We start from the raw sequence: 57,446 nt of genomic DNA on the forward strand, positions 1-57,446 counted from the left end.
GGAGTGGACGGACCGCTGGTGTACCAATTATCCTGCCAAGGGTATAGTTGGGTAGCTACGTCCGGAACGGATAAACGCTGAAAGCATCTAAGCGTGAAACCATCCTTAAGATGAGATCTCTCACAGCGCAAGCTGGTAAGACACCTGGAAGAAGACCAGGTTGATAGGCAGGGTGTGGAAGCGTAGCAATATGTTAAGCTGACCTGTACTAATATGTCGAGGGCTTGACTTAAATCGGGCCATTGACGAAGGTGGTTCAGCGATGAACGACCAACGAACAACGATGAACTAAAAAGTCTCTTCATGAAGTTTTGAGGGCTCATGCCTTCAATTGAAAATCCGGTGGCGATAGCTAAGGGGATCCACCTGTTCCCATGCCGAACACAGCAGTTAAGCCCTTATACGCCGAAAGTACTCGACTGGAAACGGTCCGGGAGGATAGGGAGCTGCCGGTTAAGAAAAAGGCCTGCATCGAAAGATGCAGGCGTTTTTGTGTATGTCAATGGTCAACGGTCACTCGGAACCGTAGGGGCTGCACGCCGGGCAGCCCGTTTGGATGCTGATTATTTGTGCGTTGGGCGGGGCGCCGGGCCTGCGCCCCCTACGGTTTATGCTGTTTCAAAATCAATTTGCAAAAATTGATTTCCATCGGCTGTTGACAGCTGACGACTGACCGCTGACCGAACGAGGGTGTTGCACCGTCGGTGCAACACCCTCGTTCTTTATTTGTTGGCTATTTTCACCAAACTCAGCATCACCGGCACCTCTGTCAGCACACCTACTGTAGTGGCCAGGGCGGCGGGGCTGGTGACTCCGAACAGGGCAATGGCCACGGCTACGGCTAGTTCAAAAAAGTTGGAGGCACCGATCATGCCGGCTGGGGCCGCAATGCTGTGGGGCAGGTGGAGCAGATTGCTGACTCCATAGGCAATGGCAAAAATCAGATAGGTCTGGAGCACCAGGGGAATGGCAATCAGCAGGATGTGGAAGGGAGTGGACAGGATTACCTGGGCCTGGGAACTGAAAATGATCACCAGGGTCAGCAGCAGTCCCCAGGTGGTTGCCTGATCGAATTTATGGACAAAGATCTGGTTGAAATAAGCAGCACCTTTCCGTTGAATGACGCTGATCCGGGTCAGGATCCCTCCGGCCAGGGGAATCACTACGAACAGGAAGATGCTCAGGAACAGCACGCTGTAGGGAACAGTTACATGGGATACACCCAGCAGGTATTTGACAATAGGTACAAAAGCCACCAGGATGATCAGATCATTGGTGGCTACCTGGACAACCGTATAAGCGGGATCTCCCTTGGTCAGGGTACTCCATACAAATACCATGGCCGTACAGGGAGCTGCACCCAGGAGAACGGTCCCGGCTAAATATTGGGTGGCCAGTTCCTCTGGAATGAATCCGTGGAATCCATGATAAAAGAAGAAGGCAGCCAGACCATACATGGTAAAGGGCTTGATCAGCCAGTTGGTGATCCAGGTGACAAACAGTCCTTTGGGATGGCGCCCTACCTCACGGATGCTCTGGAAATCCACCTTCATCATCATGGGATAGATCATGATCCAGATCAGGATGGCAATGGGTATGGAAATCCCGTCAATCTGTAAATGGTCAAGGACTCGGGGAACAGCCGGCAGGAAATGGCCCACCAGTACACCAGCCACCATGCAGAGGAATACCCAAAGAGAAAAATATCTCTGGAACGGGCTGATGCCCACTTGTTTTTCTTCAGTCATTGCATATAGACTCCTTTCAGCTGGTCCTGAAGTTCCAGGATTTTTTTTCGGATGAGTTCCATGACAGCGAGGAAGGTCTTGTCAGAGTTACCGGCAGGGTCGGGAATCTCCCAACTGATGATCCTGACTCCGGGCAGCATGGGGCATTGTACCCCACAGCCCATGGTCACAGCTACATCCACAGAAGACAGACTGTCCAGTCCCTTGGAATACTGCCCTTCTCCCTCCATATCAATCTGGTAGTACTCTTTCAGCAGCCGTTGAGTGGCAGGATTGATTTGTGCTGCAGGCTGGGTCCCGGCGGAACAACTGGTGAAGGTCTCGTTTGCCAAATGGCGTCCAAAAGCTTCGGCCAGCTGACTTCGGCAGGAATTCTGGATACAGAGAAATGCGACAATGGGTTTCTTCTTCATAGGGATTCCAATACCTTTCCTTTGATTTCCTCGGGCTTCCAGGGAATCAAAGCTGCATGGCCACTGGTATGGGCGGCCACCTGGTTGATCCAGGGAATCTCCTGAGCCGCTTTGGCCTTCAGCAGAGGGCTTTGGGCAGGAGTCCGGCTAAAGCACCGGTTGATGACCCACCAACGGCTGCACAGACAGGTCCGCTTCAAATCGGCCTCAGACGCAGGGCTTCATAGACAGGAGTGGCTTCTGGCAGGGTTACGATCACCACTTCAGTTTCCGGTCCCTTCAGCCGGGGAAGCAACTGATGGACGGCTGGAGGAACGGTGCCCCGGGTCCGGCGGATTTCCTGGTCGTAATTTTCCGTGGATTCCAGGAGCAGCAGGGTATGGCCGGTAGGGGCGGTGTCGATGATGACGATCTGGTTCCCGGCCCGGGCCACGATTTCCGCAAAGGCCCGGAATACGGCGATTTCCTGGGTGCAGGGGGACCGGAGGTCTTCTTCGATGTAGGCCAGATCTCCTTCTTTCAGCCCGTTTTTCCGGGCCTGATCCAGGACTTCCTGCTGGTAGCGGCGGAGTTCAGCCTGCTCGTCGATCTGGCACAACTGGATCTGGTCTGTCTGAGTCAGGACTTCCTGGAGATGACCGGCCGGATCCGTGGTGGTCAGCAGCACCTGATGCCCTATGCGGGCCAGGCGGAGGGCCAGAGAGGCAGCTACCGTGGTCTTTCCTACACCGCCTTTGCCCATGGTGAAGATGACCTTCCGGTGGTTTTGCTCCAGATCTTCCGCCACATCCTGGAGGGTGTGGACGGGAGTCGGGGATCCTTTTCCTTTCACAGCAGCAGGGGCCATTTCCCCCTTCAGGAGCGCCCGGATATGGTCCAGCCCGGTTACATTGTAGCTCCGGAAAGGAATCTGCCAGGAAGGCAGAGCCTGCAGCTCGCTGGGCAGGGAGGCCAGAGCAGCCTGCTGCTTGGTGAAAAGTTCCCGGGCAACGGGGTCATCGGTCTTTTCCAACAGGCCGTTGACAATCAGCTGCTGGTGACCAATGCCCAGTTTGGCCAGTTCCCGAGAGGCACGGGCTGCTTCCTGGATGGGAGAATGGTCAGGACGGGTCACCAGGAGAAGGGTGGTCCGGTCAGGATCTGCCAGGGTTTCCACGGCCTTACGGTACAGGGCCTTCCGGCCTTCCAGACCGGACAGCTGTCCCAGACAGGAGGCCCCGTGGGTACTGGTGCTGATGAACTGGCTCCAGGCAGAAGGCAGTTGGAGCATCCGCAGCGTATGGCCGGTAGGAGCCGTATCGAACAGGATCCGGTCATAGACGGATGCCGTTTCCGGATCTGTAAGGAAATCGGTGAAGGCATTGAAAGCGGCGATTTCTATGGTACAGGATCCGGACAGCTGCTCTTCCATGTTCCGCAGGGCCACCTGGGGAAGAAGGCCCCGATAGGGGGCCACCACACGTTCCCGGTACTGGGCTGCGGCTTTTACGGGATCCAGGTTTACGGCCCACAGTCCGGGAGCGCCGGGAATGGGGGATGGGGTTTCATCCTGTTTCACTGAAAAAATGTCCTGGAGATTGGACGCCGGGTCCGTGCTGATCAGCAGGACCTTTTGGCCGGCATCAGCCAGGGCCACGGCGGTGGCACAGGCGGTGGAAGTCTTTCCCACCCCTCCTTTGCCGGTAAAAAACACATACTTGGTGCGGATGGCGGCAAAAGGATCATACAGTTCCATCATGGTCTCCTTTTTTCACTGACAGCAGCTGGAAGAGCCGGAGCCGCAGCAGCAACTGGATCCGGCAGCCGGCTCTTCTCCGCCACCGCAACAGCTGGTTTCTTCATTCCCACTGTCCTGTGGGGCGGAGGTTTCGTCCAGCAGGGCCAGATCGAAATCCAGCATCCGGGCGAATTCCTCATTGGTGGGATAGCGGCCGTTCATCCAGATTTTCCCGTCCGCCAGGATCAGGGGCAGTTCTTCCGGTCCATGGGTTTGGAGAAATTCCGCTGCTGTTTTTGTCTGGATGAATTTCAGAGGCGCACTGGTGAGATTGTACCGTTCCACAGAAATCCCCTGTTTTTTCAGTGTATCCAGGACTGCAGAAATCCGCAGCAGCTCCGGATCGATGGAGGGGCCGCAAAGTCCAGTGGGGCAGCACATGGCCTGTTCAAATATCTGTACGGTTTTCTTTCCATCACAAATCACTCCTTACTAAATTTACAGATTTAAATTCATCAATATGTTAAGGTAAAAATAATCACCGGCAGCGGGAGCACTGGCAGTCATCAGGCTCTGCGGCGGTCCTTTCCTGGAACAGCTCCTGGAGCAGGGACTCCAGTTCTCCGGCAGCCTGGTGGTTCAGGGTATAGTAGACCCATTTGCCTTCTTTCCGGCCAGTGACAAAGCCTGCGTCGCACAGGATCTTCATATGATGGGAAAGGGTGGGCTGGGACAGATGGAGGTTTTCCAGCAGCACACAGGCGCACCGTTCACCCCGCTGGAGCAGTTCCAGGATGTGGAGCCGGTTTTCATCGGCCAAAGCCTTGAACAGGCGGGCCGTTCCCCCTAGATTTTCCATAACCCAGCCTCCTTTCATATTGATAAATTTAAATTTGTTAGCTGCAGTATAGGATGTTTTCCCGGTTTTGTCAACGGTCTTTCCCGTCATGGACTTTCAGTTCCAGGATATCCGGCCGGGTGTAGTGGCCGGTGGCATCGAATTCCATTCGGCTCATGGGGACTTTGTCCATGTCCAGATCCGCATACACAATGGCTTCCCTGTCCCAGACCGGTTCCGTCACACAGTGGCCGTAGGGGTCGATGATGCAGCTGCCGCCCCGGCACACAATGTCATCCAACCGGCCGATTTCGTCCTGTTCGAGCAAATCAGCCGGATACATGTCCCGGGTGAAGTATTGGTCCACATTGAATACATAGCAGTGGCCTTCAATGGCAATATGCCGGATGGTGTCCTGCCATTCCGGATTGTCGTTGGTGTTGGGTGCCAGGTACAGGGAAATCCCTTTCTGGTACAGGGCCACTCGGGCCAGGGGCATGTAGTTTTCCCAGCAGATCAGGCTGCCCATCCTACCCCAGGGGGTATCCACCACCGGGAAGTAGGTTTCCGGCACGTGGGAATCCGCCCAGATGTATCGTTCGGAACCGGTGGGTTTGATCTTCCGGTGGACGGAAGCCAGTTTCCCTTCCGGAGAGAAGACCAGATTGGTGCAGTACAGGGAGCAGTTCACCGGATCCCGTTCGGTGACGCCGATGCTGACCCAGGCCCGGGCCTTTTTGGCGGCAGCTGCCAGAGACACCGTGTCATCCGGTATCAGGACCGCATTGTCGTAATACAATTTCCAATCCTTCCGGCCTTCCTCCTTCCGGCTGCCTACAGTAAAGCCGAAAGTCAGCCCGTAGGGATAGCAGGGTACCAGAGATTCCGGGAATACAATGAGCTCCGCTCCATAGGCGGAGGCTTCTTGGATCTGCCGGACCACCTTCTCCAGGGTGGCTTTTTTATTGAAGAGAATGGGGGCAGCCTGGACAATGGCGGCCCGGAGCTGTTTTTGCAGGTTCTTCATGAAAATCCTCCTGAGATACTAAGAATTCATATAAGGACATTATACCCCATGGGCGTATATTTGGAAAGCCTGAATTTTCTCAGTTGCTTTTCACTCTTTTGGCCAGTATACTGTTTCCGTATAAAATCCCATGACCATAAAGTATTTGTATTGCGGCAGCCAATCTTTTATGCTATATAGAGACAAGTAGTGCAACAAAAGGAGTGAAAAGTACGGTGGAAAAGAACGTTTCCATAAAAAAAGGACAGATCCTGATGGGGATCTTGGTACTGCTGGGAGCCCTGCTGGCCGGGAGCTGGCATCTTTCGCCTTGGTTCCGGACCTGGGCCCTGGGGAAGCTGGACCAGGCCCGAGGAGCAGCTATCCATTATGACCTGTTGGACCAGGTGGAGGCTCGGGATATCCGGCAGGTGATGACGGCGGATCCTTCCCGGAGCCGGGTGATCCAGTGTCAGTCGGATTATGAGGTAAAAGAGCCGGTACTGGAATATCGGCAAACAGGAAAGGATGGCATGGAGACTGTTCCCGTGGAGAAAGAAAAGTTTACGGACGGAGGGAAGACCACATGGGTCTATACTGCCCGTCTGGATAAGCTGGAACCGAGGCAGAGCTATGAGTACCGGATCCGGGTGGGGAAAAAGGCTACGGAATGGATGGCTCTGAAAGCTTTTGCTGGCCATACGTTCAAGGCACTGATTTTCCCAGATTCCCAGTCAGCGGATTACAGCGTGTGGAAGACTACCGCCCAGCCTGCTTGGCAGCGGAACCCGGATGCCAGTTTCTTTGTGAACATGGGGGACCTGGTGGACAACGGAGAAGACAGCAGCCAGTGGAACGCCTGGTTCGGGGTGGTGGAACCTATGGCGGAGAAAATCCCTGTGGCTCCTATCATGGGGAACCATGAGACCTATGACCTCAATTGGAAGGTGCGGATGCCGGAAGGGTATCTCCACCGGTTCTCCCTGCCGGACAATGGCCGGGAAAAATATAGGAATCAGTTCTATTCCTTTACCGTAGGGGATGTGCATTTCGTGGTGCTCAACACCCAAAACACGGAGCTGAAAGAGTGGGAACCTGATCTGACACGAGACCAGCAGGAATGGTTCCAGGAAGACATGGCTCGGAACCGGAAAAACTGGAACATTGTCCTGATGCACAAGGATCCCCTCCAGTATGGGTTCAATCCGGAAACCCGGCCGGGACGGGAGCGGGCAGAAGGTTTTTCAGAAGAAGGACGGGAATGGATGCCCCTCTTCGACCAGTATGGGGTGGATCTGGTGCTCAGCGCCCATCTCCACACCTACCGGAACCGGGGAAGGATCTATGACTTCCAGCGGGCGGACCGGGGCCCTGCCTATGTGATCACCGGAGTGGCCGGGGATGTCCGGTACCCCGGCCTCTGGAAGCGTCATCCCCTGGATCTGACCGTGGCACCCCAGCCGGAAACGGACAATTATCTGGTACTGGAAAAGAAGGAAGATTCCCTGGAAATCCAGTGCTTCCTGCCGGACGGGACACTAGTGGATACAGTGACGGTGGGGAAAAGTGAAGAGTGACGAGTGCAGAGGGATAAGGGAAGAGTGTCTGGGAAAGGAGGGAAAGTGCGGATGGTGCATTTTGATGGAAAAGCCTATGACTGTCCCTTTGATTGTTTCATGGCGGTCCTGAAGGGGAAGTGGCGGACGGACCTGCTGCTGGCCCTGGCCACCCATCCTTGCCATTTCCGGGAACTCCAGCGGACCTTGGCGGGCATCAGCGCTAAGGTCCTGACGGAGAATCTGCGGATCTTGGAACGGAATCATCTGGTGGAACGGCGGGAGGAGGATGATCCTTCCGGAATGGTGGAATACCGTCTTTCTCCAGAAGGAGAACAGCTTGTCCAGGTCATGGAACAGATCAATCAGTGGGTGGACCGCTGTTTGGGATGAAAAGAGGGGATGTTGCATGAGCAACATCCCCTCTTTTTAAAACATGGTATTGTTGTTTTCTGCTTTTTCCGGGATATCCTGGATCACATCCCAGTGTTCCACGACTTTGCCCTTTTTGACCCGGAAAATATCCACGGCCGCCTGGCCACGGTCCTGGGCGTTCAGTTTGATGTGGTTGTGGATGAATACCAGGTCCCCATCTGCCCCCATGTGCTTGATTTCTGCGGTGCTTTCCGGGAATTCCTTCAGGAATCCGGTAACGCCTTCCTTAAAAGCCTCTTTCCCGTCTTTAAAGCCAGGGTTGTGCTGAATATAGTGATCGCCCGTCAGTTGGTCAATGACTTCTGGATGGTGTTCATTGAAGATCTGGTTCCAGAAATAGGCAGCCAGTTCTTTGTTGTTCTTGAAATGGGGAGCCGCGCCAGCAACGCCCGGCAGTATCCCACACAGCAGCAGTCCCAGGGAAAGGGTGAGTAATTTTTTCTTCATCATAGCTAAACAGCCTCCTTTGTTTTGGTTAGCTTACCATAACTTCTGCAAAAATAAAAGAAGGCACTTTTAGGTAACCCCCTACCCGTGCAGAGCCGGGGCTTTCATGATATAATGAAGATTCAATAGAAGATGAGGGGGAGAACTCCATGAAAATGAAATTCACCAAAATGCATGGCTGCGGCAATGATTATGTCTATGTGGATTGTATGGATCGGATGCTGCCCAATCCGGAGAAAATTTCGGAATACATCAGTCCACGGAGGTTTGGCATAGGGTCTGATGGGCTGATCTGCATCTGTCCTTCAGAAAAAGCCGATTTTCGGATGCGGATGTTCAATCTGGATGGATCGGAAGGGAAAATGTGCGGGAACGGGTCCCGGTGCATCGCCAAATATGTCTATGACAAAGGCTTGACCCAGAAGGATACCATCACCCTGGAGACGCTGGGAGGCATCAAGACTATCCAAATGACAGTACAGGATGGCAAAGTGGTCCTGGCGGAAGTGGATATGGGGAAAGCTGATACACAGGTATCTTCTTTGCCCATGGATTGGCCGGCAGGGACTTGTGTGGATCAGCCTGTGACGTTCACCCGGCCGGATGGCACGTCTCTGACAGTCCGGGGAACCGCAGTCTCCATGGGAAATCCTCATTTTGTCTGCTTCGTGGAGGATGTGGAGACAGCCCCGGTGGAAGCCGTGGGACGGATCATCGAAAATTCACCCCTCTTTCCTGAAAGGACCAATGTGGAATTTGTCCAGGTGGTGGATGGAAACTATGTGAAGTTCCGGGTCTGGGAACGGGGCAGCGGAGAAACCTGGGCTTGCGGTACGGGGGCCTGTGCTGTAGGGTATACCTGCGTGGTCCTGGGGAAAGCGGGAACCCGCGGTCAATTCTTGAAAGTGGAAGCCAAAGGGGGCATGCTCCAGGTCCGTATCGGGGAAGACGATGCGGTGATACTGAAGGGGCCTGCCACTACGGTCTATGAAGGGGAAATCGAGATTCCGGAAGAAATTTTGGAAGAAAAGTTGAAATAATTGACATTCCTCTGAGCCTACTTTACAATAAATAAAGGTTCCACAGGGGAATACATCGTTTTGCATTAAAGGAGAATCAGATATGGCCTTAGTGAATGGAAATTTTGCAAAGTTGAAGGAAAGCTACCTGTTTGCAGATATTGCTGCACGGGTAAGGGCTTTCAGTGAGGCACACCCAGAAAAGAAAATCATCAAGATGGGCATTGGAGATGTAACGCTCCCGTTGGCCCCCTCCGTCATCGCTGCCATGGCAAAGGCTGTGGAAGAAATGGGACATAAAGAAACCTTCAGAGGGTATGGTCCGGAACAGGGCTATGGATTCCTCCAGGAAGCCATCCAGAAATATTACGCCCGGCATGGCGTTGAACTTGATGTCAAAGAAATCTTCGTCAGTGACGGGGCCAAGAGCGACTGTGGCAACATCACGGATCTGTTTGATGACAGCAATGTGGTCCTGGTCCCGGATCCAGTGTATCCGGTCTATGTGGATACCAATGTGATGCGGGGCCGTAAGATCCTGTACATGAACGGAACCCCAGAAAATGGGTTCCTGCCCATGCCGGACCCGGCTGTCAAAGCGGACATCATCTATCTGTGTTCTCCCAACAACCCCACGGGGGCTGCCTATAGCAAAGAACAGCTGAAGGAATGGGTGGACTACGCCCGGAAGAATGACGCCATCATCCTGTACGATGCAGCTTATGAATCTTTCATTACCAATCCGGATGTACCGCGGAGCATTTTTGCGATTCCGGGGGCTAAAGACTGCGCCATTGAACTGTGCTCCTTCTCCAAGACCGCTGGGTTCACCGGAACTCGCTGCGGATATACCGTAGTGCCGCTGCAGCTAACCCGGAAGACACCGGAAGGACAGGAACTGAGCCTGAACAAAATGTGGCTCCGCCGCCAGACTACCAAGTTCAATGGGGTGAACTACATTGTCCAAAGAGGAGCGGAAGCCGCCATGTCCCCCGTGGGCGAAAAGGAATGCGGAGAAATGCTGGCCTATTATCGGGAAAATGCCCGGATGATGATGGAAACCTTCGATAAGAAAGGATACACCTATTATGGCGGTGTCTATTCTCCCTATGTGTGGGTGAAATGCCCCAACGACATGGGCAGCTGGGACTATTTCGACCATCTGCTGAACGACCTGGCCATCGTAGGGACTCCTGGCGCCGGTTTCGGCACCATGGGCGAAGGCTATCTGCGGCTTAGTGCGTTCGGGACCCATGAAGGCACCAAAGAAGCCATGGAACGGATCGGGAAAGACAATATCTGATATACGGAAAGGATGGATTGGATATGAAAAAAATCATCATGATGCTGACGGCAGTCATGTCTCTGGGTATGGCCAGTCTGGGCTTTGCCAGCCCGGCCAGTGACCTGCTGGCCCAGGAAGAAGCAACGACGACGAAGGTCTTCGGACTGCTCCAGGGCAAGGGACAGCTGGCAGAAGTTTCCACCGGATTCTCTCCGGCTCTCCAGAAAAATTTCACGGCAGTTGCTCTGGCTAATATGAAAAAGGGCGTGACGGAAGAACTGGGCGGCATCAGCAACCTGAAGCTGGTCCGTCTGGATAAATTTATGGATGGTGACCGCCTGATCTATATCGGCGATGCCAAAAAAGCCCCTAATGTGCAGGTGACCTTTGTCTTCAGTGTCAAAGGCAAGAAGGCAGAACTCCAGGCGCTGAACATGATCCCTGTAGAAGTGAAGCAGGTCAAGAACAACCAGGCAAAATAATAGGTGCCGCCTACGCGGCACCGGTCACGAGCCTCGGGTCACGAGTCTCGGGCCAAAGGAAAGGTGCTGTGAAAAATCATTTTTTTACAGCACCTTTTTGGTCACTCGTCCAGAGACCTGTGACAAGAGACCAGTGACAGGGGGGTGTGAATTTTTCACACCCCCCCTTTATCGTATGGTCTTCAGTTCCGTCCAATATTTGTCGTACAGGGTAATCCCATCCCCGATGTCGTGGAGCCATTCACCCTCTTTCAGATGGGTGATGGCGGTGTTCAGCATGGGGTCCTCCAGATATTTCTTGGAATGGTATTTCCGGGCATTGCTGTTGGGATCGTTGTAGCCGATGGCTTCATAGTTCTTGGCACTGATTTCCGGATCGAACAGGAAATTGATGAATTTCTCTGCCAGGTCTTTGTGTTTGGCTCCTTTGGGGATGGCTAGGGTATCGGCCCAGACCAGAGTCCCTTCCTTGGGGATCACAAAGCCCAGGTTGGGATTCTCCTTGTAGCTGAAGGAGGCATCCCCGGACCACATGGTCCCTATCCAGCCTTCTTCGGCGATGAATTTCTGTTTGAGGCCGTCCGTATCGTAGGCCAGGATATTGGGGACCAGTTTTTCCAGATCCTGGAAGGCTTTTTTCAGTTGTTCCGGATCAGTGGAATTATTGGACCATCCGTTTTTCTTTAGGGCCATGCCGATGACTTCCCGGCTGTCGTTGAGGAGGATGACCCGTCCCTTGTATTCCGGGTCCCATAAATCATTCCAGGAGGAAGGCGGGGTCTTCACATATTTTTTGTTATAGACGATTCCCGTCATCCCCCAGGTGTAGACTACAGAATATTCGCCCGTAGGATCGAACTGGGGATGCTGGAGATTGTCCATCATGTTCTTCGTATTGGGGATGGCCTTTTTATCCAGCTTTTCCAGCAGGTTGAGCTTGATCATGGTGGAGACCATGTAGTCGGAAGGCTGGATCAGATCATACTGGGCGCCTCCTGCCTGGAGCTTGGCTAACAGTTCTTCGTTGTTGGCAAAGACGTCGTAGTTGACTTTGCAGTTATATTTCTTTTCAAAAGCCTTGATGACTTCCGGGTCGAAATTATCGGCCCAGCTGAACAGGTTCAGGACATGCTTCCCTTCTTCCGGCTGTTTCTTTTCTTCGCCGCAGCCGGCGGTCATGAACAGCAGGAGAGTCAAAACGAGGCAGCACAGCCATTGGATCTTTTTCACGCAGCATCAGTCCTTTCGGGAAGAGTGGTAGCCCCGCTTCTGCAGCAGCTGGGAAACCACTACCAGGGAGATGGTGACCAGCATCATGCAGGTGGAGAGGGCGTTGATCTGGGGAGAAATCCCTCTCTTGACCATGGCGTAGATGTAGAGGGGCAGGGTGGTGGAATTGGGACCGGCCACAAAGAAGCTGATGACGAAATCATCGATGGACAGGGTGAAAGCCATCAGGGCACCGGCGACGATCCCGGGCAGGATCATGGGAAAGGTCACATACCGGAAGGCCTGCCAAGGCGTAGCGTACAGATCGCTGGCCGCCTCTTCCAGGTCCTGCCGGCAGCCTTCCAGCCGGGCACCTACGGTAATGATCACAAAGGAGATGCAGAAGGTGATGTGGGCGATGATCAGCGTTGGCCGTCCCAAGGGGATCCCCACTTGAGAAAAGAGTACCAGCAGGGAAAGCCCCATGACGATTTCCGGAATCAAGATGGGCAGGTACAGCAGGCTGTTGATCAGCAGTTTGCAGCGGTACTGGTAGCGGTGGAGCGCCAGGGCTGCCAGGGTGCCCATGACCGTAGTGACCACAGTGGTGATGGCGGCAATCAGCAGGCTGTTGCCCAGGGCTTCCAGCACCCGGTCGTTATGGAGCAGGGAGATGTACCATTTTAAGGTAAAACCGGTCCATACTGCGTTGATCCGGGAATCATTGAAGGAATACAGGGAAAGGATCAGGAGGGGCAGGTATAAAAAGGCCAGGATGGCCAGGGAATAAGCTACCAAAGTGGCGCTACGCCAGTTTTTCTTCATGACGTTTTCCTCCTTTCTGGGCTTCCAAAGCCTTGTAATACAGAATGATCATCACCAGGGATAGCAGTGCCAGGATGATGGAAAGGGCTGAGCCGAAGGGCCAGTCACGGGCAGCCAGGAACTGGTTCTGGATCACATTGCCCATGAGGGAGCTTTTGGCACCGCCCATGATATCCGGGACTACGAACATCCCCAGGGAGGAAATGAACACCAGGATGGAACCGGCTGCCACTCCGGGCAGGGTGAGTGGCAGAGTGATTTTCCGGAAGGCCGTGAAGGGGGAGGCTCCCAGGTCGCTGGCCGCTTCCAGCAGCCGTTTGTCCATCTGTTCCAGGGAAACATAGATGGGAAGGACCATGAAGGGAAGCAGACCATAGACCATCCCCAGGAGAACGGCGGTATTGTTGTACAGCAGTCCCAGAGGCTTCTCGATGAAGCCGAAATGGAGCAGGAAGGTATTGACCAGTCCCTGGGCCCGGAGGATGATGACCCAGGAATAGGAACGGATCAGGAAGTTGATCCAGAAAGGGATCATCACCAGGATGATCCCGGCCTGCTGCCATTTTTTGGGCAGGATCATGGCAATGGTATAGGCAACCGGGTAACCCATGGCAAAGGTCCAGAGGGTGGTGACAAAAGCGGTGCCCAGGGTGAAGACAAAGATCTTCAGATACAAGGGTTCTAGAAAACGGAGATAGTTGGCCAGGTTCCATTGAAAAACCACCTGGCCATAGGCTGTACGGGAGGCGAAGGAGACCACCACCACAATCAGGAGCGGCAGGGCAAAGAAAAGCCCCAGCCATCCCATAGCTGGCAGTACCAGCAGTTTCCCCCGCTTCATTTCGTCACCTGGACACCGTCTTGGGTGTTCCACCAGATCCCTACCCGGTCTTCCACGGACCATTTCCGATAGTCTTCATAATATTGGTAGGCTGTGACCATTTCCCGGGAATCGTCCAAGCGGATGAACAGTTTGTCGAAGGTCCCGCAGAACAGGATCTGCTCGATGGTCCCGGTGTAGAAAGGTTTTGTGCCCTGACTTTCCCTACCGTCCAGGGCACACACATTGATGAACTGGGGCCGCACGGACAGCAGCCGGCTATCATCATCCGGAAGAGGGAAAAAGTTATTTTCTCCGATGAAGCTGGCGGCGAACCGGCTCCGGGGATACTGATAGATTCTGGCTGGAGGATCGTCCTGTTCGATCCGGCCACCGTTTACGATGATGACCCGATCGCTCATGGTGAGGGCTTCTTCCTGATCGTGGGTGACGTAGATGAAAGTGATGCCCAGCCGCTGCTGCAGATTCCGCAGTTCCAGCTGCATGGTCTTCCGCAGTTTGTAGTCCAGGGCACCCAATGGTTCGTCCAGCAACAGGACTTTGGGATTGTTGACCAGGGCCCGGGCAATGGCTACGCGCTGCTGCTGTCCGCCGCTCATCTGTTGGGGCTTCCGGTACCGGAGCGCTTCCAGCTGGGTCAGATGCAGCACATCAGCGATCCGTTTCTGCTGTTCTTTGCGGGGGACTTTCTTCATCAGCAGCCCGAAACGGATATTTTCTTCCACTGTCATATGAGGGAAAAGGGCATAGTGTTGGAACACCATGTTCACATCCCGTTTATAGGGCGCCAGTTGGGTGACATCTTCGTTGTCCAAAAAAATATGGCCTGCCGTGGGCGTTTCCAGACCGGCGATCATGCGCAGCATGGTGGTCTTCCCGCAGCCGGAGGGGCCTAAAAGGGTTACGAATTCCCCGTCGCAGATAGTCAGATTGAGAGTGGGGATGATCAGTTCTCCTTCAAATTCCTTGGTGATCCCCACCAGACGGATCATTTCTTTCATCTTTGATTCTCACGACCTTTCTTAGGTTTGCAATTCAATTATTATAGCATGTTTCCCCTTCCAGGCATACAGAAAAAAGTTCCTGTTTCCGGGAGGGGAAAGGGAGATCCCAAAGAAAAACTTGCTTTTTTGGCGGTCTTATAGTATACTAGCAAGGCTGAATGTGAATTTGGCACTACCGCCCGGAGAGGTTCCGAAAAACTCCGGAAGGAGTTACCGTATTCGGCGAGTCTTGGAATGAGGGAGGTGCAGAATATGTACGCTATTATCCGTACAGGTGGCAAACAGTACCGCGTCAGCGAAGGCGATGTACTGAACGTTGAAAAACTGAACGTTGAAGAAGGCCAGGAAGTCGTTTTTGACGAAGTCCTGACGGTTGTCAACGATGGCGATGTGAAAGTAGGGGCTCCTACCGTAGCCGGCGCCAAAGTGACCGCTAAGGTCGCTAAACAGGGCAAAGCCGATAAGATCTTTGTTTTCAAATACAGAGCAAAATCCAACTATCGGAAACGCCAGGGTCATCGTCAGCCTTTCACCCAGGTTGAAATCACTTCTATCGAAGCATAAGCCATGATTGCCGTAGATATCTACTACAATCGGCATGGCAGGATCAGGCGGTACAGAGTATCGGGACATGCGGAGTACAGCCCGGAAGGGTTCGATGAAGTATGTTATGCTGTATCCCTGAATACCCAGGTGGCCGCCAATGGCCTCAATGAAGTGCTCCATCGGAAGGTGGATTACACCATTGACCAGGAAGACGGCAGCCTGGCGGTAAGACTGGTGGATGAGCCGGATGCAAAGACGGATGCAGTGCTGAAGACCATGGTCTGCGGCCTGCGCCATCTCCAGAAGACGTATTCCCAGGATTACCTTATGATCAAGGAACACAGGAGGTGAACATCGTGTTCGAATTAATCCTTCAATTACACGCTCATAAGAAAGGGTCCGGTTCTACCCACAACGGCCGTGACTCCAACGCACAGCGCATGGGGACCAAAGCCCATGACGGTCAGCTGGTAACCGCAGGTTCCATCATCGTCCGTCAGCGCGGCACCCGTTTCCACATGGGCCAGAACGTTGGTATGGGTAAAGACTACACCATCTATGCAAAAGTAGCCGGCAAGGTTGCTTTCGAAAGATGGGGCAAAGATCGTCGTACGATCAGCGTTTACCCGGTGGAAGCCGAAGCATAAAGAGCAAGAGGGCTGTCGTTTAGCGGCAGCCCTCTTTTTACGGAAATTCGGAGGAACGGTAATGGACGAGACCATGCGGGAACAGGTGAGGGCCTTTGCTGCCCAGGGCCTGAAAAGCCTGGAACAGGAAGATCTGCCAGATGTACAGGGCAGCCTGGTGCTGACTTGTGAGGCCCTGCGGGACCGGAAGAAGGCGGAAGGAAGCTGCAACCAGGCAGAATTGGACGAGTTGGATCGAGTGCTCCTGGTATTGGAAGACTCTCCGAAACTAGCGGCCAATGCCCGGGATTCCCTCCTGGATCTGGAGGGGATCCGATGTTATCCAAGTGGCCGGTTCCTGATCTTTTATCGGTTCAATTCCAACTATGGATTGGTCACAGTGATCCGTTTGGCCTTGGATCATCCAGAATGGAACGGGCTGGTCAGGGATGGAAGAAAATTCTGCTAAAATTTCACATAAAGTTTACATATTAAAATAGAAAAAAACCATATTATATGATATAATTATCGTCCATGAAGTTTGCTAAAGCAGGATATATAGGTTTCGCGAGTGCTCAGTGGTTGGACATCGCGTTCCCGCTCAAGTGAGGAGAGGAGCACGAAATGCTGACTGAGAGACATTGCAGGATACAAGGCTGATCAATCTTGATTGTGTTGACTGCCTTGTTTTTTTTGTGTAATAGATTCTTAGTACTTTCTTCGAATACCTGCCTAGAGAAAAGGAGTGAGAGACCACATGTTTAAGCCGGTACATAATGGCGACCGCATCCGGTACAGTTATGCGCGGATCAAAGAAGTCCTGAAAATGCCTCATTTGATCGACCTGCAGAGAAAATCTTATGAGTGGTTCATAAGAGAAGGACTGCACGACGTTTTCAAGGATGTTTCTCCCATCAAGGATTTTACGGATAACCTGGAACTGAGTTTTGAAAACTTCACCATTGGGGACCCTAAGTATGACATCGAGACCTGCAAGGAAAAAGATGCCACCTATGCAGCACCCCTGAATGTAGATGTCCGTCTGTTGTATAAGGATACGGGAGAAATCAAGGAATCCACTGTCTTCATGGGGGATTTCCCTCTGATGACCGATACCGGGACCTTCGTCATCAACGGGGCGGAACGGGTCATCGTCAGCCAGCTGGTCCGGTCTCCCGGAGTCTATTACGCCAAAGACATGGATCCCATGGGGAAATTCCTCTATGGGACCACGGTGATCCCCAACCGGGGTGCCTGGATCGAATATGAAACCGACCTGAACGACATCATCTACGCCCGTGTGGACCGGACCCGGAAACTGCCGGCTACAGCACTGCTCCGTGTCATGGGGCTGCCTACCAATGATGATATCATCCGGACCTTCGGGGAACATCCTTTCCTGGTAGCGACTCTGGCCAAGGATACCACCAAAAATGAAGACGATGCCCTGCTGGAAATCTACCGGAAACTGCGTCCGGGCGAACCGGCCAACTTGGAAAATGCCGCCCAGCTGATCAAGAACATCTTCTCTGACAACCGGCGGTATGATCTGGCCAATGTGGGCCGCTATAAGGTCAATAAGAAACTGGGTTGGCGCCAGCGTCTTCTGGGTAAGGAACTGACTTCTCCCATCGCTTTTGAAAATCCTGACGGCAGCCAGGGCGAAGTGGTCCTGCCGGCCGGTACCATCATCGGGGATGAAGAAATCGATAAGATCGAGCAGAGCGGCATCTACAGCCAGCCCGGCTATGCAGAAGTCTGGGTGAAATACCAGGAAAAACCGGAACGGATCATTGTCACCAAAGATATCGATGCTTCCGTCCGGGTCATTACGCCCGCCGATGTGATCGCTTCCTTTGCTTATCTGCTGAATGTGATCGACGGCATGGAAGGCAAGGACGACATAGATCATCTGGGCAACCGGCGTGTCCGTTGCGTAGGGGAACTGCTCCAGAACCAGTTCCGGATCGGTCTGAGCCGTATGGAACGGGTGATCCGGGAACGGATGACCCTCCAGGATGCCGATGTGATCACGCCTCAGGCACTGATCAACATCCGTCCAGTGGTGGCCGCTGTGAAGGAATTCTTCGGCAGCAGCCAGCTGTCTCAGTTCATGGACCAGAACAACCCTCTGGCGGAACTGACCCACAAACGCCGTCTGTCCGCCCTGGGGCCTGGCGGTTTGTCCCGGGAAAGAGCCGGTTATGAAGTCCGTGACGTGCACGTTTCCCACTATGGCCGTATGTGTCCTATCGAAACCCCTGAAGGCCCCAACATCGGCCTGATCGGATCTCTGGCTGCCTACGGGGTGGTGAACCGGTATGGCTTCATTGAAACTCCTTATCGGAAAGTAGACAAGAAGACCTGCAAGGTCACCAATGAAATCGTCTACATGACGGCAGACGAAGAAGACAATTACATCGTGGCACAGGCCAACGAACCCTTGAATGATGACGGGACCTTCGTCAACAGCCACGTAACCTGCCGGGAACGGAACGACGTACTGTCCATTCCGCCCAGCCGGGTAGATTTCATGGACGTATCCCCGAAACAGGTTATGTCCATCGCTGCAGCCCTGATTCCTTTCCTGGAAAACGACGATGCCAACCGTGCTCTGATGGGGGCTAACATGCAGCGGCAGGCAGTGCCTCTGCTGAATCCCAAAGCTCCTGTGGTCGGGACTGGGATGGAATACAAAGTGGCCGTGGACTCCGGTGTCTGCATCCTGGCCAAACACGCCGGGACGGTGAAATACGTCAGCGGCGACAAGATCATCGTTACCCGTGCCGACGGCGCCGGTGTGGATGAATACAATGTACTGAAATTCAAACGCTCCAACCAGAGCACCTGCGTGAACCAGCGACCCATCGTCTTCAAGGGAGACAAGGTGGAAGAAGGCCAGGTCCTGGCTGACGGGCCTGCTACGGATCACGGCGAACTGGCCTTGGGCCGTAACGCCATTGCCGCCTATATGCCCTGGGAAGGCTACAACTACGAAGACGCTGTACTCCTCAGCGAGGATTTGGTGAAGGAAGACGTCTTCACTTCCATCCATATCGAAGAATACAACTGCGACGCCCGGGATACGAAACTGGGGCCGGAAGAGATCACCCGGGATATCCCCAACGTTTCGGAAGAAGCCCTGAAGGATCTGGATGAAGACGGGATCATCCGCATCGGTGCGGAAGTCCGCCCTGGGGATATCCTGGTTGGGAAAGTCACCCCCAAAGGGGAAACGGAACTGAGTGCGGAAGAACGGCTGATCCGGGCCATCTTTGCCGAAAAGGCACGGGAAGTCCGGGACAGCTCCCTGCGGGTACCCCATGGGGAATCCGGGATCATCGTCAGCGTGCAGATCTTCACCCGGGAGAACGGCGATGAACTGCCCCCTGGCGTGAGCAAACAGGTACGGGTCCACATTGTCCAGAAACGGAAGATCAGTGAAGGAGACAAGATGGCAGGCCGTCACGGGAACAAGGGTGTCGTTTCCCGGATCATGCCTCGAGAAGATATGCCGTTCCTGCCCAACGGGGAACCGGTCCAGATCGTGCTGAACCCTCTGGGCGTGCCTTCCCGTATGAACATCGGGCAGATCCTGGAAGCCCATCTGGGCTGGGCTGCCTGTGCCCTGGGCATGCGGATCGAATCTGGAGACCCGAAACTGGCTGGCGAACTGAAAGAAGCCGGCTATGATGTGGATAAATACGGCATGCCGGAAACTGTGGACCATGCAGTGCCCGTGGCAGTGCCTGTGTTCGATTCCGCCCGGGAAGATGACATGGAAAAGACCCTGCAGCTGGCCGGTGTGGATCCCAGCGGGAAGACCACGTTGTATGACGGCCGTACCGGGGAACCCTTCGACAACCCGGTCACCGTAGGCTGTATCTATTACTTGAAGCTCCACCATTTGGTCGCTGATAAGATCCACGCTCGTTCCACCGGTCCGTACTCCCTGGTTACCCAGCAGCCTTTGGGTGGTAAAGCCCAGTTCGGCGGCCAGAGATTCGGGGAAATGGAAGTGTGGGCCCTGGAAGCCTATGGGGCCGCTTACACCCTGCAGGAAATCCTTACCGTGAAGTCCGATGACGTGGTAGGCCGTGTGAAAGCCTATGAAGCCATCGTAAAAGGCGAGAACATCCCGGAACCGGGTGTGCCTGAATCCTTCAAGGTATTGGTGAAAGAAATGCAGAGCATCGGTCTGGATATCCAGGTACTGGATGAAGACGATGATGAAATCGATCTGGATGACGAAGACGAAGATATCGGAATGGGTGATATCGCCAGAGAACTGGATATGGATATGGCCAATAAGGCTCCCCATACCGCGGCCAATGTAGGGGAAGAGAACCCTGCCCAGAGCGGAGAAGAAGAACTGAGCCCGGATGAAGACCAACCGGAAGGCAGCGACTTCGATGTGATTGCCGATATCGGGAACATGGATCTGGACGATTCCCATGATGACAGCGATGACAACGGGTCTGATGCAGAGTAGGAAGGAGTGAGTGCTCTTGTTGGACGTAAATAAATTTCATTCTATGAGAATCGGTCTGGCTTCTCCGGAGAAGATCAGAGCCTGGTCCCACGGGGAAGTGACCAAACCGGAAACCATCAACTATAGAACCCTGAAACCGGAACGGGACGGCCTGTTCTGTGAACGGATCTTTGGGCCTACCAAAGACTGGGAATGCCACTGCGGCAAGTACAAACGCATCCGCTATAAGGGTGTGGTCTGCGACAAATGCGGCGTCGAAGTCACCCGCTCCAAAGTCCGCCGTGACCGGATGGGGTCCATCGAACTGGCGGCTCCTGTCTCTCACATCTGGTATTTCAAAGGAATCCCCTGCCGGATGGGGGCCATCCTGGACATCGGCCAGAGAGCCCTAGAAAAAGTCCTGTACTTTGCCAGCTACATCGTCCTGGATCCCGGTGATACCAACTTGACCAAGAAACAGCTGCTCACCGAAGCGGAATACCAGGAAAAACTGGATGAATACGGTCCTACCTTCCGGGTAGGCATGGGGGCAGAAGCCATCAAGGAACTGCTCCATGAAATCAACGTGGAAGAACTGACCAAAGAACTGCGGGCTGCCCTGAAGACCGAAACCAGCCTCCAGAAGAGACGGAACATCGTCCGCCGCCTGGATGTGTGCGAAGCCTTCCTGAAGAGCGGCAACAAACCGGAATGGATGATCATGGACGTGATCCCGGTCATCCCTCCCGACCTGCGCCCTATGGTTCAGCTGGACGGCGGCCGGTTTGCCACCAGTGACCTGAACGACCTGTACCGCCGGGTCATCAACCGGAACAACCGTCTGAAACGGCTCCAGGAACTCCAGGCTCCGGATATCATCGTCCGGAACGAAAAACGGATGCTCCAGGAAGCGGTGGATGCCCTGATCGACAACGGCCGCCGCGGCCGTGCCGTAACGGGCCCTGGTACCCGTCCTCTGAAATCCTTGTCCGATATGCTGAAAGGGAAACAGGGCCGTTTCCGTCAGAACCTGCTGGGGAAACGGGTGGACTATTCCGGCCGTAGCGTAATCGTGGTCGGGCCTGAAATGAAGATGCACCAGTGCGGCCTGCCGAAAGAAATGGCCCTGGAACTGTTCAAGCCCTTTGTGATGAAGCGTCTGGTGGAAACTGGCGCTGCCACTAATATCAAGAGCGCCAAACGGATGGTGGAACGGGCTACCAACGCTGTATGGGATGTACTGGAAGACGTGATCAAAGAACATCCTGTGCTGCTGAACCGTGCCCCGACCCTGCACAGACTGGGTATCCAGGCGTTCGAACCGATCCTGTCCGAAGGCCGGGCCATCAAGCTGCATCCTCTGGTCTGCACCCCTTACAACGCCGACTTCGACGGGGACCAGATGGCTGTCCATCTGCCTCTGTCCGCTGAAGCCCAGGCCGAAGCACGGGTGCTGATGATGTCCGTCAACAACATCCTGGCTCCCAAAGACGGGAAACCCATCACCGTTCCTACCCAGGATATGGTGCTGGGGGCCTACTACCTGACCATCTTCAAAGATGGAGCCAAGGGAGAAGGCCGCCGGTTCATCAGTTTCGATGAAGCCCGTCTGGCCTATTTCAACCATGTGATCGATCTCCAGGCCCGGATCAAGGTGAAGGTGCCCAATGCGGAAATCTTCCCGGAAACCTCGGATAAAGGGGAAAGCCTGGTCACCACTTCCATGGGGAATATCATCTACAACAGTGAACTGCCTGTAGAAATGCGGTATTACTCCAAACAGGAAGACGGCACCTGGCTCCTGGGCAAATTGATCGATAAGAAGGAACTGGGCCGTCTGGTAGCCAAAGCCCACAAGCTGTACGGCAACTTCGGCACCGCCCGGGTTCTGGATATCGTCAAGAAGCTGGGCTATGACAACGCCTGCAAATCCGGTCTGTCTATCGCCGCTTCCGATATCAAGATCCCGAAAGAAAAGGCTTCCATCCTGGCCGCCGCTGAAAAGCAGGTCGATAAAGTGGAAACCATCTTCAACCGTGGTCTCATGAGCGATGACGAACGGTACCGTAAGGTCATCGCCATCTGGGATAAAGCCACCGAAGACGTGGCCAACGCCCTGATGAAACACACCATGGATCCTTTCAACCCTGTATACATGATGGCCAATTCCGGTGCCCGCGGTAACGTGCAGCAGATCCGTCAGCTGGCTGGTATGCGTGGTCTGATGGCTGACCCTTCCGGTCGGATCATCGACCGTCCTATCAAATCCAACTTCCGTGAAGGCCTGACCATCTTGGAATACTTCATTTCTTCCCACGGTGCCCGGAAAGGTCTGACCGATACCGCCCTGCGTACCGCTGACTCCGGTTATCTGACCCGCCGTCTGGTAGACGTGGCCCAGGATGTCATCGTCCGGGAAGACGACTGCGATGTGACCGGCATGAACCTGGTCCGGGAACGGGCCCGTTTCTGCAAAGCCGTCCTGGGTTCCAGCCAGCACAAGCTGAAGGAATATGTGGTAGGCCGTACCCTGGCTGCCAGCGTGATGGATCCGGAAGACGATTCCATCCTGGCGGAAGCCGATACGGTGGTCAGCGAAGAAGTCTTCGACCGCCTGATGGCAGCCAAGATACTGGAAATCAGCCTGTATCCGGCTGACGAAGAAAGCAATGAAGAACCGGAAACCCTGGCAATCAACGTGCCGGAAGAAAAAGTGAAAGCGGCTTTCCGGGAACATATGACCCACCATTTCCTGGACAAACAGGTGGAAGAAGATATCGTCAATGAGAAGGATGAAGTCCTGGCCAAGGCCGGTGACAAGTTCACCGCTGACGTGATCGAAAAGATCCTGGAAGACGGGACTGTCAAAGAGCTGAAAATCCGGAACAACGAAGTGGATGGGGTCTATGTGGAAGCCATTACTTCCGGGAAGAACAAGAGCACGGTGCTGGAATCCCTCCGGGATCGTCTGGTAGGCCGTACCCTGGCCGAAGATATCACCGACAAAGAAGGAAAGGTCATCTACCATATCAACGATTACATCACCGAAGATATGGCCGATGTAATCGCCGACCTGCGGGAGAAAGTCAAGATTCGTTCTGTACTGACCTGCAAATCCCATTTCGGAGTCTGCCGTGCCTGCTACGGCCGGAACCTGGCTACGGCCAAGAAGGTGGAAGTGGGCGAAGCTGTCGGGACCATCGCTGCCCAGGCCATCGGCGAACCGGGTACCCAGCTGACCATGAGAACCTTCCACACCGGCGGTGTTGCTGGTGCTGATGATATCACCCAAGGTCTTCCCCGTGTCGAAGAATTGTTCGAAGCCCGGAAACCGAAACATCCCGGTATCCTCACGGAAGTGGCTGGTACTGTGGAAATCCAGGAAAAGGAAGAAGGCCGGTTCATCATCATCCATAAGGAAGATGGAACGGATGAATCTTACCATATTCCTTACGGGGCTAAGATCCATGTGGCAGAAGGGGATAAAGTGGAAGTGGGCGACCGCCTCACCGAAGGTTCCCTGAACCCCCATGACATCCTGCGGATCTCCGGTCCGGCTGCTACCCGTCATTATCTGGTACAGCAGGTACTGGGCGTCTACAAGTCCCAGGGCGTGGAAATCAACGATAAGCACGTGGAAGTCATGGTCCGTCAGATGATGCGGAAGTATAAGATCGACGAAGCCGGCGACACCAATATGCTGCCGGGCTCCGTGGTGGATATCGCCCAATTCGAAGATGAGAACGACGAAGTGCTGGCTGAAGGGAAACAGCCGGCAGTCGGTCATCCCATCCTGCTGGGGATCACCAAGGCTTCTCTGGCTACCGATTCCTTCCTGTCCGCTGCTTCCTTCCAGGAAACCACTCGGAACCTCACGGATGCCGCTATCAAAGGCAAGGTGGATCCGCTGCTGGGCCTGAAAGAAAACGTCATCATCGGGAAACTGATCCCGGCCGGTACGGGTATGTCCAAATACCGGAACATCCAGCTGAAACTCCATCGTCCGATGGAAGTCAGCGAAGAACCGGCTGAAACTCTGGCAGAACAGCCTGCAGAGGAATAAGCAAAATAAAAAGGGAATGTGAAGAAATAATTTTCATTTCTTCACATTCCCTTTTTTATTGCAGTAATACCAGTATTTCCTGCTGCTTTTCTTCGGGCAGGGGATCTAGGTTCCGCTGCCGGATCCAACGCTTCAGCTCTGGCAGGCTCAAGGTCTTGGCCCGAGCAGGTGCAGCCAGCTGGAAGACAGGATCAGCATAATTATCAGCTGCAATGACAAAAACATGGACTTCAAAGGGAGCAGTTTTGGCCGTTTTCAGCAGATTTCCCAGCTTTTCTTTTTCTTCCTTCAAAAAGGCAAGTGGATTGGTGATCCGGATGATTTCAGAATTATCTTTTAATATCCATTGTTCACTACGTTCCGAACCTTCTATCCGATATCCCTTGGATAGGATCTTAAGGAGAAGGACATCATGGGGAAGGAGGATATAGGTCAATTCAGGAGATAATACCCCATTTGTGCAGGAAAGACTGCGATAATGGCCTCGAGATCCTGATTTCACTGCTTTTATGACACGATCCTTGGCACCTTTCGGTGTCCGGGCCTTTCGGATCCGGTGGATCCACCTTTGGAAAAAAAGGCATCCTGACAGGAAAAGCAGGAAAAAAATCAGGTATTCTTTGGAAGAATGTAGCTTCCATAGGGTCATGTTAGGAAAGATTTGTATCACTATTTCATCCATTTTACCATTCCACCTCTTTTGGATTACAAAAATATAAGAAAAAACTTGTTCAAATTATAACATGGTAAAAGTCAGCCCGTCCAGGAGAAAGAAGCGCTGGACAAGCTTTGTCCCAGCATGATATTATATAAACGATTGGAGAATACAGATGAAAAATGTTTGATGTTCTTTTGGCTGTAATGCAGTATTTCCGGTACTGTATTGGGTAAATATTTTTTAAGGAGGTTGTCAATCAATGGTTGCAAAAGATGCAGTCAAGAAAACCTGGGTGGACCGTTTCCTGAATACTATCGAAACGGTTTGCAACAAACTGCCGCCGCCCGCTATCCTGTTCGTGGTCTTATTCCTCATTACAGCCGTCATCGGAGCTGGGCTCACCAGTACGGGCTTCAGCCTAACCAATCCCGCCACGGGGAAAGCCGTGGTCTCCCAGAATCTATTTTCCAAAGCTGGGGTCCAGTGGCTGCTGACCAATCTGGTCAAGAACTTCACAGGGTTTGCACCTTTGGGACTGGTGATCACCATGACCATGGCCATCGGATTCTGTGAAGAATCAGGCATGCTGGTCGCTATGCTGAGACGGTCTCTGAAAAATGTACCGCCTGGAGTGGTGCCCTATTTGATCGCTTTCCTAGGGACTTGCGGGAATATCGCTTCGGATACGGCCATGGTGGTGATCCCTCCTTTGGCAGCCATTGTGTATATCGGGGTCAAGAAACACCCGGTAGTGGGCATGATGGTAGGGTATGCCGGAGCCCAGGCCGGATTCACCGCCAACCTGCTGGTCGCTGGCACCGACTCTCTGCTCCAAGGACTGACCAACCAGGCTCTGGATGCGTTCCTGGGCAGCCCCGGGGCTTTTGTGGTGGATGTGACTTGCAACTGGTACTTCATGATGGCTTCTACCTTCCTGTGTGCTGCCGCCATCGGCTGGGTCTCCATCCATATCATCGAACCTCGTTTCCCTCAGTATGAAGGGGCGGAAGAGGAAGAAATGATGGATGAAGTGACCCCACTGGAACTCAAAGGGCTGCACCGTTCCGGACTGGCCGTCCTGATTTACGTGGCCATCGTTGTGGTAGGATTCAAAGCCAGCATCCTGTCCAAAGACGGGGTGACCGTGGTGGGCTCTTTGATGCTGAAAGGGCTGATCCCGCTGCTGTTTTTCATGTTCAGCATTGCCGGTATCGTATTCGGGATCACTACAGGAAAATTCACCAATGTGAAGAGCATCAACTCTGCCATGGTGAAGCAGATGAGCGGCATGGGTGCCTATGTGGTATTCTGTTTCTTCTGCGGGCAGTTCCAGGGTTTGTTCAACTGGACGAAACTGGGAACCTTGCTGGCTATCAGCGGAGCCAACTTCCTGAAAGGTGTGGGCTTTACGGGGATTCCCCTGTGCATCGCTTTCATCATTATTTCGGCTATCGTGAATATCTTCGTTTCTTCTGGTTCGGCCAAGTGGGCTATCTTTGCCCCGATTTTCGTACCCATGTTCATGCTGCTGGGCTACCATCCTGGTTTTACCCAGCTGCTGTATCGGTTGGGTGACTCCCCGGGCAACTGCTTTACGCCCATGAGTCCCTATATCTGGATGATCCTCAGTGTGGCTCAGGAAAAATATATGCCGGATTGCGCTATCGGGACACTGATTTCCAATATGATCCCCATTGCGATAGTCCTGCAGATCGCCTGGATCATCTTCCTGATCATCTGGATGGCCCTGGGCCTGCCGTTTGGACCGGGCGTGGGTATAGCACTTCCTGCCGGGATCCTGTAAAGCTTTATGTTTTCCTGGAAGACTGTGAAAGAATGACGACAAAGACCTGTCGGCTTCTTTTGCAGTCTTTCTTTTATTTTATTTGACGGACAGCCGTAAACAAAGCTATAATTTATCTTTATGGAGGAAGATATGGAACCGATCATTGAAACGAAGCAGCTGACCCATACCTATGTGGATGGGCAAAATCAGGAAATGACCGCACTCCAGGGCATCAATCTGTCCATTGCCCCCGGCGAATTTGTCGCCATTATCGGGACCAACGGCAGCGGTAAATCCACCCTGGCCCGTCATTTCAACGGTCTCCTGACACCTACCAGCGGACACTGTCTGGTGGGAGGCCTGGATACCGCCATAGAAGAGAATCTCTGGCCCGTACGCCAGACCGTGGGCATGGTGTTCCAGAATCCGGACAACCAGATCGTGGCGGCCATTGTGGAGGAAGATGTGGCCTTTGGGCTGGAAAATATCGGCGTCCCCAGTCCGGAAATCCGTCCCCGGGTGGAAAAAGCGCTGGCGACCGTGGATATGCTGGATTATGCCAAGCGGGCTCCTCACCGTCTGTCCGGGGGCCAGAAGCAGCGGGTGGCCATTGCTGGAGTGCTAGCCCTGGAACCCCGGTGCATCGTCTTTGACGAACCCACTGCCATGCTGGACCCCAAAGGCCGGAAGGAAATCGTCTCTACGGTACTGAAGCTGAACAAAGAAAAGCACATCACCATTGTGTACATCACCCATAAAATGGAAGAAGCCATCCTGGCCGACCGGGTCATCGCCATGGAAAAAGGGAAAATCGTCCTGGAAGGGACTCCCAAAGAAGTGTTCACTCAAGTGGACCGGATCCGGGGCCTGGGGCTGGAATGTCCCCTGGCGGCGGAAGTGGCGGATGCTTTGGACAAACAGGGCCATCAGCTGCCGCCCATCATTACCCATAAGGAGTTGTGTGAAGCATTATGTCCATCCAAGTAGACCATATCTCCTATACCTATATGACCCACACCAGCCTGGAAAAGAAGGCCCTGGATGATGTGAGCTTTACCCTGGAAAAAGGGGAGTTCGTGGCTCTGATCGGCCATACCGGCAGCGGCAAATCCACCCTGGCGGAACACCTTAACGGACTGCTCCATCCTATGGCGGGGAAAGTGCTGGTGGATGGAGTGGACCTGGCGGCCAAGACAGCGGAAGCCAAGGCGGCCCGGAACCGGGTGGGCATGGTATTCCAGTATCCGGAACACCAGCTGTTTGCAGAAACCATCTATGAAGATATTGCTTTCGGGCCCCGGAACCAGGGAAAGACGGAACCGGAAGTGGAAGAAGCGGTGCGCAGCGCCATGGAATTCGTGGACCTGGATTTCGACACCTTTGCCCAGCGGTCGCCCTTCCAGCTTTCCGGGGGCCAGATGCGCCGGGTGGCTATTGCCGGGGTGGTAGCCATGGAACCGGATTACCTGATCATGGACGAACCCAGTGCCGGGCTGGATCCTATCAGCCGGGACAGCATCTTCGGCCAGCTCCAGAAAATCTTTGAGAAACGGAAAATGGGTGTGCTGCTGATCACCCACAGCATGGAAGAAGCGGCCCAGTACGCCAGCCGGCTCCTGGTCATGAGCGACAGCCGACTCCAGCTGGATGGACCGGCCCGGGACCTGTTCACCCATGAGCGGGAAAAACTGGAAGCCCTTTCTGTGGATGTGCCGGAAAGCGTCAAGTTAGCAGAAGAACTCCGGAACCAGGGCCTGCCTATTGAAGGGACGCCCCTCACCAAGGAAGAACTGATCCGGGCCATTGATAGAGCAAAGGGGTGGAAGACATGCTGACAGACATTACCCTGGGACAGTACTATCCTGGGAATTCCTGTATCCATCGGCTGGATCCCCGGACCAAGATCCTGGCAGTACTGTTCTATATGGTCATGGTGTTCCTGGCTACTTCGCCTCTTTCTTACGGGATCCTCATCGGGTTCATCGTGGTGGGGGCTGCGCTGGCCAAACTGCCGGCGGGGCTGCTGATCCGGTCCATCAAGCCTTTGTGGATCATCATCCTGCTGACTATGGTGATCCATTTTGTCACGGATCCGGGAGAAGTCCTGTGGCACTGGAAGTTCCTCACCGTCACCAAAGAAGGGATCGTGCTGGGGGTGAAGATGTCCCTGCGGCTGGTGCTGTTGCTCTTGGTGTCGTCTCTGATGACCTTTACCACTTCTCCTATTGTGCTGACGGACGGCATTGAATCGCTGCTCCGGCCCTTCAAGAAAATCGGGGTGCCGGCCCACGAACTGGCCATGATGATGACCATCGCCCTCCGGTTCATTCCCACCCTGCTGGAAGAGACGGACCGGATCATGAAGGCCCAAATGTCCCGGGGCGCGGATTTTTCCTCTGGGAATATCATGAAACGGGCCAAAAATATGTTGCCCATCCTGATCCCTCTGTTCATCTCTTCTTTCCGGCGGGCGGATGAACTGGCCTTGGCCATGGAAGCCCGATGCTACCGGGGCGGGGAAGGGCGGACCCGGATGCATGAACTGGTCTACGGCAAAGCCGATGCCCTGACCGGACTGGTGATGCTGGCCCTGTTCGGGCTGCTGGCCTTCCTGCGCTGGGGGATGCCCGCATGATCCGGACCATCAAAGCTATCGTGGCCTATGACGGAACCCAATATCAGGGGTTCCAGCGGCAGAAAAACGGGGTAGGGGTCCAGCAGGTGCTGGAAAAGGCACTGACAGAAGTACTGAAGGAACCCATCTTGATCAAAGCCGCCGGCCGGACCGATGCCGGGGTCCATGCTCTGGGCCAGGTGATTTCCTTTGCTACCAGTTCTCGGATCCCCCCGGAAAACTACCGTCGGGCCCTGGAACCCCATCTGCCGCCGGATATCGCCATCCGGGAAGCGGAAGTGGTCCGGGACGGCTTCCATGCTCGATTCGATGCGGTGGACAAGACCTATCAGTATAAAATCTATTATTCCCCCCTGCCGGATCCTACCCAGCGGAACACCACCTGGGAGATCAGGGAGAAGCTGGATGTGGAGGCCATGAACCGGGCGGCAGCCCTGCTCTTGGGAAAGCACGACTTCACCTCCTTCAAGAACCAGGGGAGCCAGGATACCTCGCCGGTGCGGACTCTGACCGAAGCCCATTGGGTCCAGGATGGGGACCTGTACACCTTCACCATCACCGGGGACGGATTCCTGTACCGCATGGTCAGGAACATCGTAGGTTGTCTGGTCCGGGTGGGCACGGGCCAGTGGAACGAGGACGATTTTGCCCAAGTGATGGCCGCCCGGAACCGGAAAAAGGCCGGCATGGCCGCTCCGGCCCAGGGGCTGTATCTGATGCATGTAAGTTATTAGGGGGCTGCGGCATAAGCAGCAGCCTCTTTTTGAGGTCTCGGGTCTCGAGTCGTGAGTCTCGAGCCGTTGGATAGAACCTGTCCCCATGGCCAGGTTCTTTTGAAGGTGTAGAAGCAGTATCGTGCTGGATATAGAAACGAATATCTTATCGTTAGCAGATTAGGGTTTGTACATTCAAAAAATTTGCTTGCAAATTTCTCATTCGGCTTGAGACTCGAGACTCGAGACCCGAGACCGAGCCGCTATGCGGCTTATGAGACCGGGGGTGTGAATTTTTTTCACACCCCCTTCTTTTTGATATAGCCCCAATCTATACCACTCCATAACTTCCCCCTATTTGCCGAATCTTCTTTTTTACGGTACACTGTTAGATGAATATTTCGTGAAGAGGAAAGGGAGTTTTAGGATGAAAAAAGTGTGGAACAGGAAATTGGCTGGGGCTGTGCTGACGGCAGTGGTCCTGGGGAGCCCTGCAGCAGCCTGGGCAGCGGATGCCCCTGTGGAAGGCAAAGACGAAACCGTCGTCATCACGGCCAACCGGCTGAAGAACACCAAAGCCGATACGCCAGCGGATGTGACCGTGATCACCAGCCAGCAAATCTCCGACCGGGGCTACCGGACGGTCACCGATGCCCTGGAGGATGTGCCGGGGGCACGGGTGATGCAGAATGGTGTAGGTGCCTACGAATCCCATATTATGCTCAATGGGGATGAACGGGTGCTGGTGATGGTGGACGGTCACCGGTTCAACCACAGCATGGGCAGCATGGCCAAATCCACCTTTGATGCCCATACCCTGCCGCCGGTGGATATGATCGAACGGATCGAAGTGGTGAAAGGCGGGGCTTCCACCTTGTACGGGGCTGATGCGGTGGGAGGTGTCATCAATATCATTACCAAGACTCCGGAAGAGACCACCGGGAAAATCCGGGTGGGCTACGGTTCCTGGGGCAACCAGGATCTGGGGCTGTCCGTAGGGGGCAAAGTGGACAAAAACGGCATCCAGGTGGCTGCCAGCCGGAATAAGGCGTCCTACTTCAAATACAAGGACACTAACGGGGACACAAAAAAATGGCCGGGACAGTCCAACTACACCCAGGACAATATTTCCCTGAAACTGACCCACGACTTTACGGAAAGCGATGGACTGACCCTGAACTATGATTATTCCACCATGGAAGGGAACAATCCCTATAGTGTCAATTCCTATTTCCCTTCTCAGCTGGATAAAAAGACCAACAATGTGGGGCTGCGGTACGACTGGAACCGAGATGCCAAGAACAGCGGTTATCTCCAGACCTACCGGAACTACTACAGCTATTTCAACCAGGGCAGCATGGACGAAACGGACTGGGGCATCGAAGGCCAGCAGAACTTCGTCCTGTCCGATACCAACACCTTGGTAGGCGGTCTGGAATACCGGGATGCCAAGGCACACAATGAAGTCAGTTACAAAGGTAAAAAAGGATACAACAACAAGGCTGTTTTCCTCCAGGACCAGTGGAAATTTGCTCCCACCTGGCAGCTGAACACTGGCGTCCGGTATGACGATCACAGCCGCAGCGGCAACCGGACCACCGGCAGTGCCGCCATCAACAAGAAGTTCAGCAAAGACAGCAATGCCTACTTCTCCTGGAACCAGGTGTTCCGGACTCCCACCATCGATGATCTGTATTATTACTCTGATTTAAGTATGTGGGGAATGGGGAAATATGTGGGGAATGATAATCTGAAGGCTGAAACCGGGAATGTGTATTCCTTGGGCTACAACTTCAAGGCAGATCCCAAAACCGATGTGGGTATCAGCGCCTTCTACAGCAATCTCCACAATGCCCTTAACTGGAGAAAAGAATGGATTTCTCCCTGGGTCTATAATGCATATGCGGAGAACATCGACCGGGAAAAGAGACGGGGCTTGTCACTGACTGTAACACACAAACTGAATAAACTGTGGGATGTAGATGCTTCTTATACCTATGTAAGAGTAACAGGTAAGTCGGATGGATACATTCGGGATGACAATTACGCACCCAACTACTATCAGGCCGGCGTCTGCTATCATGATACCAAATGGAACCTGGATCTTCGGGCACGGGCAGCCAATGGACTCAGCAAGAATAATTATGGCGAAAACAAGTACCTGACCATGGACTTCATTGCCCGGTACAAATTCGATCAGAACTGGACCGGATTCGCCAACTTCTACAACCTGAACAACGCAGCTTACGCGGAACAGGGCGGCGTTGTGAACGGCCAGGATAATTATCCCATGCCCGGCCGGCGGATCATCGTGGGGGCGGAATATTCCTTCTGATTGCAGTGAGGAGTGCAGAGTGAAGAGTGAAGAGCGGGACGGCTGGAATCCAATGATCCGTTGCGATACTGTAGGGGCTGCACGCCGGGCAGCCCGCCAAACCGCTGATTGTCCGTGCATCCAGCGGGTCGCCGGGCCTGCGGCCCCTACGGTTCGATATGAGCTTCTCAAGGCGCATGGCGCCGTATCTGGCTTCTTGCAATCTCATACAGATATGATATAATATGTCCGGAACAACATCATAAGTTTTGTCTTTGGGGAGGGGTGTGATTCCCTACCGGCGGTAAAGTCCGCGAGCCTCGGCACGAATCGGTGGAATTCCGATACCGACAGTATAGTCTGGATGAGAAAAGACAGCGCTGGAAAAGTGTATTTGCCGTGCTATCCTCCTTGGATGGCACGGCTTTGTATTTGGCAAATCTTGAAAGCGGGTGAAACTGTGACAGATGAAGAATATATGCAGATGGCCCTGGACTTGGCAGAAAAAGCCCGGGGCTGCACCAGTCCCAATCCCATGGTCGGCTGCGTCATCGTAAACCCGGAAGGGAAGATCGTTGGCAAAGGCTATCACCACAAAGCTGGCCAGCCCCATGCGGAGATCATGGCTATGGCGGATGCTGGGAACCAGGTGGAAGGCTGCACCGCCTATGTGACCCTGGAGCCCTGTTCCCATTATGGCCGTACGGGCCCCTGCTGTGAGGCCCTGATCAAGGCGGGCATCAAAAAAGTAGTGGCAGCGGCGGACGATCCCAATCCGAAAGTGTCCGGACGGGGCTTTGCCAGGCTCCAGGATGCGGGAGTGGAAGTGGTCCGGGGGGTGCTGGCAGACAAGGCCAACCGGCAGAACGAAGTGTTCATGCACTGGATGAAGACGGGCCGTCCTTTTGTGGCCCTGAAATATGCCATGACCCTGGACGGGAAGATTGCCACGGCTTCCGGGGATTCCAAATGGATCTCCAACGAACAGTCCCGGGCCTATGCCCACAAACTCCGGAGCATCTACGACTGCATCCTGGTGGGGAAGAACACGGTGCTCAACGATGACCCGTCCCTGACCTGCCGGCTGGCGGAAGGGAAGAATCCCCTGCGGATCGTCCTGGACAGCCACTGCCAGCTGCCCATGGACCGGAAAGTGTTCACCGATGGGGAAGCTAAGACCCTCCTGATCACCTCCTTGAAAGCGGACCGGGAGAAAGTGGCGGCCTTCCAGGCCCTGGACCAGGTGACCGTATGGCAGATCCCGGAGAAGAACGGGGCTCTGGATCTGGGCATCCTGCTGGACAGACTGGGACAGCAGGAAAAGACCAGCGTGCTGGTGGAAGGGGGCAGCCAGGTCCATGGTGCCTTCTTTGACGGCAGACTGGCCCAGCGGGTCTATGCCTTCATCGCTCCCTGCCTGATCGGAGGCAAGCGGAACCTGAGTGCCATCGGGGGCCGGGGGGCCCGGACCATGGACCTGCGGGTGACCCTCCAGGAACCTCGATATGAAGCCTTCGGCACGGACCTGATGGTCACGGGTCTCTTGGAAAGGAGCTGAGACCATGTTTACAGGACTCATTGCGGAACTGGGCAAGGTGGAGGACCTGCGCCGGGAACAGGATTCCTACCGGCTCACTATTGCCGCCCAGACCATTCCGCCCCTGCTGAAAATCGGGGAAAGTGTCTGCTGCAACGGGGCCTGCCTGACGGTGACGAAGTTTGACAGCCAGCGCTTTACTGTGGATGTAATGCCGGAAACCGCCCGGCGGACCACCATCGGTTCCCTGAAAAAGGGGGACCGGATCAACCTGGAACGGACCCTCCATGTAGGGGACGGACTGGACGGGCACATTGTCAGCGGCCATGTGGACGGGGTGGGGACCATTGTGAAGATCCGCCCGGAAGGCATTGCCAAAGTCACCACCATCAGCTGCAGTCCGGAGCTGCTCCGGGGGATGGTCACCAAGGGCTCCATCGCCATCGACGGCATCAGCCTGACCATTACGGAAGTGACGGATACCACCTTTTCCGTTTCCCTGATTCCCCTCACCGTCCAGTTCACCACTCTGGGCTTCAAAAAGACCGGAGACAAGGTGAACCTGGAAACGGACATCCTGGGGAAATATGTGGAACGGATGCTGGAAACCAGAAAATCTGGGGGGCTGACCAAAGCCACCCTTTTCGAAAATGGATTTATGTAAGGAGAGAAAATCATGGATAAAAAATTTCAGTTTGCTCCCATTGAAAAGGCCATTGCGGACATCCGGGCCGGGAAAATGGTCCTGGTGACCGATGATCCCGACCGGGAAAACGAAGGGGATCTGATCATGAGTGCGGAGTACGTGACTCCGGACGACATCAATTTCATGGCTACCCACGCCAAGGGCCTGATCTGCATGCCTTGTGACGGGGCCATCCTGGACCGGCTCCAGATGGAACCCATGGTGGCCAACAACACGGACAACCATGAAACGGCCTTCACCGTGTCTATAGACCACAAGGACACAACCACCGGGATCTCTGCCGTGGAACGGGCCTACACCATCAAGAAATGCACCGATGAAAGCGCCAAACCGGAAGATTTCCGTCGGCCCGGCCATGTGTTCCCCCTGCGCAGCCGGGAAGGCGGGGTGCTGCGGCGCACCGGCCATACGGAAACCACTACGGACCTGTGCCGGTTGGCCGGACTGAAACCAGTGGGCATCTGCTGTGAGATCATGAGCGCAGACGGCACCATGGCCCGGACTCCGGAACTGATCGAATTCGCCAAGAAATTCAACCTGACCTTCATCACCGTGGCAGACCTCATTGCCTACCGGAAGAAAAACGAGAAAATGGTCCATCGGATCGCCAACGTAGCCCTGCCCAGCAAATACGGCACCTTCCGGGCCATCGGCTACGAAAACGACCTGGACGACAAATGCCATGTAGCCATCATCAAAGGGGAGGTGGCCGGTAAGAAGGATGTGCTGGTCCGGGTCCATTCGGAATGCCTCACCGGGGATGCCCTGGGGTCCCTTCGCTGCGACTGCGGGGATCAGCTGGCCACCAGCCTGAAGATGATCGAAAAGGAAGGCTGCGGCGTGGTGCTGTACATGCAGCAGGAAGGCCGGGGCATCGGCCTGGCCAACAAACTCCGGGCCTATGAACTCCAGGATCAGGGACTGGATACAGTGGATGCCAATGTGAAGCTGGGCTTCAAACCGGATATGCGGGATTACGGTATCGGGGCGCAGATCCTGGCGGACCTGGGGCTCACCAGCATCCGGCTGATGACCAATAATCCGGCCAAACGGGCAGGCCTTTCCGGTTATGGGATCACCATTACAGAAACCGTGCCCATCATCATGAAAGACAACTGCTACAACCATCGGTACATGGTTACCAAACAGGTCCGGATGGGCCATGAATTACATGAAAAAGTGGAGGATGCAAAATGAAAATTCTAGAAGGTCAACTGTTAGCGGAAGGTCTGAAAATCGGGATCGTGGTGTCCCGTTTCAACGAATTCATCACCAGTAAACTGCTCAGCGGGGCAGAAGACACCCTGCGCCGGCATGGTGCCAATGAGGATGACATTACCGTGGCCTGGGTGCCCGGTGCTTTTGAAATCCCCCTGATTGCCAAGAAAATGGCCAAAAGCGGCAAATATGACGGTATCATCTGCTTGGGCGCCGTGATCCGGGGTGCCACCAGCCATTACGACTATGTGTGCAACGAAGTGTCCAAAGGGGTTGCCTTGGTGAACATGGAAACGGAAGTTCCCACGGCCTTCGGGGTACTGACCACCGAAAACATCGAACAGGCTGTGGAACGGGCCGGCACCAAGGCTGGAAACAAGGGTTCCGATGCGGCCATGGCGGTCATTGAAATGGTCAACCTGACCAAGGAACTGTAAGAGGTGCCTATGGAAGACGTGTTAGTCAAGGCCACTGCCGGGGATGCCCGGATCTATGCCGTGACCACCACCCATCTGACCCAGTATATGAACGAGATCCATCACTGTACGCCTCTGGCAGCGGCGGCCCTGGGACGCACCGCTGCTGGGGCCCTTTTGCTGGCCGCCACCATGAAGGCCGGAGAAGCGGTGACTGTCCGGTTCAAGGGGGATGGGCCCCTGGGCCAGGTGATGGCCGATGCCCGGGATTATCAGGTCCGGGGTTTTGTGATGCATCCAGAAGTGATGCTGCCGCCGAAAAACGGCAAGCTGGATGTGGGCGGCGGCGTGGGCCACTATGGGGTGGTCACCGTGACCCGGTGCCCTCTCCAGGGAGAACCTTTCACCGGAGTCTCCACCCTGAAAAGCGGAGAAATCGCAGCGGATCTCACCCGGTACCTGGCGGTGTCCGAACAGACTCCTTCCAGTGTGGCCCTGGGTGTGCTCATCGAAAAGGACGGATCCGTGGCCGTGTCCGGCGGGTACTTCGTCCAGCTGCTGCCGGACGCTTCGGAAGAGACCATCAAGACCCTGGAAGACAACATCCTGACCCTGCCCTATGTGACGGAGCTGCTCCAGACCGGTCTGGATGCGGAAGGGATGATCCAGAAGGTGGCCAAAGGGCTGCCGGTGGAAATCCTGGAATCCCATCCTGTTTCCTTCCACTGCGGCTGCAGCCGGGAAAAAGTAGCCGGGATGCTCTGCGGCCTGCCCCGGAAAGACTTTGAAGAAATCCTCCAGGATCCTCAGACCGAGGTCCACTGCCAGTACTGCAATAAATCCTACGTGTTCACCCAACAGGAATTAAAAGATCTCCCTCGAAAAGCTTGACTTTACGAACAAATGTTTATATACTAGATAGAGCAATTGCGGTACAAGGAGATGACAACATGAGTTTGGATGCGGATAAAAATAAAGCACTGGATGCGGCTTTGAAACAGATCGAGAAGGATTTCGGCAAGGGATCCATCATGAAACTGGGAGCCGCCAGCGCCAAAATGAATATCGAAACCATTCCCACCGGGGCCCTGTCCCTGGATATTGCACTGGGTGTCGGGGGGATTCCCCGGGGCCGGATCATCGAGATCTATGGACCGGAATCTTCTGGTAAGACCACCGTGGCCCTGCATATGATCGCCGAGGCCCAGAAACGGGGCGGCTATGCGGCCTTCATCGATGCAGAACATGCCCTGGATCCGGAATATGCCCGGCACCTGGGGGTGGACATCGACAACCTGCTGATTTCCCAGCCGGATACCGGGGAACAGGCCCTGGAGATCTGTGATGCCTTGGTGCGCAGCGGTGCCATCGATATCATCGTCATCGACTCGGTGGCGGCCCTGGTGCCCAAAGCGGAAATCGAAGGGGATATGGGGGATTCCCATGTGGGCCTCCAGGCCCGGCTCATGAGCCAGGCTCTGCGGAAACTCACCGGGGTCATTGCCAAATCCCGGACGGCGACGGTGTTCATCAATCAGATCCGTGAAAAAGTGGGGGTCATGTTCGGGAATCCGGAAGTGACCACCGGGGGCCGTGCCCTGAAGTTTTATTCCACCATCCGGATGGATGTGCGCCGGGTGGAAAGCCTGAAGAGCGGCAACGACATCATCGGGAACCATACCCGGGTAAAAGTGGTGAAGAACAAGGTGGCACCTCCCTTCAAACAAGCGGAATTCGACATCATGTACGGAGAAGGGATTTCCCACGAAGGCTGCTTGGTGGATCTGGGGGTCCAGTACAACATCCTGAACAAGAGCGGTGCCTGGTATTCCTATGGAGACCAGCGGATCGGCCAAGGGAGGGAAAATACCAAGACTTTCCTGAAGGAACATCCGGACATGGCTGCTGATGTGGAAGCCAAGATCCGGGCGGCGGCCGGGCTGCCGACGGACGGGAAACCGGTGCCGGTCCAGGAAGCGGCCCAGGAACCGGACGGACTGCTCATGACTCCGGAAACGGACGGAGACCATGTGGAGTAAATCCCCAAAATCCCTGACCACCCATGCGGAAGCCTACAACTACTGCCTGGATAAACTGGCCCTCCGGGACCACAGTATCCGAGAACTGCGGCAGAAACTGGGGAAACGGGGTTGCCCGGAAGAACTCCAGGACCAAGTGATCCAGAAGTTGGCGGAGCATCATTTTGTGGATGATTTCCGCTGTGCCCATTCGGTGCTGGACGCCTGGCGCCGGAAAAAGTTCTATGGAAAACAGTACCTGCGGCTGATGCTCACCCGGCGGTGCCTGTCCGGTGAGGAGGCCCGGGATGCCCTGGGGGACGTGACGGAAGAGGAAGAAACAGAGCGGGCCCTGGCCCTGGCGGAAGCCCAGGGGGAGAGGATCCGGCGGAAATACCCGGAGGATCCCCGGAAAGCCAAGGCCGCCCTGGCTCGGATGCTGGCCAGCCGGGGCTTCGGAAGCGGTGCCATAGCCAGCGCACTGGAAGATTTTTCAAAGGATTCATAGGAAAAACGGTCTCGAGACTCGAGATCCCCAAAAAGGGGCTGTTGCATATGCAACAGCCCCTTTTTGTTGACACCTTTGTGAAAATACTATAAAATATTTCTGTCCAATCGCGTTCATTGGGTGTTAAGGCGACCTCTGGTTGCCTTATTTATTGTATGAGTAGGGTTTGATGAAAAAATTGCAAAAGAGGAGGTGCTCATCATAGATCCCATTAGTGTAATCATTGCTGTAGTCCTTTGTTTATTAGGCGTTGGTGGAGGATATCTGGCTCGTAAAAACGTAGCAGAAGGCAAAATCGGTTCGGCGGAAGAAACCGCAAAGCAGATCTTGGAGGATGCCCGGAAAGCGGGAGATGCCAAGAAGAAAGAAGCGCTGCTGGAAGCCAAAGAAGAAATCCATCGTCTCCGGTCTGAAATGGAGCGGGAAAATAAAGAAAGAAGAGCAGAACTCAGCAAAAATGAACGGCGTCTGGTCCAGAAGGAAGAGAACGTCGACAAAAAGATGGATGCTTATGAAAAGAAGGAAGAAAAACTTCTGGAACAAAGCAACCGCCTGCGGGAATCCCAGGCTAAAGTCGATGCCTTGTATGACCAGCAGATGGTGGAACTGGAACGGATTTCCGGTCTGACCAGCGAAGAGGCCAAACAGGAACTCCTGGACAATGTGCGGGAAGAAGTCAAACATGACAAAGCCCGCCTGATCAAGGAAATGGAGCAGGAAGCCAAAGATACCGCGGACCAGAAGGCCCGGGAAATCATCTCCCTGGCCATCCAGCGGTGTGCGGCAGATCAGGTGGCAGAAACTACGGTTACGGTGGTCCCTCTGCCCAATGATGAAATGAAAGGCCGGATCATCGGACGGGAAGGCCGGAACATCCGGACTCTGGAAACCCTGACCGGGATCGACCTGATCATCGATGATACGCCGGAAGCCGTCATTATCTCCGGATTTGATCCAGTGCGTCGGGAAGTGGCTCGGATCGCCTTGGAGAAACTGATCAACGACGGCCGGATCCACCCAGCTCGGATCGAGGAAATGGTGGAAAAAGCCCAGAAGGAACTGGATCAGAAAATCAAGGAAGCCGGGGAACAGGCCACTTTCGAAGTAGGTGTCCATGGCATCCATCCGGAACTGCTCAAGCTGCTGGGGCGGCTGAAATACCGGACCAGCTACGGGCAGAACGTGCTGAAACATTCTACGGAAGTAGCTCATCTGGCCGGCCTGATGGCCGCCGAACTGGGCGTGGATGTGAACTCGGCCAAACGGGCTGGGCTGCTCCACGATATCGGCAAGGCTGTGGATCACGAAGTGGAAGGATCCCATGTGGATCTGGGGGCGGAAGTGGCCAAACGGTATCACGAATCCGATATCGTCATCAACACCATCATGTCCCATCATGGGGATTGTGAACCAACGTCCGTCCAAGCTGTGCTGGTCTCTGCCGCCGATGCCATTTCGGCTGCTCGGCCGGGAGCCCGTCGGGAAACCCTGGAAACCTATTTGAAACGACTGACACGATTGGAAGAAATTGCCGAATCCTTCGACGGCGTGGAAAAATGCTATGCCGTCCAGGCTGGCCGGGAAATCCGGATCATGGTGAAACCGGAAAAGGTGGATGACGACGCCGCCACCATCCTGGCCCACGATGTGGCCAAGAAGATCGAAGAGGATATGGAATATCCGGGACAGATCAAAGTGGTCATCGTGCGGGAAACCAGAGCTGTGGATTACGCGAAGTAATAAAAGGGTTGTTGCACGTGTGTGGTTATTCACATGTGCAACAACCCTTTTGTCATAGGTCATAGGTCAGATGTCATACGTCATAAGCTTTTGGAAATCAATTTTTATAAATTGATTTTGAAATCTAGAAACCTGTTACAGGATTCAAATGATTTTCATAAATTTGGAGCCAGCGGAGCTGGCTTCCATCGGCGTATGACGTATGACAGGGAATGTTGCTCAGGCAACAGCCCCTATGTTTTTCTCCATCACCTTGTACAACACCACCGTCAGCACCACGGACACTACATTGCTCACAGCCATGCTTACGGCACAGTTCACGGCGCTTACATAGGCAATCTGCTGGGGCATCCCCAGGATGAAGAATTTGAAGCTGAACCGGATCAGGGGTTCAGTGACCACGTTGACCACGGATCCGAAAATAGCAGCCAGGGCCGCGCCCCGGAGCCGGGCTTTGTCTTCTGTTTGCTGGTCCAGGCGGCACAGATGCTGGGCAGCCCAGGCGGTGGACCAGCCCAGGAGGAACTTGGCCAGGAAGGTCGGCGGCGCAGAGGTGGTGTAGCCGGCCAGCAGATCTGCCAGAGCCAGGCCGATGGCACCGGAAAGGGCTCCATATTTCGCCCCCAGTACCAGGGCAGAGAGTAGGATGAAGGCGTGGCCTACATAGATTTTCCCAGTGAGCCCCAGCCCCATGGGGATTTCGATCCGGAGATAGGAAAAGCAGGCGAAGGCCAGGGCGGCGAACATCCCTGCCAAGGTCAGTTTTTTGATTTGTTGTTCCTGCATGGGTATCAACTCCTTACAGACCTCTATTATAGTGGGGGAACCGAGGGATGGAAATACACAGTTTGAACGATTTTGTGCAAAAAATGTGCTTCTTTCGAGATTTTTGTTTCCCTATGGGGAATGTACTGTGGTATACTAGGGATAATGACACGGAAGGAGAGACAGGAAATGCCAAATACCAGAGAAGAAGCATGGAATCTGTTGAAGGAATACAATCAGGAACCCTTCCATCTCCAGCATGGGCTGACAGTGGAAGGCTGCCTGCGGTATTTTGCCCGGGAACTGGGCTATGGAGAAGAAGAAGATTTTTGGGGTATGGTGGGTCTGCTCCATGATTTGGATTTTGAAAAGTATCCAGAACAGCACTGCCGGAAGGAAGCAGAGATCCTGAAGGAAAAAGGCTGGGACGAGCGGCTGATCCATGCGGTGGCCAGTCACGGCTGGCCTCGGTGCAGCGATGTGGAACCCCAAGAGGAAATGGAAAAAGTCCTCTATGCGGTGGATGAATTGTCCGGACTCATCGGAGCGGCGGCTCTCATGCGGCCCAGCAAAAGTGTCCAGGATATGGAAGTGAAATCCCTGAAGAAAAAGTTCAAGGACAAGCACTTTGCGGCCGGCTGCAGCCGGGATGTGATCCAACAGGGGGCGGACCTGCTGGGCTGGGATCTGAATAAACTCTTTGAACAAAGCATCCTGGCCATGCGGTCCTGCGAAGGATCCGTGCGGGAAACCATGGAAAAAGAAGAAGGAAAAGCCTAAGAGTAGAAAAATGGGGGAGCGAGACCTTGAACAGGGGTCCCGCTCTTTCGTATAATAAAGGAAAAGCGCAAAAGTCAACCAAGGAAGTGATACCATGGATCATCATTATGCGGAACCCCATGAAGTCATGTACCACACCCAGCTGTCCCGGGAACGGCTGATGGGGGCTGATACAGCCCTGCTGCCGGGAGATCCAGGACGGGTCCGGTCCCTAGCAGAAGCCATGGGTCCTACGGTGGATTTCACCAGCCACCGGGAATACACCAGCTGCCTGACACAGGTCCAGAACCAGCCTGTATTGGTCTGTTCCACCGGTATGGGCGGTCCTTCTACCGCCATCTGCCTGGAAGAACTGGCCCGCTTGGGCATCAAACGGGTGATCCGGGTGGGCACTACGGGTTCTATCCAGGAAGGATTGGAACTGGGGGATGTGGTGATCATCAAGGCGGCGGTCCGGCTGGAAGGTACCAGTACCCACTATGCTCCTCTGGAATTCCCAGCGGTGGCAGATTTCGAACTGACCCAGCTGCTGGCCTATGCAGCTTTGGTAGAAAATGTCCCTCACCAAGTGGGCATCTGCTGCAGCTCCGATACTTTCTGGCCCGGTCAGGAGCGGTATGACAGCTTCACCGGTTACGTGCTCCGCCGGTTCCAGGGCAGTATGAAGGAATGGCAGCAGCTGGGAGTCACCAATTATGAAATGGAAACGGCCACGGTGTTCGTCACGTCCCAGGCTTTGGGAGTAAGGGCGGCCAGCCTGTGCGGGGTGGTGGCCAAGCGGACGGAAAGTGAAAGCATTGCCTCGCCGGAAATCTACCGGCTGGCGGAGAACCGGTTCCAGACCATTGTCCGCCGGGCATTGAATGAATTATTGGCAAGGGAGGGAAAGAAATGAAACGCAGCATCATCCTGATGATGGATTCTTTTGGCATCGGCGGCGCGGAAGATGCCGGCCGTTTTGGAGATCAGGGGGCGGATACCCTGGGGCACATTGCCTGCTGGTTCGGCCAAGAACGGGCCAAAGATCCGTCCGCTCCGCTACTGGCATTGCCCCATCTGGCCCGGTACGGGCTAGAGCTGGCCCACGGAATGAGCACTGGACAGAAACTGGACTTTTCCATCGGGGCACCGGAGCCTCTGGAGGGGGCCTACACCTATGCCCGGGAAGTCAGCAGCGGCAAGGACACCCTCAGCGGCCACTGGGAACTGACCGGTGTGCCAGTGATGTTCGACTGGGGCTATTTCCCAGACAAACCCCACTGTTTTCCCCAGGAGATCATCGACGGGCTGATCCGGGAAGGCCATCTCCCCGGAGTGCTGGGAGAAAAGCATGCCTCCGGTACGGTGATCATCCAGGAACTGGGGGAGGAACACATGCGCACCGGCAAGCCCATTGTGTATACCTCCGCGGATTCGGTGCTCCAAATCGCCGCCCATGAAAAGACCTTTGGCCTGGAAAAACTATACAAACTTTGTGAAATCGCCTACAAGCTGGTCCAGCCCTACCATATCGCCCGGGTCATCGCCCGTCCCTTTGTGGGAGAAAAAGCTGGGGAATTCACCCGTACCGGCAATCGGCACGACTATGCGGTGCCTGCCCCAGAAAAGACCCTGGTGGATGCGGTGTATGAAAAGGCTGGGGGTGTCTATGCGGTGGGGAAAATCGCGGATATCTTCGCCCATCGGGGCATCACCCGGGCCTGGCATGCCACCGGGCTGGATGCACTCTTTGATGCTACCCTGGAGGCCCTGGAAGCAGCCGGGGACGGGAGCCTGATCTTCACCAATTTCGTGGATTTCGATTCTACCTATGGCCATCGGCGGGATGTAAGAGGCTACGGAGAAGGGCTCATGACCATCGACCGGCGGCTGCCGGAACTGGCGGCCCGGCTTCAGCCCGGAGATCTGGTGCTGATCACCGCGGACCATGGCTGTGATCCGACTTGGAAAGGGTCGGACCATACGAGAGAACATGTTCCTATGCTGTTCTTCGGACCGGGGGTCAGACCGGGAGCCCTGAAACCCATGGATACCTATAGTGATGGGGGACAGATCCTGGCCCGGCATCTGGGACTGGAACTGGCCCGTGGAAAAGCCCAGGAGGTGTATTGAAATGAAAATGCTGAAAAGGCTGCTGCTGACCCTGTGCTTTGCTCTGGGAGGAATGTTCCTGCTGGTGCCGGCAGAAGCGGCGGAGACGGCGGGGACGGACCCTCTAGCCCGGAAAAACATCGCCTTTGTGGTCTATGACCATACGGGAGAGGCCACGGCTTCCATGAAGGAAGTCTGGAAGCGCCAGGTGCGCCAAGCCTATCCCCGTGCCCAGTTCGCCTTCCTGCCCGATCCCCAGGCGGCGGAAGGGGCCGGTGCGGTATTGGATCAGTTCGGCGGGGACGGGTACCCCATCGAAAAAGAAGTGATGGACAAGATTGCGGACCGGACCGGCGCCGATGTGGTGGGGATCCTGGTGGTCCGGGCCATGGATGAATTCTACATCCAGCCTCTGTTCCACGGCGGCTGGGATGATGACGGGCCGGATACCCTGCTGCGGGTGATCTCCGGGGCGGACATGTACCTGTACCGGAAAGATACGGGAAAATACATGAAGAAGAAGCTCCGGAAGGTGGAAACCACCGATGTGGCCCTGGCGGTCCATCCGGAAAAGGAAATCCAGTACGCTCTCAGCAACCTGGCCATGACCATGGAGGGGAAGGAGCTCATTTGAGTCCTTTGGGACTCACTAAAAAGGAGGTGACCCATTGATCAGTGCAGAGGTATGGCAGGGAATCCTGATCCCCTTTGCCGGGACCAGCCTGGGAGCTGGCTGCGTCTATTTCATGAAAGAACAGCTCCACCGGAATGTCCAGCGGGGACTCACCGGCTTTGCCGCCGGGGTCATGGTGGCCGCGTCCATCTGGAGCCTGTTGATCCCGGCCCTGGAAGAAAGTGCAGCCCTGGGGCATTTTGCCTTTGTGCCGGCTGTTGTGGGGTTCTGGGCGGGGATCCTGTTCCTGTTGCTGTTGGATGTGGCGATCCCCCATCTCCACATGAATACCGATGAACCGGAAGGTCCTCGGAGCCATCTGGGCCGGACCACCATGATGCTGCTGGCGGTGACCCTCCACAACATCCCGGAAGGGATGGCGGTAGGGATGATCTACGCAGGGTTCGTCACGGATCCGGGCTCCATTTCCCTGGGCAGTGCCCTGGCCCTGTCCCTGGGGATCGCAATCCAGAATTTCCCGGAAGGGGCCATCATTTCCCTGCCCCTTAAGGCGGCGGGGATGAACCGGCACAAGGCCTTTGCCGGCGGGGTGCTCTCCGGTATTGTCGAGCCTTTTGCGGCCTTGGGGACCATCCTGGCCTCCAGCATCATCGGGCATCTGCTGCCCTATTTCCTCAGCTTTGCTGCGGGCGCCATGCTCTATGTGGTGGTGGAGGAAATGATCCCGGAGATGTCCGAAGGAGAACATTCCAACATCGGCGTCCTCACCTTCGCTTTGGGGTTCACTGTGATGATGACCCTGGATGTGGCGCTGGGGTAAGGCGCAGAGCACTTTGCTTATACTGGTCTCGAGACTCGAGACAAATATTTTTAAGTATGTTGTTCAAACAACGGATTGTTTTTCTGTACCGGACTATAATAGAGCCATCGAGTGAAGAAAATAACCTGTGAGAGTTTGAATCAGAAAAGGGGAGTTATACAAATGGAAAACAAGATGTTCTGTTATCAGTGTCAAGAAACCGCCGGCTGCAAAGGCTGCACGGTGATGGGTGTCTGCGGCAAGAAACCGGAAGTGGCCGCCATGCAGGATCTGCTGATCTATGCCACCAAAGGCCTGTCCGCGGTGACCACCGCTCTGCGGGCCGCTGGGAAATCCGTCAGCCGCAGCGTGAACCATCTGGTGACCGTAAACCTGTTCACCACCATTACCAATGCCAACTTCGATCGGGAATCCATCATTGCCCGGATCAAAGAAACCCTGGCTGTGAAAGCGGATCTGCTGACCCAACTGGCTGATACCTCCAGCCTGCCGGAAGCCGCCCTGTGGAACGGCAGCGAAAGCGAATTCGACGCCAAAGCTAAAACCGTTGGTGTCCTGGCTACCGAAAACGAAGATATCCGTTCCCTGCGGGAACTGATCACCTACGGCCTCAAAGGCCTGTCTGCCTACAGCAAGCACGCCAATGTGCTGGCCCAGGACGACGAAGAAGTGGACGCTTTCATCCAGAAGGCACTGGCTGCTACCCTGGACGACAGCAAGAGCGTGGATGACCTGGTGGCTCTGACTCTGGAAACCGGGAAATACGGCGTACAGGGCATGGCTCTGCTGGACAAGGCCAACACCACCGCTTACGGCAATCCGGAAATCACCACCGTAGACATCGGTGTCCGGAAGAACCCGGGCATCCTGATCTCTGGCCATGACTTGAAAGACCTGGAAATGCTGCTGGATCAGACCGAAGGCACCGGCGTGGATGTATACACCCATTCTGAAATGCTGCCCGCCCATTACTATCCGTTCTTCAAGAAATACAAGAACTTTGCCGGCAACTACGGCAACGCCTGGTGGAAACAGAAGGAAGAATTCGAAAGCTTCAATGGGCCCATCCTGATGACCACCAACTGCATCGTTCCGCCCAAAGACAGCTACAAGGGCCGTCTGTGGACCACTGGTGCCACCGGCTTCCCTGGCTGCCGTCACATTGATGCGGACGAAAACGGTCACAAGGACTTCAGCGAACTGATCGCCCAGGCCAAGACCTGCCCGGCTCCCACTGAAATCGAAACGGGTTCCATCGTTGGCGGTTTTGCCCATGAACAGGTCTTTGCCCTGGCTGACAAAGTAGTGGATGCGGTGAAATCCGGCGCCATCAAGAAGTTCGTGGTCATGGCTGGCTGCGACGGCCGGATGAAGAGCCGGGAATACTACACCGAATTTGCCAAGGCTCTGCCGAAAGATACGGTGATCCTCACCGCCGGCTGCGCCAAGTACAAATACAATAAACTGAATCTGGGCGACATCGGCGGCATTCCCCGGGTACTGGATGCCGGTCAGTGCAATGATTCCTACTCCCTGGCCCTGATTGCCCTGAAACTGAAGGAAGTATTCGGTCTGGCTGACGTCAACGAACTGCCCCTGATCTTCAACATTGCCTGGTACGAACAGAAAGCCGTCATCGTCCTCTTGGCCCTGCTGTACCTGGGTGTGAAGAACATCCATCTGGGACCCACCCTGCCGGCCTTCCTGTCCCCCAACGTGGCCAGCGTGCTGGTGAAGAACTTCGGCATTGCCGGGATCACCAACGTGGAAGACGACATGAAACTGTTCTTCGGAGCCTAAACCATGATCAAACTGTACGACCCGGAAACCTGCCCCTGCAGCCATACTCACTGTCCCCGTTACAAGGACTGTGAGCCCTGCATCGAATTCCACCACAATTCGGCGGAATATCCTCTGACAGCCTGCGAACAGGTGGCAGAACGGGAGAAACGGCAGGCACGGTAAAAGAAAGAAGGCTTTTCCATGGGAAAGCTGCAGGTAAAACGGATTTACGAAGCCCCTGCCGAAACGGACGGAAGCCGGTTCCTGGTGGACCGGCTCTGGCCCCGGGGCATCAAAAAAGAAACCGCGGCCCTGGCCGGGTGGGAGAAGGAAATCGCTCCCACCAACGGCTTGCGCCGGGCTTTCGGCCATGATCCGGAAAAGTTCCCGGAATTCGCTGCCGGTTATATACAGGAGTTGGAAGCCAATCCGGAAGCGGGAGTCTTTTTGGAAAAAATAAAAAAAGCCCTGGTCCAGGGTACCGTAACCTTACTGTACGGAGCCAAAGACCAGGAGCACAACAATGCGGTTGTGTTGAAAGAGTGGATAAAAAAAGAGGCTGTGAAGAAATGAATTTCATTTCTTCACAGCCTCTTTTGGTCGCGGTCCGCGGCCGGAGGGGTGAATCTTCACCCCTCTTTTACCATTTCCTCAATCCACGTTCCCACCACCCGGGCCAGTTCCAGCCGGGCAGTGTCCAGGGCGTGGTTGCCGGGGAGGATCACTTTTTTGTGGTGACCAGTACCGGGCAGGGCTTCCAGCTCCTGCCACAGAGGTTCTACCATCCAATCCGGAGGGACTACCGTATCCTGGCTGCCTCCGATCAGCAGCAGGTTCCGGTCCTGGAACCGGTGGGCGTTCTGGACAAAGCTCCACTGCCGGGCATGCTGGATGCTGTCCTGCCACAGATCTTCGAAACGGCCTATATGGAGGACCGAAGAAACCTGAGCGAACATTTCTTTCAGCTGTGCGTGGGGGATATGTTCCAGTCCTGCCTGATGGTCATAGGGGCAGAAGGCCACGGTGCCTTTGAGAAAGGGCAGGTACCGGGAGGCATTGAGCACTGTGTTGCCTCCGTTGGAATGACCTGCCAGGAAGATGTTCTCCCGGTCGATACCATAGGCTTTGGCCATGTCTTCTCGGGCCCAGCGGGCCAGGACAATGGCATCCTGGATGCAGTGGGAAAAAGAATAGATCCCTTCGCTGCCCCAGGCACCCCGATGGTAGGGACGGATCACCACACAGCCCATTCGACGTAGGCACTGAGCTAGGTCGTCATTGTTCGTGGTGCCGGGGATCCCATGGCACAGGATCACTGCCGGATGAGGTCCGTCATAGATCCCTGAGGGGAGGTACACTTCCCCCAGCACCCGGTCGCCCTCGATGGGCAGGTCCAGCTCCAGAGAATCCGCCAGGGGTACGTCCTGGTAATCCGGTTCTTCCAGCACATAACGGGCATCAATGTTCATAGGTCAGGGCTTCCTTTCCGGCGGCATCGGCATTGAGGTTCTTCTTGTACCAGTCTTTGCCGTGGAAAATCCGGGTAATCAGCATGGAAACCACCGTATCTCCGCAGGAATTCAGCAGGGTGCACCCGGGGTCGAACAGTTCGATGACCATCAGCAGGATGGGGAAGGCGCTTTCCGGCAGGTGGAATACGGAAACGATCATGGTTTCCCCGGCGGCACCGCCCCCTGGTACGGAGGAAGTGGCTACAGAAGCAGCAACCCCCAGGAACAGAGCCAGAATGAAATCAAACCCTGCCAGAGGATGGCCGAACAGGGTGGTGGCCAGGACTTCCGAATAGACCACAGCAATGCAGGCCCCATCCATGTGGCAGGTAGCCCCCATGGAGACCACCACAGAAGAAATGTCCCGGGGCACCCCCAGCTTGTCGCAGGCTTCCATCTGCAGCGGGATGGTGGCAGCGGAAGAACGGGTGCCCAGAGCCGTCAAAGCCGGAGCGAGGATCACCCGGAAGTAGTTCTTCACGCCCCAGGTACCGGCAGCCAGCCAGGCGTAGAACCCCAGGAACACGAAGAAATACACAAAGACCACGGTGTAGAATACCAGCATTGCACTGCCGTAGGTCTTCAGCAGATCGATCCCGTAGGTGCCGGTGAGATCCGCAAAATAGGCACCCAGGCCGATGGGAGCCGCCTTCATCAAAATGGCTACCATTTTATAGCACACCAGGCTCATGGCATTCATCCAGTTTACCACGGGTTTGGCAGCCTCCCCAATCATGGAAACGCAGATACCGAAGAAAATGGTCAGGATGATCAGCGGCAGCACGTGGAACCGGGAAATCAAAAGGGGCAGATCTCCCACGGTCAGGGTGTTGACAATCTGATCCGCAATGGTCACTGGTTTCCCGGCTGCCTGGGCAGCTGCTGCGGGAGCCGTAAAGGTGGTGGGAACTCCGGTGAAATGGGTCACCAGCAGGATCAGGCCCCCGGAAATGGTGGCGGTGAGTACGAAGATGATCAGGGTATATCCGATCATTTTCCCCACTTTTCCGGTGTCTTTGGCGTTGGCAATCGACCCGGCAATGGAGAAGAAAATCAGCGGCACGATGAGACAGAACAGCAGGTTCAGGAAAATCTGTCCGATGGGCTTCAGGAACGATGCCTTGTCTCCCAGTACCAGGCCCAGGATGGCCCCCAGGATGCAGAAGGTGATCAGGATAATGGGATCCCGATAGTTGGCCAGGGCGGAACGTCCCGACCGGTTTGCGGTTGTCATAAAAAGTCCCCCTCACTGAGTATGAAATGAAGATATGAACAAATTATAGAACTTTCACCTGTAAAACACAAGAAAGAGTCAGATATTGTCAGGCTCTGTCCCTGCTGGACGCAAGGCGTCCATTTCACTTACGTTAACCGTTTCTCAAAAAGGGTTGAACAATCGAAAAAAATCCGGTACACTAAAACCATTATGAAAGAATATACAGAAGGCTATCTGCGGGCCCTGGGCCAGTTCCGGGGCAGCCGTTATGACAACAGTTTCATCGCCCGGATCCATTATGCCAGGATCCGGAAGGCCAGTCCGGACTGTCAGTTCCGGTACCACTGTCTCCGGGATGGGAAACGGAGCCAGCAGCTCCAGGCTGAGGCCTGGGACGGAGACCAGCTGGTAGGGACGCTCCAGGTAGAGCTGCTTTTTTATGGATCAAAGGTAAACCATTATAATAAAATTAGTTTACAGAAACAAGAAGCCTGTCCTCTGAAAGGATACGGACCCTGGCGGTCCTTTTCCTCGGAAGAGGTGGGCGATTTTGCCCAGCGCACCGGGGATGCCAATCCCATCCATCAGGGAGCACATCCGGTGGTACCGGGACTGCTGCTGTGGCAGTGCCTGCTGGTTTGTCTGGGAGAGCCGGATCAGCTCCATATGGTGTTCAAAACCCCCATCCATGGGGGAGAAATGATCTATATCAAGGAGGAAAACATCAATGAACGAAATGAGAGAGAATTTACAGCCGTCCGAGGCCGTAACCAGCAGCCGGGAACAGATCCGGGTGATGACAGCCAGCGCCGTCTGTGTCGCGCTGCTGGCCGTTTCGGCATACATTTCTTTTCCGCTGCCTTTCACGCCGGCCATGGTGACGGCCCTGACCATTATGGTGAATCTGGTGGCCTTCCTCATGAAGCCAAAACAGGCGGGGAGCATCCTGGGCATCTATCTGCTGCTGGGAGCGGTGGGAGTACCGGTATTCGTAGGTGGGACCTCCGGACTGATCAAGCTGTTTGGGCCTACCGGGGGCTTTAATCTGGGCTTTTTGGCCGCGGCGGTGGCTATGAGTGCCGTCCGGGGAGAAACCCGGTCTTTCAGGAAACTGGTCTTCCTCGGTATCTGCGTGGGCATGCCCATCATCTATGCCGGGGGCTGCATCAGCATGTTCCTGGTGGCCAAGGTGGGAGTCTGGAAGACATTGGTGATGGCGGTATTTCCCTTCTTGGTGGGGGATGTGCTGAAAGTGGTGCTGGCGGCCTTTCTGGCCAACCGGCTCCAACGGTACGGGTTCTGATCCGTGGCTCGGGATGTGTACCTGGTGGGTGGCCTGCGCAGCCACCTGGGACTGCAGAATGGAATCTTTAAAAATGTACCGCCGGAGAAGCTGGGAGCCGCTCTTCTCCGGCAGCTTTGCATTCGGCTCCCAGAGGCTCGGGAAGCCCAGCTGCTGCTGGGGGGCAATGCCGTAGGCAGTGGCGGGAACCTGATGCGTCTCATGGCCCTGACAGCCGGGCTGCCGGCGGAACTGCTCGCCATGACTCTGGATATGCAGTGTGCTTCCGCTCTGGGATCCCTGTCCCTGGCCTGGGGGCAGATTGCCAGCGGTCAGCTGGACCTGGTGCTGTGCGGGGGTGTGGAATCTTCCTCTCTGCAGCCCCGACGGATGTACCAGCCCTGGGATATCCGGTACACGCCGGAAGGATATATGACCGCCCAGTTTTCTCCGGATACCCACAGTCCCCGGACCATGCTGGAAGGGGCGGAACGGACGGCCCAGGTGTACGGGGTTTCCCGGGAGGAACTGGACCGGTGGGCGGTACGCAGCCACCGGAAGGCGGCAGAAGCCTGGAGGGAAGGACGGATGGATCCCTGGGTGGTGTCCCTGTTCGGCAGCACCCGGGATGAAAGCATCCGGCCCCGGATGGACGGCCGGCTGGCCCGGCGGATGCCTACCTTGTTTATCCGAAAGGAAACGGAAGCACTGCTGACTCCGGAAGAGCGGAAACTGGCGGGAGAATGCTCCCCTACCCTGACGGCGGCTAATACCTGTCTGACCCAGGATGGGGCGGCGTTCCTGGTGCTGGCTTCTGGAGAAAAACTGGCTGCCTGGCGCCGGGCAGGAGGGCCTGTGAGACCCCTGGCCCGGATTCTCCACTGTACGGCGGCCGGAGTGGATCCCCGGTTCAGTCCTCTGGGAGCTCTGGCCGTGGGAGAAAAGCTGCTGGATGAAACCGGTCTGCCGGTGGAAGCCATCGACGATTTTGAATACAACGAAGCTTTTGCGGTGATCTCCGTCCTGTTTGCCCGGCAGTATCCTACCTGTACGGACCGGTATCTGCCCCTGGGAGGAGCCCTGGCTTACGGCCATCCCTATGGATGCAGCGGGGCGGTGCTGGTGCTCCATGCCCTGGGGGCCCTGGAGGGGCAGGTAGGGAAGAAAGCTCTGTGTGCCATTGCCGGTGCCGGGGGAACGGGAGCCGGAGTACTCCTGGAAACACTGTAGCAGAAGGAAGAAGAACCATGGATTATGCAAACCTACTGGAACAATGGGCCCGGATCCAGCCGGACAAACCCTGCCTGGTGGAAGAAGGACGGCCCCTGACCTATGGTCGGATGGCCTCCCTGGCCCGAGAATATGCCCAGGGGGTGGAACGACTGGGCATCTCCCGGCAGACGGTACTGATCATCCGGCAGAAACCCGCAGAACAGCTGATTGCCTTTTTGGGAGCGGAAAGAGCCGGCTGGGTGCCGGTGCTGGGACACCCGGATCTGTCCCCAAAAGCGGCGGACCGATTGGCCCGGGTACGCCGCATCGGCTGGATCGATGACGGGACCCTGCGGCCTAGCTGTGCAGATGCACCGGTGCCGGCACCGGATTGGTGCATGGGGGTCCTGAGCAGCGGATCCACCGGTCTCCCCAAGCTGATGTTCCGGACCTATGCCAGCTGGGGAGATTTCTTTCCAGAACAGGACCGAAAATTCCAGGTGGACCGAGATACGGTGGGGTTCTGTGAAGGGAGCATGAGCTTTACTGGGAACCTGAACCTGTGGGCACAGATCCTCCACGCCGGAGCTGCCCTGGTGGTGGCTGATACCCTCCGGAGCATCCGGTGGAAAGCGCTGCTGGAACGGTATCCGGTGACCCTGCTGTATTTAGTCCCAGTGAAACTGAAACTGCTGCTCCAAGTGATGGACCGGACCTATCCGGAGATAAAAACGGTGCTGGCTGGGTCCCAGCTGCTGGACGGAGAGACGGCCGGGGCCCTGAAAGACCATTTTCCCTGCAGCCAGATCCTCCTTTACTACGGGGCTAGCGAGCTGGACTATATTACCTGGCTTACCTATGAAGAAATGCTGGCCCACCCTCAGAGTGTGGGGAAACCTTGCCCTGGGGTGAAGGTTGAAATCCGGGAGGGGCTGATCTACGTCGATACTCCTTACAGCGTAGATGGCCTGCCCCGACCTTGTACCTTGGAGGACATGGGATATTTCGATGCAGATGGGTACCTGATCTTCCTGGGCCGCCGGGGACAGGTGGTCAACAAGGGCGGACTGACCATCAGTTGCAGCCGGGTGGAACAGGCTCTGCTCCAGGTGCCTGGAGTCCGGGATGCCAGCGTAGTCCCTGTAAAGGATCCCCAGAGAGGGGAAGAACTGGGAGCCGCTGTGGTGTTGGAACAGGGGACGGAAATGGGAAAGGTCCGCCAGTCCCTCCGCCAGGACCTGCTTCCTGGAGAAATCCCTGGCTGCTGGATCAGGGTGGAACAGCTGCCTCTGAATGGAGTAGGGAAAGTGGATGGACGGAAAATCCGCACCTGGCTGGAACGGAGAGAAAGATCCAGCCGGAAAATAGACTGATAGATAGAACTGGGAACAGACAAGTGCAGCGATGAAAAAAGGATGCAGATATCTTTTGGAAGGTGTCAGCATCCTTTTTTGTGTGGAAAAAGCCAAAAGGAAAATACAGCAGGAAAAAATCCGGTAAGGAAAAAACACAGCCGCTCCGCTGTAAAAATGTGAACTCTTTCACAAAAATTTTTCTTATGGGATTATAAAAAATAAATGAAGTATAGACAGGATACTGGGAAAAGGACAGAAGAGATAGGAATTCTTTGGAAAATAGGAAAAATATTCATCGAAAAAAGTAAATATATGTGATTATACCAAATGTAAACATGTTTACAAATATTCAAGTTGTAATGATAAAATACTTATACTATAATACTGGCGACTTCAAAGGGAAAATGAAAAAATGGCCGGAAAGGAGCGGGAAGAAAAGGAATCAAGGGTTTTTGTTCGCCTTTTACTGCAATTACATAAAAGTATATAGTAGTATGGAGAAAGGAGCTTGTTGTGAATAAGATCTATCAGGTGATTTGGAGCCGCGCAAAGAACTGTTATGTGGTTGTATCGGAACTGGCCGGGTGCCATGTGAAAAATAATTCTGGCAATCGGACGAAAGTGTTAGCTTCTGCTGTTTTAACGGTGAGTCTGCTGGCATCGTTTCCAGCAGATTCTTTAGCAGCGGACACCGCGACCGGCGCGGGAGCTGGTGTAGCATATGGTACAGGGAGCAATGCGCCGAAAGCAGAGAATGTGGCCATCGGCAAAGGGGCAACGATCAGCTATCAGGGAGGTGTGGGCCAGCCGTCTACCGGCGACATCACCATTGGCGGCGGGGCCCGTACCTTGAACTATATCGACCAGGGCGGTGGTATTGCAATCGGTTCGAATTCTTTCGTGGAAAATATGGTAGGCGGTCTGGAGCGTTCTTTTGATTTCAATCAGGCTGGATATAATAGCATTTTTGGAATTCCCTATGGACTTCCAAAAGATCCTACGAAAATGGTCACCGGTTTGGCCATTGGGCAGAACACCTATGCCCGTTCTGGCAGCGTGATGCTGGGAAACCATAATTATAAAGGGAAGTTGGGTGATATCCCGGTCGATACAGCTAGTACCAAATCCTATAATATGAGCTTATTTTCGACCACATTGGGGGCCAACAGTTTTTCCAATGGACTTTTTTCTTCTGTTACCGGGGCATATTCAATTGTCTCTTCTGATTACAATACGAATATGGGATCCGCAGGGAAAAATTTCGGTGCTACCATAACCGGTGCCCTGAACAGTATTGAATCAGCGACGGCGTCTTCTTCCTATGCTGGCATAGCCAATAGCATCGTAGGTACGGCCAACCGGGAATTTAATTCCAATGGTGCATTGATTTTTGGAGCCGGGAATGAAGTCACCAATTCCATTACCAATATTTCAGCACCGACAAGCAGTGGAGATTCTGCCCAGGCCCTGCAGAAAACTCTGATGGAGACTGTGAAAAATTCGGAAAGCGGCGGGGCCACTCTGGCCATCGGGGGTGGCAACAAAGCCGATTATACCCAGAAAACAGCCATCATCGGGGTTAATAACACAGTGACCGGCACCAGTGGTTCTATCAGCCGTTACAATATGATGAACGGGTACAAGAATACGGCTTCCAATGTGCAGCATGTGTCCGTCATCGGATCCGGCAACACCGTCAAGGATACGGATACGGCCCTGCTGCTGGGGGACAACCGGACCCTTTCCGGAGCTACCAACAGCCTGGTGATTGGCTCCGCAGACAACGTGACCACCACGGATCAGCAGAATGTGGTGGTCCTGGGACACAATGCCAATGCCACAGTGGCCGGGGGTGTGGCCCTGGGCAGCGGGTCCCTGGCTGCGGTGGAAGCTGGAGCTGCTGGGTATGATCCTTCCACCCGGCAGGCTTCCACAGATACCTCTTCCGCTTGGGTGGCAACGGGAGCGGCTGTGTCAGTGGGCAAGGGAATGGAACTGACCCGGCAGATCACCAGTGTGGCTGCTGGGACTCAGGATACGGACGCAGTGAACGTGGCTCAGCTGAAACAGGCTTTCCAGGCTGCGGCAGAAGTCGGTAAACCGTCTGTCGTCTCTGCCGGAGACAACATTTCCGTCCAGAATACGGCCGGAGCCGGGGAAGCGGCCAACTATCAGGTTTCCCTGAAAAAGGACATCACGGTGGATTCGGTGACGGCCCAGACCGCTTCCGTAGGAGGCATCCAGCTGAATCAGGGAAACAGCGGGACCATCGGCGGACTCCAGAATACCACCTGGGATCCGGACCAAATCGTTTCCGGTCAGGCGGCGACGGAGGACCAGCTGAAAGCCGTGACGGCCAATGTGGTTTCTTACGATGACGCTTCCCACAGCTCCATCACCCTGAACCAGGGTGGCAGCAGTACCGTCATCAAAAATGTGGGAGACGGGTCCGTGGCAGAAGGTTCCAAGGAAGCCGTCAATGGAGGACAGCTGTATCGGACCAATCAGGCCGTGGAAAAGAATACCGGGGATATCCGGAACCTGGGAAGCTCCGTGAATAAGCTGGGCAGCCGGCTGAATCGGGTAGGCGCAGGCGCAGCTGCCCTGGCGGCCCTCCACCCTCAGGATTTCGATCCCGATGATAAATGGGATTTTGCTGCCGGATATGGCAATTATAAGGACGCTCATGCAGCTGCCATCGGTGCCTTCTATCGGCCTTCCGAAGACACTTTGATCAGTGTGGGCGGCAGCTTTGGCGGAGGGGAAAACATGGTCAATGCCGGGGTCACCTTCAAACTGGGCCAGCACAACCATGTGACCCGATCCAAAGTGGCCATGGCCAAAGAAATCATCGATCTGCGGGCCACTGTGGAAATGCTGAAGAACCAGAATGCCCAGATCCTCCAGACCCTGAAACTCCAGGGGACACCGGCTGTCAAGCCGTTGGAGGGGAACTTCAGCGATGTGCCGGAAACCCACTGGGCGTACCAGTATGTGGAAGGCCTCCGGGAACGGGGCTATCTGCAAGGGTACCCAGATGGAGAATTCAAAGGAGACCGGACCATGACCCGGTACGAATATGCGGCCATCATCTATCGGGCACTGCAGAACGGAGCTCCGGTGGATGCAGGCATGGCCAGATCCGTGGAAGAATTCAAGCCGGAACTGACCCAAGTCCAAGAAGCCGAACGGTTCCGGGTGGACCGGATTTCCGGGAA

51 protein-coding genes, 2 rRNA genes, 1 pseudogene and 1 riboswitch (1 of these 55 running past the window's edge) are annotated in these 57,446 nt (G+C 54.9%); of the genes and pseudogenes, 39 read left to right on the forward strand and 15 right to left on the reverse strand.

The features are described 5' to 3' along the window. Positions 1–232: ribosomal RNA gene (locus ACTUHY_RS03285) — 23S ribosomal RNA — on the forward strand; the annotation flags it as partial. A gap of 106 nt (positions 233–338) precedes the next feature. Further along, a 5S ribosomal RNA gene (gene rrf / locus ACTUHY_RS03290) occupies positions 339–455 on the forward strand. A gap of 267 nt (positions 456–722) precedes the next feature. Here rrf and arsB read toward each other — a convergent pair. The 6 genes and pseudogenes from arsB to ACTUHY_RS03320 form a co-directional block, all read right to left on the reverse strand. Then, positions 723–1,748 carry an ACR3 family arsenite efflux transporter gene (gene arsB / locus ACTUHY_RS03295; protein WP_442826579.1) on the reverse strand — a complete coding sequence of 342 codons (1,026 nt, stop codon included), beginning with the start codon at positions 1,746–1,748 and terminating at the stop codon, positions 723–725. Further along, the gene (locus ACTUHY_RS03300) at positions 1,745–2,161 is read right to left on the reverse strand and encodes an arsenate reductase ArsC (RefSeq protein ID WP_442826580.1); all 417 of its coding nucleotides are present in this window, start codon (positions 2,159–2,161) and stop codon (positions 1,745–1,747) included. The genes arsB and ACTUHY_RS03300 overlap by 4 nt, the downstream gene beginning before the upstream one ends. Then, a pseudogene (gene arsA, locus ACTUHY_RS03305) lies at positions 2,158–3,896 on the reverse strand (arsenical pump-driving ATPase). Before arsA ends, ACTUHY_RS03300 begins: the two are co-directional and overlap by 4 nt. Before the next feature lie 15 nt (positions 3,897–3,911). Further along, positions 3,912–4,364 carry an arsenite efflux transporter metallochaperone ArsD gene (gene arsD, locus ACTUHY_RS03310; protein ID WP_442826581.1) on the reverse strand — a complete coding sequence of 151 codons (453 nt, stop codon included), beginning with the start codon at positions 4,362–4,364 and terminating at the stop codon, positions 3,912–3,914. Positions 4,365–4,416: 52 nt separating this feature from the next. Then, positions 4,417–4,737 carry an ArsR/SmtB family transcription factor gene (locus ACTUHY_RS03315; RefSeq protein WP_442826582.1) on the reverse strand — a complete coding sequence of 107 codons (321 nt, stop codon included), beginning with the start codon at positions 4,735–4,737 and terminating at the stop codon, positions 4,417–4,419. Positions 4,738–4,807: 70 nt separating this feature from the next. Continuing rightward, positions 4,808–5,743 carry a carbon-nitrogen hydrolase family protein gene (locus tag ACTUHY_RS03320; RefSeq protein WP_442826583.1) on the reverse strand — a complete coding sequence of 312 codons (936 nt, stop codon included), beginning with the start codon at positions 5,741–5,743 and terminating at the stop codon, positions 4,808–4,810. 215 nt (positions 5,744–5,958) lie between these two features. On the opposite strand from ACTUHY_RS03320, the gene ACTUHY_RS03325 reads away from it, so the two are divergent. Together ACTUHY_RS03325 and ACTUHY_RS03330 are read left to right on the forward strand one after the other, a co-directional pair. Continuing rightward, positions 5,959–7,299 carry a purple acid phosphatase family protein gene (locus tag ACTUHY_RS03325; RefSeq protein WP_442826584.1) on the forward strand — a complete coding sequence of 447 codons (1,341 nt, stop codon included), beginning with the start codon at positions 5,959–5,961 and terminating at the stop codon, positions 7,297–7,299. Positions 7,300–7,350: 51 nt separating this feature from the next. Further along, entirely contained in the window at positions 7,351–7,671 is a 321-nt protein-coding gene (locus ACTUHY_RS03330) for a winged helix-turn-helix transcriptional regulator (protein WP_442826585.1), read from the forward strand. Positions 7,672–7,707: 36 nt separating this feature from the next. On the opposite strand, the gene ACTUHY_RS03335 is transcribed toward ACTUHY_RS03330, so the two are convergent. Next, the gene (locus ACTUHY_RS03335; protein WP_442826586.1) at positions 7,708–8,163 is read right to left on the reverse strand and encodes a nuclear transport factor 2 family protein; all 456 of its coding nucleotides are present in this window, start codon (positions 8,161–8,163) and stop codon (positions 7,708–7,710) included. A gap of 152 nt (positions 8,164–8,315) precedes the next feature. On the opposite strand from ACTUHY_RS03335, the gene dapF reads away from it, so the two are divergent. The 3 genes from dapF to ACTUHY_RS03350 all read left to right on the forward strand — a co-directional run bounded on the left by dapF (position 8,316) and on the right by ACTUHY_RS03350 (position 10,946). Next, the gene (gene dapF, locus ACTUHY_RS03340; protein WP_442826680.1) at positions 8,316–9,200 is read left to right on the forward strand and encodes a diaminopimelate epimerase; all 885 of its coding nucleotides are present in this window, start codon (positions 8,316–8,318) and stop codon (positions 9,198–9,200) included. Positions 9,201–9,282: 82 nt separating this feature from the next. Further along, positions 9,283–10,482, forward strand: coding sequence for an LL-diaminopimelate aminotransferase (locus tag ACTUHY_RS03345; protein ID WP_442826587.1), 1,200 nt, complete (start codon positions 9,283–9,285; stop codon positions 10,480–10,482). A 23-nt stretch (positions 10,483–10,505) separates the two neighbouring features. After that, entirely contained in the window at positions 10,506–10,946 is a 441-nt protein-coding gene (locus ACTUHY_RS03350) for a hypothetical protein (RefSeq protein WP_442826588.1), read from the forward strand. Positions 10,947–11,114: 168 nt separating this feature from the next. On the opposite strand, the gene ACTUHY_RS03355 is transcribed toward ACTUHY_RS03350, so the two are convergent. The 4 genes from ACTUHY_RS03355 to ACTUHY_RS03370 are packed head-to-tail and all read right to left on the reverse strand — an operon-like array spanning position 11,115 to position 14,822. After that, on the reverse strand, positions 11,115–12,125 hold the full coding sequence (locus ACTUHY_RS03355) for a polyamine ABC transporter substrate-binding protein (RefSeq protein ID WP_442826681.1): 1,011 nt from the start codon (positions 12,123–12,125) through the stop codon (positions 11,115–11,117). Between the two features lie 57 nt (positions 12,126–12,182). Further along, positions 12,183–12,980 (reverse strand): ABC transporter permease, encoded by a 798-nt coding sequence (locus ACTUHY_RS03360; RefSeq protein WP_442826589.1) that lies wholly within the window; start codon positions 12,978–12,980, stop codon positions 12,183–12,185. Then, positions 12,961–13,821, reverse strand: coding sequence for an ABC transporter permease (locus ACTUHY_RS03365; protein WP_442826590.1), 861 nt, complete (start codon positions 13,819–13,821; stop codon positions 12,961–12,963). The genes ACTUHY_RS03360 and ACTUHY_RS03365 overlap by 20 nt, the downstream gene beginning before the upstream one ends. Next, positions 13,818–14,822, reverse strand: a complete 1,005-nt coding sequence (locus ACTUHY_RS03370) for an ABC transporter ATP-binding protein (RefSeq protein WP_442826591.1) — start codon at positions 14,820–14,822, stop codon at positions 13,818–13,820. Before ACTUHY_RS03370 ends, ACTUHY_RS03365 begins: the two co-directional genes overlap by 4 nt. Before the next feature lie 255 nt (positions 14,823–15,077). On the opposite strand from ACTUHY_RS03370, the gene rplU reads away from it, so the two are divergent. The 6 genes from rplU (at position 15,078) to rpoC (ending at position 24,531) form a co-directional block, all read left to right on the forward strand. Beyond that, a complete protein-coding gene (gene rplU / locus ACTUHY_RS03375; RefSeq protein WP_012937735.1) occupies positions 15,078–15,389 on the forward strand; it encodes a 50S ribosomal protein L21 in 312 nt (103 codons plus the stop codon). Positions 15,390–15,392: 3 nt separating this feature from the next. Beyond that, positions 15,393–15,722, forward strand: a complete 330-nt coding sequence (locus ACTUHY_RS03380) for a ribosomal-processing cysteine protease Prp (protein WP_442826592.1) — start codon at positions 15,393–15,395, stop codon at positions 15,720–15,722. A 5-nt stretch (positions 15,723–15,727) separates the two neighbouring features. Then, on the forward strand, positions 15,728–16,018 hold the full coding sequence (gene rpmA, locus ACTUHY_RS03385; RefSeq protein ID WP_012937737.1) for a 50S ribosomal protein L27: 291 nt from the start codon (positions 15,728–15,730) through the stop codon (positions 16,016–16,018). Positions 16,019–16,079: 61 nt separating this feature from the next. Continuing rightward, positions 16,080–16,466 (forward strand): hypothetical protein, encoded by a 387-nt coding sequence (locus ACTUHY_RS03390; protein ID WP_442826593.1) that lies wholly within the window; start codon positions 16,080–16,082, stop codon positions 16,464–16,466. Between the two features lie 288 nt (positions 16,467–16,754). Beyond that, positions 16,755–20,489, forward strand: coding sequence for a DNA-directed RNA polymerase subunit beta (rpoB, locus tag ACTUHY_RS03395; protein ID WP_442826594.1), 3,735 nt, complete (start codon positions 16,755–16,757; stop codon positions 20,487–20,489). 16 nt (positions 20,490–20,505) lie between these two features. Next, positions 20,506–24,531, forward strand: a complete 4,026-nt coding sequence (rpoC, locus tag ACTUHY_RS03400) for a DNA-directed RNA polymerase subunit beta' (RefSeq protein WP_442826595.1) — start codon at positions 20,506–20,508, stop codon at positions 24,529–24,531. A gap of 55 nt (positions 24,532–24,586) precedes the next feature. Here rpoC and ACTUHY_RS03405 read toward each other — a convergent pair whose 3' ends face one another. Beyond that, the gene (locus ACTUHY_RS03405; protein ID WP_442826596.1) at positions 24,587–24,967 is read right to left on the reverse strand and encodes a hypothetical protein; all 381 of its coding nucleotides are present in this window, start codon (positions 24,965–24,967) and stop codon (positions 24,587–24,589) included. A gap of 481 nt (positions 24,968–25,448) precedes the next feature. Between ACTUHY_RS03405 and ACTUHY_RS03410 the strand changes: the two genes are divergently transcribed. From ACTUHY_RS03410 to rny, 14 genes are all read left to right on the forward strand, one after another. Continuing rightward, on the forward strand, positions 25,449–26,993 hold the full coding sequence (locus ACTUHY_RS03410) for an AbgT family transporter (RefSeq protein WP_442826597.1): 1,545 nt from the start codon (positions 25,449–25,451) through the stop codon (positions 26,991–26,993). A gap of 132 nt (positions 26,994–27,125) precedes the next feature. Continuing rightward, positions 27,126–27,962 (forward strand): energy-coupling factor transporter ATPase, encoded by an 837-nt coding sequence (locus ACTUHY_RS03415; protein ID WP_442826598.1) that lies wholly within the window; start codon positions 27,126–27,128, stop codon positions 27,960–27,962. Further along, positions 27,947–28,810, forward strand: coding sequence for an energy-coupling factor transporter ATPase (locus ACTUHY_RS03420; RefSeq protein ID WP_442826599.1), 864 nt, complete (start codon positions 27,947–27,949; stop codon positions 28,808–28,810). The genes ACTUHY_RS03415 and ACTUHY_RS03420 overlap by 16 nt, the downstream gene beginning before the upstream one ends. Further along, positions 28,804–29,610 (forward strand): energy-coupling factor transporter transmembrane component T family protein, encoded by an 807-nt coding sequence (locus ACTUHY_RS03425; RefSeq protein WP_442826600.1) that lies wholly within the window; start codon positions 28,804–28,806, stop codon positions 29,608–29,610. Before ACTUHY_RS03420 ends, ACTUHY_RS03425 begins: the two co-directional genes overlap by 7 nt. After that, a complete protein-coding gene (gene truA / locus ACTUHY_RS03430; protein ID WP_442826601.1) occupies positions 29,607–30,344 on the forward strand; it encodes a tRNA pseudouridine(38-40) synthase TruA in 738 nt (245 codons plus the stop codon). Before ACTUHY_RS03425 ends, truA begins: the two co-directional genes overlap by 4 nt. Before the next feature lie 406 nt (positions 30,345–30,750). Beyond that, positions 30,751–32,658 carry a TonB-dependent receptor plug domain-containing protein gene (locus tag ACTUHY_RS03435; protein ID WP_442826602.1) on the forward strand — a complete coding sequence of 636 codons (1,908 nt, stop codon included), beginning with the start codon at positions 30,751–30,753 and terminating at the stop codon, positions 32,656–32,658. Between the two features lie 246 nt (positions 32,659–32,904). Continuing rightward, positions 32,905–33,017: riboswitch (FMN riboswitch) on the forward strand. Between the two features lie 80 nt (positions 33,018–33,097). Beyond that, a complete protein-coding gene (gene ribD / locus ACTUHY_RS03440) occupies positions 33,098–34,195 on the forward strand; it encodes a bifunctional diaminohydroxyphosphoribosylaminopyrimidine deaminase/5-amino-6-(5-phosphoribosylamino)uracil reductase RibD (protein ID WP_442826603.1) in 1,098 nt (365 codons plus the stop codon). A gap of 4 nt (positions 34,196–34,199) precedes the next feature. Further along, the gene (locus tag ACTUHY_RS03445) at positions 34,200–34,838 is read left to right on the forward strand and encodes a riboflavin synthase (RefSeq protein WP_442826604.1); all 639 of its coding nucleotides are present in this window, start codon (positions 34,200–34,202) and stop codon (positions 34,836–34,838) included. A 12-nt stretch (positions 34,839–34,850) separates the two neighbouring features. Next, positions 34,851–36,077, forward strand: coding sequence for a bifunctional 3,4-dihydroxy-2-butanone-4-phosphate synthase/GTP cyclohydrolase II (locus tag ACTUHY_RS03450; protein ID WP_442826605.1), 1,227 nt, complete (start codon positions 34,851–34,853; stop codon positions 36,075–36,077). Beyond that, on the forward strand, positions 36,074–36,535 hold the full coding sequence (ribH, locus tag ACTUHY_RS03455) for a 6,7-dimethyl-8-ribityllumazine synthase (RefSeq protein ID WP_012937752.1): 462 nt from the start codon (positions 36,074–36,076) through the stop codon (positions 36,533–36,535). Before ACTUHY_RS03450 ends, ribH begins: the two co-directional genes overlap by 4 nt. Positions 36,536–36,544: 9 nt before the next feature. After that, a complete protein-coding gene (hslO, locus tag ACTUHY_RS03460; protein WP_442826606.1) occupies positions 36,545–37,405 on the forward strand; it encodes an Hsp33 family molecular chaperone HslO in 861 nt (286 codons plus the stop codon). 59 nt (positions 37,406–37,464) lie between these two features. Further along, entirely contained in the window at positions 37,465–38,553 is a 1,089-nt protein-coding gene (gene recA, locus ACTUHY_RS03465; RefSeq protein WP_278674799.1) for a recombinase RecA, read from the forward strand. Continuing rightward, positions 38,543–39,040 (forward strand): regulatory protein RecX, encoded by a 498-nt coding sequence (locus ACTUHY_RS03470; RefSeq protein ID WP_442826607.1) that lies wholly within the window; start codon positions 38,543–38,545, stop codon positions 39,038–39,040. Before recA ends, ACTUHY_RS03470 begins: the two co-directional genes overlap by 11 nt. Positions 39,041–39,232: 192 nt before the next feature. Next, positions 39,233–40,780 (forward strand): ribonuclease Y, encoded by a 1,548-nt coding sequence (rny, locus tag ACTUHY_RS03475; protein ID WP_278674797.1) that lies wholly within the window; start codon positions 39,233–39,235, stop codon positions 40,778–40,780. Between the two features lie 219 nt (positions 40,781–40,999). On the opposite strand, the gene ACTUHY_RS03480 is transcribed toward rny, so the two are convergent. After that, a complete protein-coding gene (locus ACTUHY_RS03480) occupies positions 41,000–41,566 on the reverse strand; it encodes an ECF transporter S component (RefSeq protein WP_442826608.1) in 567 nt (188 codons plus the stop codon). A gap of 168 nt (positions 41,567–41,734) precedes the next feature. On the opposite strand from ACTUHY_RS03480, the gene ACTUHY_RS03485 reads away from it, so the two are divergent. From ACTUHY_RS03485 to ACTUHY_RS03520, 8 genes are all read left to right on the forward strand, one after another. Further along, the gene (locus tag ACTUHY_RS03485; protein WP_278674795.1) at positions 41,735–42,325 is read left to right on the forward strand and encodes a hydrolase; all 591 of its coding nucleotides are present in this window, start codon (positions 41,735–41,737) and stop codon (positions 42,323–42,325) included. Between the two features lie 94 nt (positions 42,326–42,419). Continuing rightward, complete coding sequence (gene udp / locus ACTUHY_RS03490) at positions 42,420–43,220, forward strand: uridine phosphorylase (protein ID WP_442826609.1); 801 nt, start codon at positions 42,420–42,422, stop codon at positions 43,218–43,220. Beyond that, positions 43,217–44,437 (forward strand): phosphopentomutase, encoded by a 1,221-nt coding sequence (locus ACTUHY_RS03495; RefSeq protein ID WP_442826610.1) that lies wholly within the window; start codon positions 43,217–43,219, stop codon positions 44,435–44,437. Before udp ends, ACTUHY_RS03495 begins: the two co-directional genes overlap by 4 nt. Before the next feature lies 1 nt (position 44,438). Further along, on the forward strand, positions 44,439–45,050 hold the full coding sequence (locus ACTUHY_RS03500) for a hypothetical protein (RefSeq protein ID WP_442826611.1): 612 nt from the start codon (positions 44,439–44,441) through the stop codon (positions 45,048–45,050). 34 nt (positions 45,051–45,084) lie between these two features. After that, positions 45,085–45,870, forward strand: coding sequence for a ZIP family metal transporter (locus tag ACTUHY_RS03505; protein ID WP_442826612.1), 786 nt, complete (start codon positions 45,085–45,087; stop codon positions 45,868–45,870). Positions 45,871–46,032: 162 nt separating this feature from the next. Beyond that, positions 46,033–47,670: a hydroxylamine reductase gene (gene hcp / locus ACTUHY_RS03510; protein ID WP_442826613.1), complete on the forward strand. Its 1,638-nt coding sequence runs from the start codon at positions 46,033–46,035 to the stop codon at positions 47,668–47,670. 3 nt (positions 47,671–47,673) lie between these two features. Further along, positions 47,674–47,835: a hypothetical protein gene (locus tag ACTUHY_RS03515; protein WP_278674788.1), complete on the forward strand. Its 162-nt coding sequence runs from the start codon at positions 47,674–47,676 to the stop codon at positions 47,833–47,835. 18 nt (positions 47,836–47,853) lie between these two features. Next, positions 47,854–48,225 carry a DUF488 domain-containing protein gene (locus ACTUHY_RS03520; RefSeq protein WP_442826614.1) on the forward strand — a complete coding sequence of 124 codons (372 nt, stop codon included), beginning with the start codon at positions 47,854–47,856 and terminating at the stop codon, positions 48,223–48,225. Between the two features lie 56 nt (positions 48,226–48,281). On the opposite strand, the gene ACTUHY_RS03525 is transcribed toward ACTUHY_RS03520, so the two are convergent. Together ACTUHY_RS03525 and ACTUHY_RS03530 are read right to left on the reverse strand one after the other, a co-directional pair. Then, complete coding sequence (locus tag ACTUHY_RS03525; protein ID WP_442826615.1) at positions 48,282–49,121, reverse strand: alpha/beta hydrolase family protein; 840 nt, start codon at positions 49,119–49,121, stop codon at positions 48,282–48,284. After that, the gene (locus ACTUHY_RS03530; protein WP_442826616.1) at positions 49,111–50,397 is read right to left on the reverse strand and encodes a dicarboxylate/amino acid:cation symporter; all 1,287 of its coding nucleotides are present in this window, start codon (positions 50,395–50,397) and stop codon (positions 49,111–49,113) included. The genes ACTUHY_RS03525 and ACTUHY_RS03530 overlap by 11 nt, the downstream gene beginning before the upstream one ends. A gap of 901 nt (positions 50,398–51,298) precedes the next feature. Between ACTUHY_RS03530 and ACTUHY_RS03535 the strand changes: the two genes are divergently transcribed. The 4 genes from ACTUHY_RS03535 to ACTUHY_RS03550 all read left to right on the forward strand — a co-directional run. Beyond that, the gene (locus ACTUHY_RS03535; RefSeq protein ID WP_442826617.1) at positions 51,299–51,682 is read left to right on the forward strand and encodes a biotin transporter BioY; all 384 of its coding nucleotides are present in this window, start codon (positions 51,299–51,301) and stop codon (positions 51,680–51,682) included. A gap of 3 nt (positions 51,683–51,685) precedes the next feature. Beyond that, entirely contained in the window at positions 51,686–52,891 is a 1,206-nt protein-coding gene (locus ACTUHY_RS03540; protein ID WP_442826618.1) for a thiolase family protein, read from the forward strand. Between the two features lie 17 nt (positions 52,892–52,908). Further along, positions 52,909–54,246 (forward strand): AMP-binding protein, encoded by a 1,338-nt coding sequence (locus tag ACTUHY_RS03545; protein ID WP_442826619.1) that lies wholly within the window; start codon positions 52,909–52,911, stop codon positions 54,244–54,246. A 495-nt stretch (positions 54,247–54,741) separates the two neighbouring features. Continuing rightward, on the forward strand, positions 54,742–57,446 hold the 5' portion of the coding sequence (locus ACTUHY_RS03550) for an ESPR-type extended signal peptide-containing protein (protein WP_442826620.1). It continues 112 nt past the right edge of the window; only the first 2,705 of its 2,817 coding nucleotides appear in the window; its start codon is at positions 54,742–54,744; its stop codon lies beyond the right edge, outside the window.

The sequence above is a fragment of the Acidaminococcus nyctereutis genome, from assembly GCF_052216985.1.
Classification (GTDB): Bacteria; Bacillota; Negativicutes; order Acidaminococcales; family Acidaminococcaceae; genus Acidaminococcus; species Acidaminococcus fermentans_A.

What these genes read in the sequence shown, in the direction of transcription:
- arsB (WP_442826579.1), bottom strand. Translation starts at nt 1,748, where the DNA reads ATGACTGAAGAAAAACAAGTGGGCATCAGCCCGTTCCAGAGATATTTT.
- ACTUHY_RS03300 (WP_442826580.1), bottom strand. Translation starts at nt 2,161, where the DNA reads ATGAAGAAGAAACCCATTGTCGCATTTCTCTGTATCCAGAATTCCTGC.
- ACTUHY_RS03315 (WP_442826582.1), bottom strand. Translation starts at nt 4,737, where the DNA reads ATGGAAAATCTAGGGGGAACGGCCCGCCTGTTCAAGGCTTTGGCCGAT.
- ACTUHY_RS03320 (WP_442826583.1), bottom strand. Translation starts at nt 5,743, where the DNA reads ATGAAGAACCTGCAAAAACAGCTCCGGGCCGCCATTGTCCAGGCTGCC.
- ACTUHY_RS03330 (WP_442826585.1), top strand. Translation starts at nt 7,351, where the DNA reads ATGGTGCATTTTGATGGAAAAGCCTATGACTGTCCCTTTGATTGTTTC.
- ACTUHY_RS03335 (WP_442826586.1), bottom strand. Translation starts at nt 8,163, where the DNA reads ATGATGAAGAAAAAATTACTCACCCTTTCCCTGGGACTGCTGCTGTGT.
- dapF (WP_442826680.1), top strand. Translation starts at nt 8,316, where the DNA reads ATGAAATTCACCAAAATGCATGGCTGCGGCAATGATTATGTCTATGTG.
- ACTUHY_RS03345 (WP_442826587.1), top strand. Translation starts at nt 9,283, where the DNA reads ATGGCCTTAGTGAATGGAAATTTTGCAAAGTTGAAGGAAAGCTACCTG.
- ACTUHY_RS03350 (WP_442826588.1), top strand. Translation starts at nt 10,506, where the DNA reads ATGAAAAAAATCATCATGATGCTGACGGCAGTCATGTCTCTGGGTATG.
- ACTUHY_RS03355 (WP_442826681.1), bottom strand. Translation starts at nt 12,125, where the DNA reads ATGACCGCCGGCTGCGGCGAAGAAAAGAAACAGCCGGAAGAAGGGAAG.
- ACTUHY_RS03360 (WP_442826589.1), bottom strand. Translation starts at nt 12,980, where the DNA reads ATGAAGAAAAACTGGCGTAGCGCCACTTTGGTAGCTTATTCCCTGGCC.
- ACTUHY_RS03365 (WP_442826590.1), bottom strand. Translation starts at nt 13,821, where the DNA reads ATGAAGCGGGGGAAACTGCTGGTACTGCCAGCTATGGGATGGCTGGGG.
- ACTUHY_RS03370 (WP_442826591.1), bottom strand. Translation starts at nt 14,822, where the DNA reads ATGAAAGAAATGATCCGTCTGGTGGGGATCACCAAGGAATTTGAAGGA.
- rplU (WP_012937735.1), top strand. Translation starts at nt 15,078, where the DNA reads ATGTACGCTATTATCCGTACAGGTGGCAAACAGTACCGCGTCAGCGAA.
- ACTUHY_RS03380 (WP_442826592.1), top strand. Translation starts at nt 15,393, where the DNA reads ATGATTGCCGTAGATATCTACTACAATCGGCATGGCAGGATCAGGCGG.
- ACTUHY_RS03390 (WP_442826593.1), top strand. Translation starts at nt 16,080, where the DNA reads ATGGACGAGACCATGCGGGAACAGGTGAGGGCCTTTGCTGCCCAGGGC.
- rpoB (WP_442826594.1), top strand. Translation starts at nt 16,755, where the DNA reads ATGTTTAAGCCGGTACATAATGGCGACCGCATCCGGTACAGTTATGCG.
- ACTUHY_RS03410 (WP_442826597.1), top strand. Translation starts at nt 25,449, where the DNA reads ATGGTTGCAAAAGATGCAGTCAAGAAAACCTGGGTGGACCGTTTCCTG.
- ACTUHY_RS03415 (WP_442826598.1), top strand. Translation starts at nt 27,126, where the DNA reads ATGGAACCGATCATTGAAACGAAGCAGCTGACCCATACCTATGTGGAT.
- ACTUHY_RS03420 (WP_442826599.1), top strand. Translation starts at nt 27,947, where the DNA reads ATGTCCATCCAAGTAGACCATATCTCCTATACCTATATGACCCACACC.
- ACTUHY_RS03425 (WP_442826600.1), top strand. Translation starts at nt 28,804, where the DNA reads ATGCTGACAGACATTACCCTGGGACAGTACTATCCTGGGAATTCCTGT.
- truA (WP_442826601.1), top strand. Translation starts at nt 29,607, where the DNA reads ATGATCCGGACCATCAAAGCTATCGTGGCCTATGACGGAACCCAATAT.
- ACTUHY_RS03435 (WP_442826602.1), top strand. Translation starts at nt 30,751, where the DNA reads ATGAAAAAAGTGTGGAACAGGAAATTGGCTGGGGCTGTGCTGACGGCA.
- ACTUHY_RS03445 (WP_442826604.1), top strand. Translation starts at nt 34,200, where the DNA reads ATGTTTACAGGACTCATTGCGGAACTGGGCAAGGTGGAGGACCTGCGC.
- ACTUHY_RS03450 (WP_442826605.1), top strand. Translation starts at nt 34,851, where the DNA reads ATGGATAAAAAATTTCAGTTTGCTCCCATTGAAAAGGCCATTGCGGAC.
- ribH (WP_012937752.1), top strand. Translation starts at nt 36,074, where the DNA reads ATGAAAATTCTAGAAGGTCAACTGTTAGCGGAAGGTCTGAAAATCGGG.
- hslO (WP_442826606.1), top strand. Translation starts at nt 36,545, where the DNA reads ATGGAAGACGTGTTAGTCAAGGCCACTGCCGGGGATGCCCGGATCTAT.
- recA (WP_278674799.1), top strand. Translation starts at nt 37,465, where the DNA reads ATGAGTTTGGATGCGGATAAAAATAAAGCACTGGATGCGGCTTTGAAA.
- ACTUHY_RS03470 (WP_442826607.1), top strand. Translation starts at nt 38,543, where the DNA reads ATGTGGAGTAAATCCCCAAAATCCCTGACCACCCATGCGGAAGCCTAC.
- ACTUHY_RS03480 (WP_442826608.1), bottom strand. Translation starts at nt 41,566, where the DNA reads ATGCAGGAACAACAAATCAAAAAACTGACCTTGGCAGGGATGTTCGCC.
- ACTUHY_RS03485 (WP_278674795.1), top strand. Translation starts at nt 41,735, where the DNA reads ATGCCAAATACCAGAGAAGAAGCATGGAATCTGTTGAAGGAATACAAT.
- udp (WP_442826609.1), top strand. Translation starts at nt 42,420, where the DNA reads ATGGATCATCATTATGCGGAACCCCATGAAGTCATGTACCACACCCAG.
- ACTUHY_RS03495 (WP_442826610.1), top strand. Translation starts at nt 43,217, where the DNA reads ATGAAACGCAGCATCATCCTGATGATGGATTCTTTTGGCATCGGCGGC.
- ACTUHY_RS03500 (WP_442826611.1), top strand. Translation starts at nt 44,439, where the DNA reads ATGAAAATGCTGAAAAGGCTGCTGCTGACCCTGTGCTTTGCTCTGGGA.
- hcp (WP_442826613.1), top strand. Translation starts at nt 46,033, where the DNA reads ATGGAAAACAAGATGTTCTGTTATCAGTGTCAAGAAACCGCCGGCTGC.
- ACTUHY_RS03515 (WP_278674788.1), top strand. Translation starts at nt 47,674, where the DNA reads ATGATCAAACTGTACGACCCGGAAACCTGCCCCTGCAGCCATACTCAC.
- ACTUHY_RS03520 (WP_442826614.1), top strand. Translation starts at nt 47,854, where the DNA reads ATGGGAAAGCTGCAGGTAAAACGGATTTACGAAGCCCCTGCCGAAACG.
- ACTUHY_RS03525 (WP_442826615.1), bottom strand. Translation starts at nt 49,121, where the DNA reads ATGAACATTGATGCCCGTTATGTGCTGGAAGAACCGGATTACCAGGAC.
- ACTUHY_RS03530 (WP_442826616.1), bottom strand. Translation starts at nt 50,397, where the DNA reads ATGACAACCGCAAACCGGTCGGGACGTTCCGCCCTGGCCAACTATCGG.
- ACTUHY_RS03535 (WP_442826617.1), top strand. Translation starts at nt 51,299, where the DNA reads ATGAAGCCAAAACAGGCGGGGAGCATCCTGGGCATCTATCTGCTGCTG.
- ACTUHY_RS03545 (WP_442826619.1), top strand. Translation starts at nt 52,909, where the DNA reads ATGGATTATGCAAACCTACTGGAACAATGGGCCCGGATCCAGCCGGAC.